This is a genomic window from Bacillota bacterium (assembly GCA_009711825.1).
Taxonomy (GTDB): Bacteria; Bacillota; Proteinivoracia; order UBA4975; family VEMY01; genus VEMY01.
In genome coordinates this window covers 57201-98836 of the sequence record VEMY01000038.1, presented here as the reverse complement: position 1 = coordinate 98836, position 41636 = coordinate 57201, and the positions used below count along the sequence as shown (strand labels likewise).

The 41636-nt window shown below is 52.4% G+C and carries 43 protein-coding genes (1 of these 43 only partly in view); 26 read left to right on the top strand and 17 right to left on the bottom strand.

Annotated elements, in window-relative coordinates; translation table 11 throughout:
* Nucleotides 1-446: 446 nt before the first annotated feature.
* Entirely contained in the window at nucleotides 447-686 is a 240-nt protein-coding gene (locus tag FH749_11935) for a hypothetical protein (GenBank protein MTI96174.1), read from the bottom strand.
* A 133-nt stretch (nucleotides 687-819) separates the two neighbouring features.
* Nucleotides 820-1383 carry a hypothetical protein gene (locus FH749_11930; protein ID MTI96173.1) on the bottom strand — a complete coding sequence of 188 codons (564 nt, stop codon included), beginning with the start codon at nucleotides 1381-1383 and terminating at the stop codon, nucleotides 820-822.
* Between the two features lie 151 nt (nucleotides 1384-1534).
* Between FH749_11930 and FH749_11925 the strand changes: the two genes are divergently transcribed.
* From FH749_11925 to FH749_11890, 8 genes are all read left to right on the top strand, one after another.
* On the top strand, nucleotides 1535-1963 hold the full coding sequence (locus FH749_11925; GenBank protein MTI96172.1) for a GNAT family N-acetyltransferase: 429 nt from the start codon (nucleotides 1535-1537) through the stop codon (nucleotides 1961-1963).
* The gene (nth, locus tag FH749_11920) at nucleotides 1963-2613 is read left to right on the top strand and encodes an endonuclease III (GenBank protein MTI96171.1); all 651 of its coding nucleotides are present in this window, start codon (nucleotides 1963-1965) and stop codon (nucleotides 2611-2613) included. The genes FH749_11925 and nth overlap by 1 nt, the downstream gene beginning before the upstream one ends.
* Nucleotides 2594-3730, top strand: a complete 1137-nt coding sequence (locus FH749_11915; GenBank protein MTI96170.1) for a class I SAM-dependent methyltransferase — start codon at nucleotides 2594-2596, stop codon at nucleotides 3728-3730. Before nth ends, FH749_11915 begins: the two co-directional genes overlap by 20 nt.
* Entirely contained in the window at nucleotides 3727-4470 is a 744-nt protein-coding gene (locus FH749_11910; GenBank protein ID MTI96169.1) for an NAD-dependent deacylase, read from the top strand. The genes FH749_11915 and FH749_11910 overlap by 4 nt, the downstream gene beginning before the upstream one ends.
* Before the next feature lie 83 nt (nucleotides 4471-4553).
* On the top strand, nucleotides 4554-5927 hold the full coding sequence (locus tag FH749_11905) for a hypothetical protein (protein MTI96168.1): 1374 nt from the start codon (nucleotides 4554-4556) through the stop codon (nucleotides 5925-5927).
* The gene (locus tag FH749_11900) at nucleotides 5917-6531 is read left to right on the top strand and encodes a response regulator transcription factor (GenBank protein ID MTI96167.1); all 615 of its coding nucleotides are present in this window, start codon (nucleotides 5917-5919) and stop codon (nucleotides 6529-6531) included. Before FH749_11905 ends, FH749_11900 begins: the two co-directional genes overlap by 11 nt.
* A gap of 151 nt (nucleotides 6532-6682) precedes the next feature.
* Nucleotides 6683-8050, top strand: coding sequence for an FAD-dependent oxidoreductase (locus FH749_11895; protein ID MTI96166.1), 1368 nt, complete (start codon nucleotides 6683-6685; stop codon nucleotides 8048-8050).
* Nucleotides 8051-8112: 62 nt separating this feature from the next.
* On the top strand, nucleotides 8113-8424 hold the full coding sequence (locus tag FH749_11890) for an FMN-binding protein (protein MTI96165.1): 312 nt from the start codon (nucleotides 8113-8115) through the stop codon (nucleotides 8422-8424).
* Between the two features lie 17 nt (nucleotides 8425-8441).
* On the opposite strand, the gene FH749_11885 is transcribed toward FH749_11890, so the two are convergent.
* The 4 genes from FH749_11885 to FH749_11870 all read right to left on the bottom strand — a co-directional run bounded on the left by FH749_11885 (nucleotide 8442) and on the right by FH749_11870 (nucleotide 12285).
* Complete coding sequence (locus FH749_11885; GenBank protein ID MTI96164.1) at nucleotides 8442-8978, bottom strand: GNAT family N-acetyltransferase; 537 nt, start codon at nucleotides 8976-8978, stop codon at nucleotides 8442-8444.
* 217 nt (nucleotides 8979-9195) lie between these two features.
* Nucleotides 9196-10974 carry an NlpC/P60 family protein gene (locus tag FH749_11880; protein MTI96163.1) on the bottom strand — a complete coding sequence of 593 codons (1779 nt, stop codon included), beginning with the start codon at nucleotides 10972-10974 and terminating at the stop codon, nucleotides 9196-9198.
* Nucleotides 10975-10992: 18 nt separating this feature from the next.
* Nucleotides 10993-11274 carry a hypothetical protein gene (locus FH749_11875; protein ID MTI96162.1) on the bottom strand — a complete coding sequence of 94 codons (282 nt, stop codon included), beginning with the start codon at nucleotides 11272-11274 and terminating at the stop codon, nucleotides 10993-10995.
* A 45-nt stretch (nucleotides 11275-11319) separates the two neighbouring features.
* Nucleotides 11320-12285 (bottom strand): DMT family transporter, encoded by a 966-nt coding sequence (locus tag FH749_11870; GenBank protein ID MTI96161.1) that lies wholly within the window; start codon nucleotides 12283-12285, stop codon nucleotides 11320-11322.
* 163 nt (nucleotides 12286-12448) lie between these two features.
* On the opposite strand from FH749_11870, the gene FH749_11865 reads away from it, so the two are divergent.
* A complete protein-coding gene (locus FH749_11865; GenBank protein MTI96160.1) occupies nucleotides 12449-12883 on the top strand; it encodes a DUF3795 domain-containing protein in 435 nt (144 codons plus the stop codon).
* Between the two features lie 56 nt (nucleotides 12884-12939).
* Here the strand turns inward: FH749_11865 and FH749_11860 are convergent, their stop codons facing one another.
* A complete protein-coding gene (locus tag FH749_11860; GenBank protein ID MTI96159.1) occupies nucleotides 12940-13143 on the bottom strand; it encodes a 4-oxalocrotonate tautomerase family protein in 204 nt (67 codons plus the stop codon).
* A gap of 170 nt (nucleotides 13144-13313) precedes the next feature.
* Here FH749_11860 and FH749_11855 point away from each other — a divergent pair, with 170 nt between their 5' ends.
* The 3 genes from FH749_11855 to FH749_11845 all read left to right on the top strand — a co-directional run bounded on the left by FH749_11855 (nucleotide 13314) and on the right by FH749_11845 (nucleotide 17165).
* On the top strand, nucleotides 13314-14195 hold the full coding sequence (locus FH749_11855; protein MTI96158.1) for an ABC transporter ATP-binding protein: 882 nt from the start codon (nucleotides 13314-13316) through the stop codon (nucleotides 14193-14195).
* Entirely contained in the window at nucleotides 14196-14993 is a 798-nt protein-coding gene (locus tag FH749_11850) for a multidrug ABC transporter permease (GenBank protein MTI96157.1), read from the top strand.
* 324 nt (nucleotides 14994-15317) lie between these two features.
* Nucleotides 15318-17165 carry an ABC-F family ATP-binding cassette domain-containing protein gene (locus FH749_11845; protein MTI96156.1) on the top strand — a complete coding sequence of 616 codons (1848 nt, stop codon included), beginning with the start codon at nucleotides 15318-15320 and terminating at the stop codon, nucleotides 17163-17165.
* Between the two features lie 81 nt (nucleotides 17166-17246).
* Here the strand turns inward: FH749_11845 and FH749_11840 are convergent, their stop codons facing one another.
* The 4 genes from FH749_11840 to FH749_11825 all read right to left on the bottom strand — a co-directional run bounded on the left by FH749_11840 (nucleotide 17247) and on the right by FH749_11825 (nucleotide 20771).
* A complete protein-coding gene (locus FH749_11840; GenBank protein MTI96155.1) occupies nucleotides 17247-19139 on the bottom strand; it encodes a glutamine synthetase in 1893 nt (630 codons plus the stop codon).
* A 95-nt stretch (nucleotides 19140-19234) separates the two neighbouring features.
* Entirely contained in the window at nucleotides 19235-19663 is a 429-nt protein-coding gene (locus tag FH749_11835) for an NUDIX domain-containing protein (GenBank protein MTI96154.1), read from the bottom strand.
* A 2-nt stretch (nucleotides 19664-19665) separates the two neighbouring features.
* Entirely contained in the window at nucleotides 19666-20187 is a 522-nt protein-coding gene (locus FH749_11830) for a peptidylprolyl isomerase (GenBank protein ID MTI96153.1), read from the bottom strand.
* Nucleotides 20188-20204: 17 nt separating this feature from the next.
* Nucleotides 20205-20771: a peptidylprolyl isomerase gene (locus FH749_11825; GenBank protein ID MTI96152.1), complete on the bottom strand. Its 567-nt coding sequence runs from the start codon at nucleotides 20769-20771 to the stop codon at nucleotides 20205-20207.
* A 219-nt stretch (nucleotides 20772-20990) separates the two neighbouring features.
* On the opposite strand from FH749_11825, the gene FH749_11820 reads away from it, so the two are divergent.
* The 5 genes from FH749_11820 to FH749_11800 are packed head-to-tail and all read left to right on the top strand — an operon-like array spanning nucleotide 20991 to nucleotide 25117.
* Nucleotides 20991-22355 carry an MFS transporter gene (locus FH749_11820; GenBank protein MTI96151.1) on the top strand — a complete coding sequence of 455 codons (1365 nt, stop codon included), beginning with the start codon at nucleotides 20991-20993 and terminating at the stop codon, nucleotides 22353-22355.
* 30 nt (nucleotides 22356-22385) lie between these two features.
* On the top strand, nucleotides 22386-22949 hold the full coding sequence (locus tag FH749_11815) for a GNAT family N-acetyltransferase (GenBank protein MTI96150.1): 564 nt from the start codon (nucleotides 22386-22388) through the stop codon (nucleotides 22947-22949).
* Entirely contained in the window at nucleotides 22942-23559 is a 618-nt protein-coding gene (locus FH749_11810; protein ID MTI96149.1) for an HD domain-containing protein, read from the top strand. The genes FH749_11815 and FH749_11810 overlap by 8 nt, the downstream gene beginning before the upstream one ends.
* Nucleotides 23560-24351 carry a PhzF family phenazine biosynthesis protein gene (locus FH749_11805; GenBank protein MTI96148.1) on the top strand — a complete coding sequence of 264 codons (792 nt, stop codon included), beginning with the start codon at nucleotides 23560-23562 and terminating at the stop codon, nucleotides 24349-24351.
* Between the two features lie 40 nt (nucleotides 24352-24391).
* Nucleotides 24392-25117, top strand: coding sequence for a peptidase M15 (locus FH749_11800; protein ID MTI96147.1), 726 nt, complete (start codon nucleotides 24392-24394; stop codon nucleotides 25115-25117).
* Nucleotides 25118-25136: 19 nt separating this feature from the next.
* Here the strand turns inward: FH749_11800 and ric are convergent, their stop codons facing one another.
* From ric to FH749_11785, 3 genes are all read right to left on the bottom strand, one after another.
* Entirely contained in the window at nucleotides 25137-25850 is a 714-nt protein-coding gene (gene ric / locus FH749_11795; GenBank protein ID MTI96146.1) for an iron-sulfur cluster repair di-iron protein, read from the bottom strand.
* A 93-nt stretch (nucleotides 25851-25943) separates the two neighbouring features.
* Complete coding sequence (locus FH749_11790; GenBank protein MTI96145.1) at nucleotides 25944-26201, bottom strand: zinc ribbon domain-containing protein; 258 nt, start codon at nucleotides 26199-26201, stop codon at nucleotides 25944-25946.
* Between the two features lie 42 nt (nucleotides 26202-26243).
* On the bottom strand, nucleotides 26244-27560 hold the full coding sequence (locus FH749_11785) for a sodium:alanine symporter family protein (GenBank protein ID MTI96144.1): 1317 nt from the start codon (nucleotides 27558-27560) through the stop codon (nucleotides 26244-26246).
* Nucleotides 27561-27998: 438 nt separating this feature from the next.
* Between FH749_11785 and FH749_11780 the strand changes: the two genes are divergently transcribed.
* From FH749_11780 to FH749_11770, 3 genes are all read left to right on the top strand, one after another.
* Complete coding sequence (locus tag FH749_11780) at nucleotides 27999-29156, top strand: aldo/keto reductase (GenBank protein ID MTI96143.1); 1158 nt, start codon at nucleotides 27999-28001, stop codon at nucleotides 29154-29156.
* Nucleotides 29157-29180: 24 nt separating this feature from the next.
* The gene (locus tag FH749_11775) at nucleotides 29181-29666 is read left to right on the top strand and encodes a metallophosphoesterase family protein (protein ID MTI96142.1); all 486 of its coding nucleotides are present in this window, start codon (nucleotides 29181-29183) and stop codon (nucleotides 29664-29666) included.
* Between the two features lie 185 nt (nucleotides 29667-29851).
* The gene (locus FH749_11770; protein MTI96141.1) at nucleotides 29852-30457 is read left to right on the top strand and encodes a hypothetical protein; all 606 of its coding nucleotides are present in this window, start codon (nucleotides 29852-29854) and stop codon (nucleotides 30455-30457) included.
* Between the two features lie 55 nt (nucleotides 30458-30512).
* On the opposite strand, the gene FH749_11765 is transcribed toward FH749_11770, so the two are convergent.
* Nucleotides 30513-31925 (bottom strand): DEAD/DEAH box helicase, encoded by a 1413-nt coding sequence (locus tag FH749_11765; protein ID MTI96140.1) that lies wholly within the window; start codon nucleotides 31923-31925, stop codon nucleotides 30513-30515.
* 324 nt (nucleotides 31926-32249) lie between these two features.
* On the opposite strand from FH749_11765, the gene FH749_11760 reads away from it, so the two are divergent.
* Nucleotides 32250-33089, top strand: coding sequence for a class I SAM-dependent methyltransferase (locus FH749_11760; protein ID MTI96139.1), 840 nt, complete (start codon nucleotides 32250-32252; stop codon nucleotides 33087-33089).
* A gap of 32 nt (nucleotides 33090-33121) precedes the next feature.
* Here the strand turns inward: FH749_11760 and FH749_11755 are convergent, their stop codons facing one another.
* Nucleotides 33122-33595 carry a DtxR family transcriptional regulator gene (locus FH749_11755; protein MTI96138.1) on the bottom strand — a complete coding sequence of 158 codons (474 nt, stop codon included), beginning with the start codon at nucleotides 33593-33595 and terminating at the stop codon, nucleotides 33122-33124.
* 127 nt (nucleotides 33596-33722) lie between these two features.
* Here FH749_11755 and FH749_11750 point away from each other — a divergent pair, with 127 nt between their 5' ends.
* From FH749_11750 to FH749_11735, 4 genes are all read left to right on the top strand, one after another.
* Entirely contained in the window at nucleotides 33723-33968 is a 246-nt protein-coding gene (locus tag FH749_11750; protein MTI96137.1) for a ferrous iron transport protein A, read from the top strand.
* A 5-nt stretch (nucleotides 33969-33973) separates the two neighbouring features.
* Nucleotides 33974-36070 carry a ferrous iron transport protein B gene (feoB, locus tag FH749_11745; GenBank protein MTI96136.1) on the top strand — a complete coding sequence of 699 codons (2097 nt, stop codon included), beginning with the start codon at nucleotides 33974-33976 and terminating at the stop codon, nucleotides 36068-36070.
* Between the two features lie 395 nt (nucleotides 36071-36465).
* Nucleotides 36466-37266, top strand: coding sequence for a DUF368 domain-containing protein (locus tag FH749_11740; GenBank protein ID MTI96135.1), 801 nt, complete (start codon nucleotides 36466-36468; stop codon nucleotides 37264-37266).
* Between the two features lie 81 nt (nucleotides 37267-37347).
* Nucleotides 37348-40068: a UPF0182 family protein gene (locus tag FH749_11735; GenBank protein ID MTI96134.1), complete on the top strand. Its 2721-nt coding sequence runs from the start codon at nucleotides 37348-37350 to the stop codon at nucleotides 40066-40068.
* Nucleotides 40069-40235: 167 nt separating this feature from the next.
* On the opposite strand, the gene FH749_11730 is transcribed toward FH749_11735, so the two are convergent.
* Complete coding sequence (locus FH749_11730; protein ID MTI96133.1) at nucleotides 40236-40634, bottom strand: NusG domain II-containing protein; 399 nt, start codon at nucleotides 40632-40634, stop codon at nucleotides 40236-40238.
* 114 nt (nucleotides 40635-40748) lie between these two features.
* Here FH749_11730 and FH749_11725 point away from each other — a divergent pair, with 114 nt between their 5' ends.
* Nucleotides 40749-41636, top strand: the start of a protein-coding gene (locus FH749_11725) for a copper-translocating P-type ATPase (protein ID MTI96132.1). The gene runs 1785 nt beyond the window's last position; the window shows 888 of its 2673 coding nt (coding positions 1-888); it begins with the start codon at nucleotides 40749-40751; its stop codon lies off the right edge, out of view.

Genomic DNA, 41636 nt, shown 5'->3' with positions numbered 1-41636 from the left:
ATATAATGACCATGGTTTTTGAGTTGGGACGCCCTGGTGCTGCTGTAATGGGTAGCACGCTAACGGGGCGTCCTTTCCTTTCATAAGATAAGGTCATTATACCTAGCAGTTGTTGGACAGGCAATACCGTCAACTTTTGGGCTATATGGTTCAGCAAAAACACCATATCTCAGCTACCGGTATTTATACAACCCTTGTCCTATGCATTGCCGCTTACATACGGAGTTGACGTGCTGAAACACGCTATTGATGGCGCCGGCCATCTGCATCTCGGTTTGAGCTTTGGCGTGTTGCTTGCCTTTAGCGTGCTGCTTTTTACACTCTGTGCCCAAAATATCAAAAAGCGGTGGATTGTCTGAGGGATAATGTGGTGGCAGGTTGGGAAGTTGCAGATTGTATGAAATCAAAAACCAGGGGTCCGTATTCGGATCCCTGGTTTTTTGGGTTTATGGACCGGTGTTGCGACCAAACTTCGCCCATAGGACCATAAACAGTAGCAGAAAAGCGAAGCCAGCACCCGCCAACCAAAGCCAGCGGACATCACCATTTTCAATTTCGGAGTCGCCAGACGCGGGGTCACTGCCGATACTTCCGCTGCAACCGGCAATAAACTGTGAGAAGAGGAATAGTACTGCTAAACAAACGACCACTATCTTGTTAACTTTACCCATGGTCAAAATGCTCACACCCCCTATCGTTTTTATTGCCCAAGTTGCCCAAGTTAATTTTACACTATTTTGGAGCAATTCTACCTAAAGATTACCTAAAAGTTTGTCAGGGAGCGGACTCTAATTGGGAGTCCTGTTCTGGGAGCATTTATTAATCATCTGAGTCGGGAGTTTCTGCTTCATTGATGCCAATTGCTTTCAATGCACCGATTACTTGCCTGGCCTCGCCCACTGTCCTTAGCTTCCAGCGGATTTGCTTTGGCTTAGGGGAAAGAAAGGCTTTGCGGGTTGTGTGTATTTTGATTACGCTGCCATCATGCTCAAATCCTTGTAATTGCTCCAAAGGATAGAGGCGGCCTGTGTAGATCCCCCGTTCCCTGACCTGCCCATCCCAGAAGTATAGCACAAACATCAAGGCCGAGGAGGCAGCTGAGAGTATTTGACGGTACATGGTTCGCAGGTAATACTCTTTAAAGAATTCGGCATTTTCCGGGCTATGTTGCCAGACCTGTATTGATCTATAGGCGTCTATGCACAAGCCGATTGTCAAGACAATCAGCAGGCCGATGAGTATTAAACCGGCTCTTTTGCGTGGCGTTATCATCAGGAAATGTCTTTTCCCCAGTTCCAAGCGCAAACGGGTCCAGATGTAGAGCAGATGTGCAAGCAATATTGTCACCAGCATTAAAAAAGGCCATACTTCCTGAAATAGCATTATTCTCCCCCAGACTTGCAAGATGTACTGATTATATCAGAAGCACAATTAACCTGACAGGGCCGAGCAGATACTCGTGGCCTCTGGCACATTTTGCCGCTGTCGGCATTTTTCGATATACTTAGGGGAGTTAGTGTGCGAGGTGATAAGAATGCAGATTCACAGACATGCGGGTGAACCGACAGAAGCGGTTCGGGAGTTTATGAACACCCACTGGCCCGAGGCGAATCAGGAGCTCTTTGGCTGGAGTGGCCAGGAGCACTGGCGCAAGCGCTTCACAACCGTGTGGTTGGAGACTGATGGGGTGGTGGTTGCCGTTGCTTTGTTTTGGAAGTTGGGCGGTGTCGGTCACCTGAGCCAGTTGCTTGTGGAGAAGCAGCGGCGCAATCAGGGGTTGGGCAAGCGACTGCTCGCGGCCTTCGAGGAGGGCTGCCGGGATTGCCATAAGTTGACCCTCAAGACTTACCAGAACAGCGATAGTCAGCGATTTTATGAGGCCGCCGGCTACCAGGTGGAGGCGGCGCTGAAGCATGATGTCCACGGCATTGACTGGGTGCTGATGTATAAGTGGGTTGAGTGATGCAAGCGCGGAGCGGAGAAATCCTCGATTTGCTGGCGGAACTCTATCCCGATGCTGCCTGCGCCCTGGAGCACAGAAACGCCTTTGAACTCTTAATTGCAACCATCCTCTCGGCCCAGTGCACCGATGTCCGGGTGAACCAGATTACCCGGCGCTTGTTTGCTGTGGCCAACACTCCGGAGGCAATCCTTGGCCTGGGGGGGGACAGGTTGCGGGAGTTGATTCATGGTTGTGGATTGCATAATAATAAGGCGGCAAATATCATCGCCACCTGTCGCGAGCTGGTGGAGAAATACGACGGCCAGGTGCCCGGGACCCGGGAAGCGCTGGAGGCCCTGCCCGGGGTGGGGCGCAAGACCGCCAATGTCGTGCTCAGCAACGCCTTTGGCGAGCCGGCAATTGCTGTAGACACCCATGTGTTCCGGGTCGCCAACCGTCTGGGGCTGGCGGCGGCCAAGACCCCGGAGAAAACCGAGCTCCAGTTGATGGAGGCGCTGCCCCGGGAACGCTGGAGCCATTCTCACCATTTGCTGATTTTCCACGGCCGCAATCTCTGTGCGGCCCGTAAGCCCCGGTGCGAGGAATGTGCGCTGGCGCCAATGTGTCAATTCTACACCGGGAGGGAATCTGGTGCCGAACCTGATAATTAATGACGGCCGGGGAACCCGCAAAGAGCAGTTAGGTAATCAGGAGGTTATCTCCAGCGGCGGCGTCCCTCCGGTTTACCGGGAACTGCTCCCTCACTTGGGGGGCGAGCGCCTGCTGGACTATGGCAGCTGGCAGGGGATTGCCGGCCTGGCGGCTGCCCGCAAGGGCAGCCGTGTCACCTGGGGCGATTACCTGCACAGCCGCCTCCAGGCGGCTGTGCTGAATGCAGAGAAGAACGGAATTGCCGCTGAAGCGCTGGCGATGTTTCCACCGGCGCCGGCGGATTATGCGACAGTTGTGCTGGAGGCGCTCCCCTCCCCGGAAGCGTTGGCGATGCTCCTGGCCCAGGCCCGAAGCGCCGCCAACAAGCGGGTGTTGGTGGCCGACCCCCATGGCGCCGGGCGCCTGTCCGACACTGATGGCCGGGTGCTGGCCGGCGGGGAGGGGTGGACGCTGTACGAATTTGAGCCGCTTGCGGCTAGACCAGATTTGCCCTGGCGTCAGTTTACGGCTGCTGTCCGGGGCGTGGAGGTGGCCGTGGCCAGTTTGCCGGGGATGTTTTCGCCCCTCGGCTTAGATACGGGCACCAAGTTGATGTTGGAGACCATGGACGTGCCCTCCGGGGCCCGGCCCCGGGTACTGGACCTGGGCTGCGGCACCGGTGTTGTTGGCCTGGTCTGCAGCCGCTTGGGGGCCGGAGAAGTGGTCTATATAGATGACGATTTGATTGCCCTCACCGCTTGCCGCCGTAACTTGGCTGCCGCCGGCGCTGACGGACTGATTATCCATAATCATCGGCCGGCAGCGGTGCAGGGTGAGTTTGACCTAATCCTCACCAATCCGCCCTACCACACTGAGTACGGGGTGGCAAGTTCGTTTCTGGAGTTTGCCGCCCGACGGCTGCGCCTTGGCGGCTGGCTCTATGTGGTGGTGAAAAAGCCCGACTGGTATCTGCGCAAACTGCGCACGCTCTTTGGTGGTTGCCGGATTATTGAGGGCGCGGGTTATACGGTGCTTGCCGCCAGTCGCAAGGAGCGCCGGGCGATACCAGCTAAGCCCAAGACAACCAAGAAACATCTGCGCCGCCAGGCGGCGGCTAAAGGGAGGGGAAAAGGATGAATGATGTCAAAGCGCTTGCCGAGTTAATTCTGTCTGCCCGGGATGTGGTGGCCCTCACCGGCGCCGGCGCATCCACCGAGAGCGGCATTCCTGATTTTCGCTCCCCCGATACCGGGCTCTGGGCCCAGATGGACCCAATGGAACTCTTTGCCCGGGATGTACTGGAGCGGGATCCGGCAAAATTTTGGCTGCGGGGCGCGCCGGTGTTCCGAGAACTGGCCTCTGCCAAACCCAATTCCTGCCACGACGCCTTGGCCTGGCTGGAAGAACAGGGTTTGATTCGCGGCATTATAACCCAGAATATCGATGATTTACACCAGCGGGCTGGTAGCCGGCAGGTGCTGGAAGTGCACGGCCATTTGCGTACTGGTTCATGTGCCTGTGGCCAGGTGGCGGAAATGAAGGCGTTATTGGACCGGGTGGAAGCCGGGGACAATCCGCCCCGCTGTAGGTGCGGCGGCATCTTTCGCCCTGATGTAACGCTTTTTGGCGATGCCTTGCCCCCGGCCTTTGAGACGGCCTGGCAGTGGGCCCATGAGTGCGAGCTCCTGCTGGTGGTGGGCTCGAGCCTGGAAGTGGCCCCGGTCTGTTGGCTGGTGCCCCGGGCGACGGCGGTGGCAATCGTCAATTTGGCTGAGACCAATTGCGACGACTTGGCGGAGGTAGTTGTACGCGGTCAGGCTGGGGATGTGCTGAGCGCTGTGGTGGCGACAATTAGCACTTTGTCCAGCAAGCAATAACGGCATGAATTATCTGCCGTTATTTTATTTATCAATATTAATAAGAGTATGTTATACTTTGCACATACGAGGGGGGGGATTGTTTGTACCAACTTCTGTTATACTTTTGTTACGGTCTTGCGTATTTTACTCTAGGCATTAGCTTAATATTACAGAATCGCCGTGTTGTGTTGAGTCAATTACCATTAGCCCGCCCTTTGATCTGGCTTGGAATGTTTGGCTTGTTACATGGACTCTCTGAGTGGTTTGTATTGGCATGGCTTCTCCAGTTGGTGCCTGAATGGAATCCCCACCTGTTGTTGGGAAAGCAAATGTTAACTGTTATCTCGTATATCTGTCTATTTTACTTTGGTTCCAGATTGCTGGAGAATTTAGGCGTACGGAAATTCTCTTCTTTATGGGTTATTCCCTTGAGTATTGCTGGGATTTGGATGATAGTTGTGGCAGCTAAGATATATTTTCATGGGTTAGGAAGCCAGGTGCTGTTTTCTGTACACTTTATTTACAATTATTTTTTGGGCTTCCCTGGAGCTGTTTTTGCTGGGTGGGGGTTGTTTCGTTTGACAAAATATTTGGGGCGGCTGGGGTTGACCCGCTTCTGGCAGTTGAAGGTTGCAGGGATGTTGTTTTGGGGTTATGGTTTTTTTTCCAGTTTGCTTATACGTGAGCAAAGCTGGTTTCCAGCTAACGTTATCAACAATCAAGTTTTCCAGAGTATAACCGGCTTTCCAGTAGAGGTCGTGCGGATGGTAATAGCTGTTGTTATAACCGTTATGTTTTTGCAGGTTATTCAGGTTTTTGAGTGGGAGAACGTGGCCCGGATAACAGCGTTGAGGAGTCGCCAGGCAGTGTTAGAAGAGCGTCAACGTCTTGGGCAGGATATTCATGATCATCTTGTGCAGGACATTTTTGCGCTATCGTTACACATGGATTTAATTGCAACCAACCCTGATAAAATCAATGTAAGGGAGCTTCAATCTCATATTTCTCGCTTGCTGGCACAGGCAAGAGGTTATTTACAGCAAGAAATAAAACAATCCGAGCAGTGTAGCTTGATCGACCGGGTGCATAATTACATTATGCAGCTTTCAGCGTTAACTAATGTCAGGCTGCGTATCGAAATATCATCTGGTCTGGACTTAAGTGGACTGCAATGTGACGCAACTGATCAGTGTTATTATATTATTCAGGAGGCTGTAACCAATGCTTTAAAGCATTCCGAAGCCAGTGAAATTGTTATACGGTTTGAGGATATGTTGGAGGGCATAGAAATACATGTTAGCGACAATGGGCATGGGTTTAGTTTAAATAAAAGGAAAAGAGGGATAGGAATCAGGATTATGCGTCAACGGGCGATGGAAGTCGGTGGCCATTTTTCGATAGAAACTGATGAGAACGGCACTCGGGTGGGGCTGAAGCTTCCGTGGGCTGTGGGGCAGGTTTCCAATGACTATTAGAGTTATGTTGGTAGAAGACCATGCCGTTGTCCGACAAGGGATGGCAGCAATCTTAAGTGCCGATTCTGATATGGAAATCGTGGGACAAGCCGATTCTGCGGTTGAAGCCAAAAATATTTATGATGAGTGCAGGCCGGATGTTGTTGTTATGGATATTCAGTTAAAAGATGGCAATGGTTTAGATTGTTGCAGGGTGTTAACAGAAGAACACTCTTGCCGGGTGTTACTGCTATCCGGCTTTATAAACAGACAGATGGCTCTAAAAGCAATTGAAGCAAAGGCAGCAGGTTATATTCTTAAATACGAGAATTCAGAGACAATTGTTAAAGCAATTAAAACTGTCTATCAAGGACGTAGTGTTTATGCTTCGGAGGTCAGTGAACATCTTGTTCAACTGGTTGGAAATGACTGGAAGCTTACACGAAAAGAGCATGAGGTGCTTGCTTTGGTTGGCCAGGGGATGACAAACAAGCAAATCGCCAAGCAGTTATTCCTTTCGGAAAAAACCGTAAGAAATTATCTGAGCAGGATTTTAAGAAAACTGGATTTAGAGAACCGAACAGAAGCGGCACTTTATTGGCACAAACAGAATAGTGGCTGTTAAATAAAACCAGGGACATTTGTCCCTGGTTTTATGTTACTTTTCTCCCCTCCAGGCGTTGGGCATTAAAGACTATAATAGGCATAGCGCATTCATATGTGCTTACGGATGTGGTAGGTTGTGAAACTATATACACAATTAAAGGAGGAGCTGTATGCGTAGTACTGCACTGATTATGAGTTTGTTGTTGTTGGTTAGCTTGGCGGCCTGCTCCGGTGGTGCTGAGGAAGAGCCTTATACTGCTGATGTCGTTATTATTGGCGCTGGGGGAGCTGGTTTGGTAGCAGCAATTGAAGCTGCTGAGCAAGGTGCAGATGTAATTATTGTTGAAAAAATGAGTTTTGCTGGTGGTTCCACTTTGCGTACAGGCAGGCTGGGCGGTCGCGGCTCCCAACTGCATGAAGAAGCAGGGGCAGGTCATACTGTAGAAGAATTTATTGATTTGGTATATAAAGGTGGTCAGGAACAGGGCTCTTTAGAGCATATCAGGGTAATTGCAGAAAATATCGGCGATGCTTTAGACTGGTATGTTGAGATGGGTTACGACATGTATATCAATCCTGATTCCCCTGATCGTCCTGAACATGCCAGTGGCAGTAATCATGGCGCTGAATTGATCTCGGTTTTAATGGACAAAGTTGAGGAGCTGAATGTAGAAATATTATTCAACACAAAGGCAACTGAATTAGTAATGGATGAAGGAAGAGTGGTTGGAGTAAAAGCCGTTTCAGATGTGGATACAATCCTTATAGATGCAAAATCGGTGATTTTAGCTACCGGTGAGTTTGGTGCTAACGCCGAGATGATCGAAAAATATGCACCGCAATGGGCTGGATTGCAGACTAGTTTGATGCCTCCGAGTTCATCGGGTGATGGGCATAAGATGGCCAAAGAAGTGGGAGCAAAATTGGTAGGTATGGAGTGGATGGTCGTACGTCATGGTTATCTCCCTGGTGGCGTGAGGGTAGACGGCCCAGACGGAGGTATTTACGTCAATTCCGAAAGTGAACGCTTTGTAAATGAAAGTGCTAGCCGCGAGGAACTTAGCAGCGCTATTTTGGCTCAGCCTGATGGTTTTGCCTGGTGGGTTTTACCTCTAGACGAGGCTGAAAATATAGGGCGTCTCAATGCTCAGATTGGGCAGTCAGAACATGTTTTTGTAGCAGATACAATTTCTGAGTTAGCGGCAAAGACTGATCTCAGCCCTGAATCGCTAGAGAAGATTCTTGATGAGTTGACTGTAGCCCCTTATGGACGTGATGCTGATGCGTTTGCCGACTTTAGCGTTGGACCTTACGTTGCTGCTAAGGTTATTCCTGGTAGCTATACAACAATGGGTGGGGTCGATACCGACCTGGACAGCCGGGTTCTAGATACAACAGGACAGCCAATCCCGGGTCTTTATGCTGCAGGCGGTGTAACTGGCATGATTGGTGACGGGCGTAGTGCGGGCGCTAACCATGCGCAATTGGCTGTGTTCGGAAGAATAGCCGGCCGGACTGCAGTCGCCGATATTAAGTAAGGAATAAATAAATCTTTCGGAGGTAAAGTATCTTGCGTAAAGTAGTTGGTTTGCTCTGCTTAATGATGATAGTCGCTGTAATTGCTGGGTGTGGGGGTGACTCGATTTACGAAGATGGAACTTATTTTGCTTCCGCCAAAGGGTACAATGGCGATGTAGAGGTGGAAGTCGAAATCGAGAATGATAAGATTGTAGCAGTTAATATCGGTGAACACTCTGAGACCCCAGGCATTGCTGATGCTGCTTTTACAAAAGTTACTGAAGCTATAATCGATACTCAATCAACCGATGTAGACATTGAAAGTGGCGCCACCTTGACTTCTGAGGCAGTTATCAACGCTGTAAACTCAGCCCTCTCCAAGGCAGAAAAGTAATTGAAAAGCCGTCAAGGTCAACCCTTGGCGGCTTTTGCTTCTATAGCGCGTAAATCCTTATGAAAGAGCAGGTCGTCGACATAGTCCTGCTCTTTTTCATCCCATTGATGACAGTGGTTGGTGCCTGCCCACATAAAGCCGGCATCCAGCAGGGAGCAGATAGAAGGATGATTATTGCTGTAGACCCAGGCCCGGATCATCCAGATGCCGTTGGCTTTCAAATCCTTAAGTGCGTAATTCATCAACTTGCGGGCGATTCCCTGACGGCGACTGGCGGCGGTAAGGGCGGCGGCAATGTAGCAGGAGTGTTCCTTACCTGGGCCGCCCTGGCGGGCCCGGAACACGCCCAGCAGTTTATCATTTTCAAAGGCACCGTAGAGAAAGGTCCGCTGGTCCGCTAGGAGTTCCTCGGTGTCCTCGATGGATTTCAGTCGGGTAAACGATACGCCAGCGCCCTCTGCGTCCAGTTCCCGGCAGAGGTGGAGAAATTGGGTCAGATGCCTGGATTCCAGGCGTTTAATCTCGATTGTCACATTTATTCCCCCAGTAATGATTGTTAGTTTGAGCGTTCAAACAGCATTCCGATGCCGATGATAACCAGAATCGCAGGCCACCACTGGCGCAGGTTAAAATCTATCATGCCAAGATTGTTGGCCAGCAGCAGACCGCCCAGGGCAATGAACAAAAGGCCGGTGGTTATCTCTCTGCGCATGTGCTCTCCTCCTCACATGGGACATATTTTATTTTGATTATTATATCACAGCACAGGTGCTATTGGTTATGATTTGTTTCCACCAGCCATTGCTGCCTGCATTCACTGCAGGCAATTGTTTCGGTATGGCGCTCCCGGAAATGGACACTGCCATCCGGGTCCACCTTTGCCACCACCTGCTCGCTCTCGCGATGGATTACTTCCAGCTCGCCTCCAGGGCAGGCCTCAGGCTCCTCATCAGTTGTTGGCCGATAGAGACCGTTGTAGCGGCCAAATCTTTGAAACCCCTGACTGAAGTAACGATACCAAAGCATCGTTGTATCGTTGTCGTGGGCGCCGGTAGCTTCAATTGTGTAAAACACATCAGGATTCCAGGGGTCGGCGACAATGTAAAGTACGATATGCCCGGGCATGGCGGCTGTGTCCATCCAGACCAACTGGTCATGGGGAATACGGGTGAAGTAGCGGGGATTGGAGGTCTGGGCATAGCCCCGGTCGGGCCGGGATTCATAGCCATAAACATTCCAGACCAAGCCGGAGCAATCGACGCCGATGGTGCCCCAGTGGTAGGGGCCCACTGGTTCGACATTGCCGGCCTGCCAGCCCAGGTCCAGGCGGCGGTCGAAATCCTCCAGGGTCATGCAGCCGCCCCAGCAGTAGGGAAGTCCCCGTACGGGCTCGCCAGGGGGATGCTCGGGCAGCCAGGTTGGTAAAGTGCGGATAACCGTAGTATTGTCTGGGCCGGTGTAATTCTCGGGCCCGGGAGTCCAGATGTAGTCCACATAGGCAAGGCCTGTTTCCCAGGCATCCTGCCGGGTAAGCTGATTATAGCGATTTGCCCGACCATGCTTGTCCCAGAGCGCCTCTTGCTCCCGAACAATGGCATTTGCGATCCCGGGAGCAATCGATTGTTGGTAGTACCAGGGGACCGGTTGGGGGGCAAACCCGTCATAAATCGACTTAAAGTTGCGCTCACCGATTTTATAGACTTGATAGGTGTCAGTATCCCGGTTGGCAGTGTAGACTGTGTTATCTTTCGGGTCAACGCATGCCCAGGTGTTGAGGGTCGGGTCAGCAAACTGAGTGACGTCGGCATATTTGGTCTCTCGGCCCGCACGGATAATGATCTGGCGTTGGTTGAGGGGGTCGATGTAATCGGTGAAAGTATAGTATTGCCGCCCCTGTCCATCAAGTCCCAGGTAAGAGAAAGCAACGGCGGTACCGGTGGTTTCCAGCACATGCTTGCGATTGGCGGCGACAAATTCCATATGGCCGGTCTCGGACTTGATCAGCGGTTGCGGGTAGGGGGTGAAACCGTTGGTGACCGGGTCCCACAGCCAACGCTTGCCGGTACTGTATTGGAGCAGGAAACTATCATTGACGGGAATGAGCGATTTGAGTTGGGGCGTGATTGCAATCTCAGCCCCCGAGGGTGGGTTGACTGCGACCGTTTCTTCTTCATTTACTGGGAGCTCCCGACTGAACATATGCTGATTCCAACGATAGCTGTGGAGACGGCGGGGTTCATCCAGGGGCAGCATATTTTCCAGCACCAGCAACTCGGGTCCATCTACAACTAAATGCCCGCTTTGGGTTGGAACCGGAACTTCTGATACTGGTTTGCCGTGGTTGAACTGAACAACCTTTCCTGCAACCGTATCCAATATGTACAGATTACCGGCCTCCACGGCAAAGCCCTGGGGATCGCTCAGGAGCTCGGAGTCAAGTGGCTCAGCCAGGATCAGCTGCTGCCACTCCAAAAAGCCGGTTCCCGCCTGGCTGGTTGTCGGGATGAGCAAAACCGCTGCCAGCAGGAGTGTAAAAATATAGCGAGACATGGGGAACCTCCTTAAGTATCAAGCGCCCGGTGTGTTGAGGGCAAACCAGATAATCCAGCTGAGAATGAATGTGCCGGCGCCGGTAAGCAGCAAGCCGCTACCCAAGCGCAGCCGGGGCAGACGCTGACCGGAGCGCAAAAAAGTGGTGCTAATGAGGATAACCAGACCCAGTAAGGCAACCACCATCCCTGCCAGCGCCCCTAACGTATAGGTCCAGAGACCAAATTCTTCGGCAAAGAGCAGCAGGTCTGCCAGCGCCGCCAGGGCAACCAGGCCAAGTGCGGAAAGGACATATTTCATAATTTACACCTCCAGCCCTAGTTTGCCCGGGAGCGGGAGAACTGATTAGCGGCGCCGATGCAAAAACAACCAGATTCCAAGCAGGACCAAGAGACCGCCGGCTATTTGGAGCGGGCCCGGTATCTCCGCCAGGAATGGGATAGCCAGCAGAGTTGCCAGGACTGGTTCCGCCAGTACGCTGATGGAGACGGCGCTGGCAGATACATAGCGCAGGGCCCAGTTGAGCAGTGTATGGCCAAATATTGTCGGAATCACAGCGAGGGCGACAAAGATCACCCAGTCGTTGCCGGCATACCCTGTCAGCGGATTATCTAATAGTAGATTGTAAACCAAGAGCACAATTGTGCTGGCGCCGTAAACCAGAAGCGCGTAAGGCGCGATGCTGAGCAGCGGGCGAACATGGCGCCCCACTAAGTAATAGCCGGCTACCATTACTGCGCCGGCCAGGGCGTAGAGGTCGCCAATCAAAGCATCGCCTGTCAGTTGCAGGTCACCCCAACCCAGGAGGGCAATACCGGTAACAGCCACCACAGTTCCTGGCAGCGCCCAACGGTGAAGCTTTTCGCCAAAAAATAACCAGCAAGCCGTGACAACCACCAGCGGGTGCAGGTTAACCAACAGCGTTGAGCTGCTGACACTGGTAAACCCCAGGGAAGTAAACCAAAAGATGAAGTGGAAGGCTAGAAAAAATCCGCCCAGCATACATAACCATAATTCTCTGCGGCCCAGGGCTTTGATTTCAGAAAAACCGGAAACAGCCAGGGGGAACAGCAGAATGCAAGAAAACAAAAGGCGGTAGAAGGCGATGATTGCAGGTGGAGCGCCGGTGGAACGAACCAGGATAGCGCTAAAGGAGACGCCTAAAACGCCGATGATCATTACAAAAAGTGGATTGACAGCTGGTTTGGTTTTTGCAGTCATTAGATTCCTCCCCGCAGATGCGTTATATTCCAAATGTATAATTTCAACTTCCGCAGGGCGATGCCCTGCCCGGCAGCGATAATTTATCATTAATGCAAAAACAGGGCCCCTAAGGACCCCTATTAACCATCATATCATTAAACCACAGAAAAAGAAAGACTGGTAAATTATTTAAATCTCGTTTACTATCAAGGTAGCGAGTGTTTTTGTTTCCGTATTTATGTGAAACAAGTCACAAAATTGGGGGTGCAAAATGGAGGGTCGTGCGCCGGTGGGAAGTTGCGGGTTGTACTGCGGCTCTTGCGCAATTTATTATGCCCGCGGCAACAAAGGTTTACAAAAGCGGTTGGCCCGGGAATTGCAGTGTGAGCCGGAGGAAGTTGGATGTAATGGCTGTGGAAGTTTCAGCCCCGATTGTCACGGAAGCTATTGCAAGATTTATCTTTGCGGTATAAATAGGGGCCATGAATACTGTAATCAGTGTCATGAACATCCATGCGGACGCTTACAGAGACTCTCCATGGGTTATGAGGGTGTGCCTTTGCGTCAGCTGGAGGAACTGCGGGCCCTTGGGGAAGAGGAGTTTTATAATTTGATGGCGCGCCGCTGGACATGCGTTTGCGGCGGCACGATTGTCGCGTATAAAAAGCGCTGCCTTAGTTGCGGCAAGGGCGCTGATCTTTCCTGAGCCATATTGTGTTGTAAATGCATGACCCCGGGCACGAAACCCCGGGGTCTTTTTTCCTAAGTATTTTTCCTCTGGGCAACCACTTCAGTGAGGGTTTTGCCGCCAACGCCCACATTATCCGGATTGTTCTCCCGAATCACAACAAAGATATTTTCCTTGGGCATCGATAATACTTCGCTGGTGCTTGCTGTAATCTTCTCAATCAGCTTTGCTTTGGTCGTGGCGTCGGTCTGACCGCAATCCACAAATACAAAAGGCAATTTTACAACCTCCTTCCATCCTATCTCTTGTTATTATACACCAATTCAGGACGGTTCTCGATTCGCGCCGATTCAGGACGGTTCTCAATTTGTGCTTTTAGTTGGCCGTACTAAAAAAAGTGATATACTGAAAATATGCAGAACAAGTGCAAACAAGGGGAGGGGATTTTATGTTTGCAATTGAAGCCCGGAATTTAACCAAGTACTACGGCGAGTCCCGGGGGATTGTCGATGTCGATTTACAGGTTAAGGAAGGCGAGATCTTTGGTTTTATCGGGCCCAATGGCGCCGGAAAGTCCACGACTATACGCATACTTTTGAATTTTATCTTTCCCACCAGTGGCAGCGCCTCGGTGTTTGGCCTTGATGTGGTCACTAATGCCAGGGAGATTCGGGCACAAGTTGGTTATTTACCTGGCGAAGTTGATTATTACGACGAGATGACGGCGGGTGAACTACTTGCTTATTCAGCGCGTTTTTACCGCCAAAATTGCGAGGGCCGGATAAAAGAACTGGTGGAAATCTTCGAGCTGGATACCAAGAAAAGAATCCACTCCCTGTCCTTGGGCAACAAGAAAAAAGTCGCCATCATCCAGGCTTTGCTCCATCAGCCGCGGCTGCTAATCCTCGATGAGCCTACAGGTGGCCTGGATCCGTTGATGCAGAAGCGTTTTTTTTCGCTGCTGCGGGAGGAACATGCCCGGGGCACCACAATTTTTTTCTCGTCCCACATCCTCAGCGAGGTGCAAAAACTTTGCCAGCGAGTCGCAATTATCCGGGATGGAAGCATCATAACAGTTGAAGACGTAGTCCAACTTCGAAATAATCAGCTTCGCAAGGTGCGCATCAACTTTTCTGACGACATACCGGAATTGAGTCTTCCGGGAATTGTTAACATGGAGCGGGACAACAATTCTTTACAGCTGTTCTTCAACGGTGATATCAATCAGTTGGTGCAGACACTCTCTGCTTACAATCTGCAGAATCTCTGGTTGGAGGAGCCGACGTTGGAAGAAGTGTTTATGCATTATTACGGAACGGAGGAAGACTAGATGTTTATTCTCCTGCGCGAGTTGAGGTCAAACCGGCGCTCATTGTTGATTTGGATGCTGGCCTTGGCGGCCCTCAATCTGTTCGTTATTTCCCTATACCCTACCTTCGCCGGGGACGCAGAGCAAATGGAAGAATTCATGACCATGTTTCCGGAAGAATTCATGCGCATCTTTGGTATGGATAGATTGAGTATGGCCGATGCCATCGGCTTTTATGCTGTGGAGGCATACTTTATGGTTATTCTATTTGGCAGCGTCTTTGCAGCAATGCTAGCCGCGACCATGCTGGCCAAAGAAGAAGACGAAAAGACAATTGAGTTTCTGTTGGCAAAACCGGTGACCCGGTCCCGGGTGGTTGGGGAGAAGTTGCTGGCAATCGGGGCCATCCTGCTGCTCTTTAATCTGGGCATCGGCCTGGTCAGCTATATAAGCTTTGAAATCTGGGTAGATGATTTTTCCCGGCTGGAGCTGTTTCGTCTGCTAATTGCGCCCCTGTTTGCGCAACTGGCCTTTGCCGGTATTGCCTTTTTGCTCTCCCTGTTTTTCGTGCGCAAGAAGTCCGCCTACTCAGCCGGTATAGGTTTGGTTATTGGACTTTACTTTCTGCATGTCGTTTCCCTCTTGGCTGAGCGCGCCGAGTTCCTTCGATACCTGACGCCATTTTGGTACATGAATGCCTCGGATATAGTCGCCGAGGGTTCTTTGCCCCCCTGGCGGCTGCTGACGCTGGTGGCGGTGGCAATTATAACCGCCGGCCTCACCTGGTATCTCTACCGCCGGCGGGACATCACAATCTAACACCAATTCACCAATTCAGGACGGTTCTCAATTTGCATAATCGGCACCAATTGAGAACCGTCCTGAGTTGGCACATGCTCTAGGCTGTGCTATAATTATTTCCAGAACATATAGGAGGTGACTGCGTTGGTTAACAGTATTTTGTCCCGTTTGCCGATCACTGCGATTATTCATGCTTTGACTGGTCAAGGGAGTAGTGTGTACAAAATTAAATGTTATGTTAACCGATGCGAGTAAAAGAATCCTCTGGGAATATACGCCCGGGCAGGTTTTGCTTGCCTGGGCTTTTTGTGTACCTAAGTGGTTTATAAGGAGTTGAGTAAGATGATTGAAATCAGTCTTCGAGGAATTGAAAAATATTATGGCGCCAATCAAGTTTTGGCTGACTTCAACCTGGAAGTGACCTCCGGCGAACGGGTAGGGATAATCGGCGAAAATGGCGGCGGCAAGACCACGGTGTTTAAAGTCATCGCCGGCGAGGGGTGCGAGGCGGGAGAGGTCGCGATACGCAAAGGGGCCAGCATCGGCCTCCTGCAACAGATCCCCCAATACCCTGCCGGGATGACGGCAATGAATGTGCTTAATTTGGCCTTCGCCGACCTGCTAGCCATGCAGGCGGAATTGCGCCGCCTGGAAAGTCAGATGGCCGGTGCCGGGGAGGCAGGGTTGGAACGGGTTATGACCACCTATGCCCGTTTGCAGGAGCAGTTTGAACTGGCTGGAGGTTATGCAATTGAAGAAAAACTGGGCAAGGTGGTGAGGGGGCTGGGCCTGGCGTCGCTTTTAGAGCAACAGTTCGCCAGTCTCAGCGGCGGTGAGAAAACCACCGTGGAACTGGGGCGGATACTCCTCGTCCAACCGGATATCCTGCTGCTGGACGAACCGACAAACCACCTGGATACAGAGGCGGTGGAATGGTTGGAGGAATACCTCCAAAACTACCAGGGGACGGTTCTGGCAATCTCTCATGACAGGGTCTTTTTGGACCGCTTCGCCCGCCGGATTATTGAAGTGGACGCGGGGCAGGCGGAGGTTTACCACGGCAATTATTCGTTCTATGTAGAGGAGCGATCTGCCCGGGTAGAGGCGCTTCTGGAGGAATGGAAGGGACAGCAAAAACGTATCAAGGCCATGGAAGCGGCAATTGCCCGCTATCGGGACTGGGGCAAGCGCAGCGATAACCCCAAGTTCTTTCGCCGCGCGCGGGCAATCGAGCGGGAGTTGGAGCGGATGGAGCTTTTGGAGCGCCCCCGGGAAAAGCTAAGCTTCAACCTGAGTTTTAATGAAGCGGGGAGTGGTCGCGATGTTTGGGTGGCGGAAGCAATATCCTGCTCCGTTGCCGGACGCAAACTGCTGGACAATGCCAGTTTGCATGTGCGCCAGGGTGAAAAGGTCGCTCTCGTCGGGCCCAATGGCTGTGGCAAAACAACTTTGCTGAAGCTGCTGCTGGGCGAAGTGCAACCTGATTCGGGATCAATTAAAATTGGCGCCCGGGTGCGCCCCGGCTGGCTGGAACAGGAGGTGAGTTTTCCTGACCCTGAGGCCTCAGTGCTTGACACCTTTCGCAACACGTGTCCGATTTTGGAAGGGACGGCTCGCCACATTTTGGCCCGCTTTTTGTTCCGGGGGCAGGCGGTATTCAATAAAGTTGGCAGCTTGTCCGGTGGTGAGAAAAGCCGCCTACGCCTTTGCCAGCTGGTGCATAGCGATGTAAACACGCTGGTATTGGACGAACCGACCAACCACCTGGACATTCCCGCCCGGGAGGTCCTGGAAGAAACCCTGCGGGACTTCGCTGGGACGGTGCTGCTGGTTTCCCACGACCGCTGGTTTATCAATCGGGTCAGCGAACGGGTTGTGGAACTGCGGGGTGGCATGCTGGTCAATTACTTGGGTAATTATGACTATTACCGGCAACACCGGCGGGGGCCGGAGGAAGCAAAAAAGACCAACAAGGCGGCGCCTGAAGTTCGGCGGCCTCCTCGGACGGAGAAGCCCAATGTTTATAAGCTGGAGCAGTTGGAGCAGGCAATCACCGCGCTGGAAGCCGAGTTGGCGGCGATAGACAAAGAAATGGCCGAAAGCGCCAGCGATTACCTGCGCCTGCAAGAGTTAACCGCGCTCCGGGAAAACAGGGCGGCAGAGCTGGAGAAACTCTGGGCGCAAATTTAAGTTGATTCTTGATACTCTGACACGACAAATCAGCCCCGATGGGGCTGATTTGATTATGTGGCGCAAATTGTCCCCGGTGGCTTAGTCCAGGATGTTACGGCGGTATTGGCGGTAAAGCTGGCGCAGATTGGCGATCTCTCGGGCCATTTCCTGCTGCAGGTCCGAGGCCTGTTGGTAATCACCGGACGCCAGGGCAGTGCGTATGCGGCAGGAAAGGCAGGGTCGACTCAGTGTGTCCCGGGCCAGGTAGTCGCGCTTGGCTTTAATCTGATTCCAAAGCTTGACGTCGGCGTCATTTTCGCTGTCGGCATGGAGTTTTTTGCATTCCCGGATGAAGTTCAAGTTGGTGGGCAGGATGCGGTGCTCCAGTTCCATCGTCCACTGCTCCAGGAGCGCTGCGCGATAGGAGCCGATAATCGCCGGAGTGAAGACGTCGTCGGCCAGGAGGACAGCGGTTTTCTCCGGGGCATTGTCCAGCTGGGCAAGGTTTTCCCAAACCGTTGCCGGCGGTGTACCGAAGAGCTGGTTCCGCTCCGCCTCGTTATAGTGTTCGAATACATTTTCTTCGCTGCGGTAGGCGCGATTACTTTCCAAATAAAAGGCATCTTCCCCTGCCGGCTTGGAAATGGTCATTTCCAGTTCTTTGGCGCTAAGGCCGCTCTTGGCCATTGCGACTATGCCGTCCACCATTGCCTGGTAAACACTGGCCAGGACCAGGTAGGTGTTGGACTGGGGGTTGGGCGCCCGCAATTCCAAGCGGGTGGCCCTGGGATTACCCGGTTCCCGCACCAGTCCCACCAGCACCGAGCGGTTGCGGCTAGGCTCTGAGGTGCTATGGCCCAGTGACGCCACGGTGCACACCGGCGCTTCAAATCCCGGCTGCATGCGGTTAAAGGCGTCGTTAGAAGCGGTCACAAACGGGCTAACCGCTTCATAGTTCTTTAAAAGTCCCATGAGTGCGCCATACCCCAGGGGGCTAAGGTAATCCGCTTTCATATCGGCGGGATTGAACAGATTATACATTTCCCCGTCGGCAAGTGTTACGCTGGCGCCGAAATGGGCATGCTTGCCGCTACCGGCGACGTCGTCAATTGGTTTGGCAGCGAAGGTTATATCCAATCCGTGGCTGCGGAAGACATCGGCGATCATCTCCCGGGCCAGCAGTTCATTATCGGCGGTCTGGAGCGGGGTGGAGTAGCGCCAATCAATCTCCAGCTGTTCCATGACATGATCAAATTTGCCGTTGCCGGCCAAGGTGCTGGAGACACCGCCCACTTCCTTGTGGCCCATTTCCGGTTCGAGACCATATTGTTCCAGGAGCAGCAGACTCTTTTCCAGGGCGGTGCGAACGGCTCCCTGGGTACGTTTCCAATATTGCTCCTTGAGACTTTGGGACGTGGCCAGCTTCTCCACATCGGCCCGGTCCCGGGGGGTCTGGACCCAGAATTCCAGTTCGGTGGCGGCAGTAAGATTGATGCCGGCAACATGCTCCGGCGGTGCGCCGCAGGCGGCCAAGAGTTCCGGTTGCTCTTTCAGCAAGGTTTCCAGAACGGTTTGAAAGTTTTCTGCCGCCCGCTTGAGGACTGACCGACTGTCTACGGCCTTGCCCTTGTGGATGAGGAAGGCCGGTATCCGCAAAGTGCCTACCGGTTTCTGGTTTTCCCACAGATGTTCGCGGTTGTAATCGACGAACCAGTTCACAGCTAAATCCGGCAGCAAATCCACTTTGGCATCGTTGAGGGTAGCAATGTCATGTAAAATGACGCTGGAACCGTCGGTCTGCACCCCTTCCTCCAGGAACTGGCGACAATTTCTGAGAAAGAGATTGACAGGAATTTTTTCATCAGTGGCATTTCCCCCCAAGTCTACTCCCATCAGAGACACAAAGCGGATCTCCGGGTGAGCCGAAAGTAATTTTTCCAAGTCCTCGGGGTTATGTTGGGAGGGCGGCATAAAGTGGATTAGTTCAGTCATCACAGCACTCCTTAAAAAAGTTTGCACCAATTCAGGACGGTTCTCTTTTGGCATTTTCAAGTTTTGTGCCAATCGAGAACCGTCCTGAATTTGCGTTACCAGCCAAATTCGCTGAAAAATATGCCGGCACGGAAATTTTCAATTGCCTGCCTGACATAGGGCACGAGGTTTTCTGGCAAAGCGTCAAAATAACACCAGGTTAACTGGCTACATTTCTCTGGCTCGACATTTACTGGCTGACCAGTCCATGTATCGGCAGCAAAAAAGAAATCAATCTGCTCCCGATCGCTGCGGCGATGCATGATGGAGACTAATTTTAGATCAGCTGGGTCGATGGTTACACCCACTTCTTCTTTGGCCTCCCGGATAGCCGCAGCCGTTGCTGGCTCCGCGCCATCTAAATGACCCGCCGGCACTGAAAATTGGCCATCGGCAAAGCCGGTATTCTGTCGCTTAAGCAGCAATAATTTGTCAGGCTGGGTGAGAAATATATGGGCAGAAACGACCATCTTGAACCGGGACATGTTTAGAGTTTTTCCGGTTCTGGGTACACCTGGCCGTGGGTGTTGACTGTGACTTTGCGAATTTTTTGTTCCTGGGTGGGGCGGTCCGCCATATCCCGGGGGGCGTTTACGACTTCGTCGGCAACTTCCATTCCGCTCACTACCTTGCCGAAGCCAGCATATTGATTATCCAGGTGGGGCGCGTTATCAACCATGATGAAGAATTGGGAGCCGGCTGAATTGGGGTCGGCGGTGCGGGCCATGGAAATGACTCCTCGCTCATGTTTGAGCTCATTGGTGTGGCCGTTGGCGCTAAACTCGCCCCGGATGCTGTAGCCGGGACCGCCTGTGCCGCTGCCTTGGGGGCAACCGCCCTGGATCATAAAGCCGGGGATAACTCGGTGAAAAATCACGCCGTCATAATAACCGCTCCCGGCCAGAGCCAGGAAGTTGTTGACGGTGTTGGGCGCCACCTCCGGGTAGAGTTCTAGTTGGATTGTGCCGCCGTTCTCCATTTCAATGGTTACTTCAGGATTTTTGCTCATAATCACTTTCCTTTCCTTCAATCGCTGACGGTGATTGTTTGAATGTGGCGCGGGGCTACCGGTGTCTCACCCATCCGTTGGGCGTTGACGATTGCGTCCACTTCCTCGATACCGCTGACCACCCGGCCAAAAGCGGCATAGTCCCCGTCCAAGTGGGGAGCGGCATCGACCATGATGAAAAATTGGGAGCCGGCGGAGTTAAAGTCCATGGAACGGGCCATGGAAATAACGCCCCGTTCGTGCTTGAGGTCGTTGGCATGGCCGTTAGCGGCAAATTCCCCTTCGATGCGGTGATCCGGGCCACCCATACCGGTGCCCAGGGGGCAGCCGCCCTGAATCATGAAACCGGGGACAATCCGATGGAAAGTCAGGTCATCATAAAATCCTTGTCTGGCCAGGTTCACAAAATTTTCGACAGTGATAGGCGCCACCTCGGGATATAGTTCCAGAGCAATTTCGGCGCCGTTATCCATGACAATCAGCGCTTCCACTAAATCAGAATCGGTTTGTCCATCGCTTTGGCAGCCTGCTGCCAGTACAGCTGTCAACAGCGCCAGCGCGATGATTAACAATTTCTTATTCATCTTCTCACCTGCCCCTTTAGAATACTTGTATATTATAACCCGTTTGCCAGCAGGCAACAATCGGTTTTTGCTCGACTACAAAACTGTGACAACGTTGCTAACGTAGATGAATTGGTTTATGATTGAAATGAATTTATTCAAGGAGGCTCGGTCCAATGATCATCTCTCAGAAGCAATCTGACATATGTCCCGGGATAACAAAGATGGTCATTCGGCAGCTTGCTTCGGAGCGCTAGCGCTCCGGACTATTCTGTTTGCTATTTGATGACCCCTTTTCCCGCCGGGAGAAGGGGTCTTTCTGTCGGCTGGCCGCTATTAAAGGATGGTGTAAGTATGAAAGAATATATACAGGTTTTAAAGAACCGCAATTTTGCCTTGCTCTGGGCCGGACAGGGAGTGTCCAATCTCGGCTCCCGGGTTAGTATGCTGGCCCTTACCTGGCTGGTGGTGGATATCACCGGACGGGCGGCAGCGGTCGGGATGTTGTTTATCTTCCTGACAATCCCCTCGGTGGCCCTGGGGCCCTGGGCAGGGGTGCTGGTGGACCGCTGGAACAAAAAAATGATTATTATCACCGCCGATATAATTGCCGGACTGCTTGCCCTGGCCATGGCCTTTACCCGCGATATTTCGCTTTTGTATGTGCTTGCTCTGGCAATGTCCGTGGTTTCGGTGTTCTTTACACCGGCAGTTCGCACCGTAATTCCACGGCTGGTTCCCCGAGAGCGGCTGCTTACTGCCAACGCACTCTCGTCTGCGACATTCTATACAGCCCAGCTGGCCGGGCCGGCCCTGGGCGGTGTACTCCTCGGTTTTTGGGGGCTGGAGGCGGCCTTTATCGTCAATGCTGTCTCCTTCTGGCTTTCGGCTTTTTCGGAACTCTGGATTCAAATCCCCGGTACCGAGACGGAGCGGCAGAGTCGAGAACGAAGTTTTACCGCCGACTTTCGCGACGGTTGGCAGTATATCCGCGGCAATTTGCCGGTAAAGTTTGTAATCGGCCTCTTTGCCCTGGCAATGTTGCCGCCCATGGGGGGCTTGAGCACATTAAATGTGGTGCTTATTAAAGAGGTGTTCTTGTTCAGCGAATGGCAGTACGGCCTGTTAATGACAATCAACGGCGGCGGACTGCTCTTGGGCACGCTGTTTATGGGCCGCCTGGGCGGGCGGCTGGGGGAATTGCGCTTGATGGTGATGTCCATATCTGGGCTCGGCCTGTCCTATTGGCTTCTGGCCAACAGTCCCTGGTTGCCGGTGGCCGGCGCCTGGTTCTTGGCGATGGGCTTTGCCGCAACGCTGGTGAACGTCAGCTATGGCACATTTCTCCAAAAGGTCGTCAGCGATGAGATGCGGGGACGGGTGTTCAGCATTGATATTGCCATTGGTAACTCGGTCGGACTTTTGGCTCTGGGTGTTACCGGGGTGATGGCTGACCATTGGGGTGCGGTACCCGTTATTTCTGCAGGCGGCCTTTGCCTGCTTTTGTTAGGGCTCGTTGCCCTGCGTCTAGGCGTCTTCCGGCGCAGCGAAGCGCTGGTCGCTACTCCCCCTGCGAAAGGATTGCCGCTTGCCAATGGCGAATAAAGATACAAGTATCTGGAAAGTGGTGAAAGTATGATTGCCGACGTTTTTAAGGATTTACCTGAACTGCATACTGAACGCCTGCTATTACGCAAGCTGAAGAGTACTGACGCGGATGCGGTCTTTCAGTACGCATCCGACCCCCAAGTTGCCCGTTACACCACGTGGGAGTTTCATCGCAGTATCGAGGCCTCCCGGGAGTTTGTCAATTTTGTTCTGCAATGTTATGAGCAGGGGAAAGTTGCGCCCTGGGCGCTGGTGGAGCGCACCGGAGGCCGGGTGATTGGGACCTGCGGGTTTGTGGGTTGGAAACCGAATCAGTTTCGAGCAGAAGTGGGATTTGCCCTCGCCCGTAGTCACTGGAACAAGGGCTTTACCACCGAGGCCGGTCGGGCAGTTATGGAATTTGCCTTTGATCAGGGTGTTAATCGCCTGGAGGGTAGGTGCTATCTGGATAATGTCGGTTCGGCCCGGGTGCTTGAAAAGCTGGGCATGAGATTTGAGGGAATTCTGCGTCAACATATTTATGCCAAGGGTCAGTTCTATGACGTACGCATGTACTCTATGTTAAAGGAAGAGTGGTTGCATAATGAGTAGTGAACGTTTGCGGCGCCAGCTTGAGTTCATCGCTGAAATCGATAAACTGAAAACAATTTACCGACAGACTGTTCTAATTGCCGATCCCGAACGCCGGGAAAATGACGCCGAGCACTCCTGGCACCTGGCCCTGATGGCGATGCTGCTGGCCGAGCATGCCAATGAGACGGTGGATTTACCCCGGGTAATGAAAATGGTTCTGATCCACGACATTGTCGAGATTGATGCCGGTGACACCTTTTGCTATGACGAGGCCGGCAATCTGGACAAAGAAGAACGGGAGCAGAAGGCGGCGACCCGCCTCTTTGGCCTGCTCCCGGAAGATCAGGGCCGGGAATTTTGGCAGCTTTGGGAAGAGTTTGAAGAGCGGCGCACACCTGAGGCCAGGTTTGCAGCTGCACTGGACAGATTGCAACCGATGCTGCACAATTTCCACACCGACGGCGGCACCTGGCGCCGACATAATATCACCCGTGAGCAGGTGCTAAAGCGCAATCAGCCGATGGCCCAGGGCGCGGTAGCTTTATGGGATTATGCGGAAGCGATGTTGGATGTGGCGATTGAGCAGGGGTTATTGCCTGCTGAAAAGCAAAGCAAGGGGGAAAGTTAAATGACAGTACCAATTTATCAGGTGGATGCCTTTACAAGTCAGGCCTTTGCCGGCAATCCAGCGGCTGTCTGCGTCTTGGACGAAGAGCGGAAAGACGAATGGCTCCAGGCGGTGGCTGCGGAGATGAACCTTTCTGAGACTGCATTTGTGCTGCCCGGACCTGAAGGTTACGCGCTGCGCTGGTTTACGCCGACGGTGGAGGTCGACCTCTGCGGCCACGCGACCCTGGCCACCGCCCATGCCCTCTATGCCAGCGGCCGGGCCAAGCCCGGAGAAACTCTGCGCTTCGCCACCAGAAGCGGTCCTCTGAGTGCCCGTCAGCATGGAGGACAGATTATACTAGACTTCCCCGCCGAGCCGGCAACCTCTTGTGCTGTAGACGATGGGTTGCTAGCTGCCATCGGCATCAAGCCGCTGTACAGCGGGCGCAATCGGGAGGATTTTTTGTTTGAAATTGCTTCCGAGGCAGAACTCGTTAAACTCAAGCCGGATTTTGCCCGCCTGGCTGCTTTAACTGAGCGGGGCGCGATTGTCACCGCTCGCAGCCAGTCGTCGAAGTATGATTTTGTGTCCCGGTTTTTTGCCCCTGGCATTGGCATCGATGAGGATCCTGTCACCGGTTCTGCCCACTGTTGTCTGGCACCGTACTGGCAGCAAAAAATGGGCAAAACTAAATTCCAGGCCCGCCAGCTTTCGAGCCGCGGCGGCGAACTGCAGGTAGAAGTCCAGGGTGAGCGGGTGTTGCTTTTCGGCCAGGCTGTATTGGTGTTCTGCGGTGAAATTTTAGTTTAACTGTGCATGAATAACCCCCTGTCTGGAAACATAAGACTGAATGATTATCTGGCTTGGGGTGAAATCTGTGCTCCGGAAATATGTAGGTATAGTTCTCTCGCTGCTATTTGTGGCCCCGGCTTTAATTGGCACGGGAGCCCTAGAGTTAGAACCGGGCTTGGAGACCGAGGTCAGCAGTGCCCTAGAGCAGCAAGTGCTGGAGAGCGGGCTCGTTTGCCTGGCCGACTTTGTGCCCGACCTGGTGATTGAATTGCGTTACGCCGGCGACGATAATCTCCTGGGCGTGCCGGTCTATTTCGGCAATTACGCTTTTTTGCGCTCCCAAACCGCAGACAAGCTGGCTCGGGCCAATGAGCGCTTTATGCAAGACGGATACCGCCTGAAAATATGGGATGCCTACCGGCCCCGGAGCATCCACAGCTACTTATGGGCGGAGGCGGGCGAACACCAACATTTTTTTGCCGAGCCCCGGTTTGGCTCATTGCACAGTCGCGGATGTGCCGTGGACGTGACTTTGGTGGACGGCCTGGGCAGAGAACTGGCGATGCCTTCCGATTTTGATGACTTCAGTGGCGCCGGCGCCCGCTACTCCCAGATGAGCCCGGAGGCCCGGGAAAATATGCACTACCTCACGGAGATTATGGAGGAGAACGGCTTTGTCGGCATTGATAAGGAATGGTGGCATTTTGCAGACAGCGAATGGTGGCGCTTTCCCTTGCTGGACATTTCCCTGGAGCAAGCGGTTCAAATATTATGTACAGAATAACCACGCCCAGCGGCGTGGTTTAATTATTCTTTTCGGCCCGGAGCCGGGGATGGAGAATGTTGTTTTCCAGATGAATGTGCTGGAACATATCTTCCTCCAGACGCACCAGACGGCGATAGGTATCGTCGTAGGTTGGGCAGCCGTCGGCGGGGACGGCATATTCGCCAGTGATTTGGCGCAGTTCTTTGAGCACATCCCCAGCACCCTCATGCTCAGCTTCCAGCTCGTCGAGAATCTTAAGCGCTTGGTCCAGTTTGGCCTTGTCATTGGTGGTTTCATAGTCTTTGATCAGGGGGAAGAGCATTTCTTCTTCTTTGATTAAGTGTTGCTCCAGCTCGGTCTTCAGATTGTGGAAGAGTTTGTGGACTTGGCGCAGGGTGTCGCCGTGCTGGGCGCCGTGGGCCCGGAGTATCATCATTGTCAATTCGCTCAGGGCAGGCAATTCGTTGCGCAGATAGCCGTGATGGGTACTGACAATGTGATCAATTAGCTCGCTCATGGGCGCTTCCCGCCAGTCAATCTGGCCAGACCGATACTGGGCTGCCCGTTCCCAGGCCGACTCAAGGTCACTGAGCACCTCCTGCTCATTCAAACCCTGTTCTCGCAAGGCCTGATGCAAGGGACGGTCGCCGCCGCAACAAAAATCAATTTTGTATTTACGAAATACTTCTGTGGCGCCGGGGAAATGGGCAACCACATCGCCAATCTTTTCCGTTCCGCTAAATTGGGTCATTTCAACCCTCCTTTCAGGGATAGTCTGCACAGAATTTTGACTGGCAATACCTGAAAGGAGAAGCGGACTACCTGTCCGCTAACAGGAGCCCGCTCATGTGAAGGGTTTTTTGCCGCCGGAACTGGCTTGAACGCCGCTCCCATAACCGCGAAAAGTTTCTTTGATTTCCTGGCTGCCGCAGCTGGGGCAAGCAATGTGCTTTTTGTTGCTATAGCTGGTGAGCACGTCAAAATTGTGGTCACATTTGCCACACACAAAGGCATAGACAGGCAAGAATGACCCCTCCTTTATACCCGTTACGGGTATATTATAGCGTAAACATATATTTTTACAAGCAAAACCCCGGAGCAATCTCCGGGGTTTTGCAAGGTCAGGTTGCCCTTGGGAGGAGAACTAACCGACTTTCTTAGTTGGTTTGATTTCCTTGTACTGTTCGGTTGAGAAGAACTCCTTGGCCAGCTTGATAACGACGCCGCTGAGGAGAATCAAACCGACGAGGTTGGGGATCGCCATCAAGGCATTGAGGGTGTCGGCAATTGCCCAGATTGCCTGGAGACCACCCAATGCTCCAATAAATAGGAACGGGAGCCAAACTATCCGGTAGGGCAATACAATCTTGGTGCCAAACAGATACTCTGCGCATTTTTCACCATAGTAACACCAGACAATTGTGGTGGTATAGGCAAAGAGGATGACGCCCACTGTTACCAGGCCGCCTCCTAACCCAGGCAGTCCAGCGTTGAAAGCCTCTGCTGTCAGGGAAGCACCCTCTTCACCGCTACTCCAAACGCCGGTGGTGAGGATGGCGAGGGCAGTCATCGTACAGAGAACGATGGTATCGACAAAAACTTCAAACAGACCCCAGACACCCTGACGGACAGGATGGTCTGTCTTTGCTGCTGAGTGAGCGATGGGCGTACTGCCAAGGCCGGCTTCGTTGGAGAAAACGCCCCTGGCAACCCCATAACGCACAGTCATCATTATGGCAGAACCGGCAAAACCGCCAACTGCAGCTGTCGGGCGGAAAGCATGATAGAAAATAAGGCCAAAAGCATCGGGAACTTTAGTGATATTGATAATGATAATGGTCATGGCGGCAATGATGTAGAATACGGCCATTGCCGGAACAACGAAGCCGCAGACGTCGGCAATCCGCTTGATACCGCCGATTGTTACAGCTCCGACGAGAATCGCCAGGACAATGGCAGTGGCCAACGGCGGCACGCTGAAGGTGGATTCCAGGACGTCGGCCATGGAGTTTGCCTGTACCATATTGCCGATACCCAGCGCGGCCAGGGCACCAAAGATACTGAAGACAACAGCCAACCAGGGGAGGTTGAGACCGTTCTTGATGTAGTACATTGGGCCACCGGCGACAACGCCGCCCTTTTGTTCACGGAAATGCACGCCGAGGGTGACTTCCGCAAAGTTGGTGACCATACCGAGGATGGCGCAGCCCCACATCCAGAAGATGGCGCCTGGTCCCCCTAGGGCGATGGCCGTCTCCACACCGGCAATATTGCCAACGCCGACGGTGGAGGCAATCGCTGTTGAAAGCGCTTTGAAAGGAGAGATGTCTCCTTCTTCGGTTTCACCGGGATAGCGAACCTTGTACCAGATTTCCCGGCAGGCGCGGCCAAAGTGGGTGAACTGAACGCCCTTGAGGCGGATGGTGTAATAAAGACCAGTACCGACAATGAGGATGAGCATGGGCAGACCCCAGACAAGATTATTCAATCAAGAGTTGGCTGCCAGAATAGCATCAATATATAGTTTGGAAAAAGTCCATTTAATCCGCTCCTTGTCATAAATTTATTTTATGGGCAACCTTGAAAACTATAATTCAACGTTTTGCCGCCCCAATCCTGTAATGGGAAAAAGTTCACTAATTGACATAACATTAGGACTTGTCTCAAAAAGTGGTCTTAGGACCTGAATTTTCATAGTAAACTTACAATAACGCCGGGCGGCTGACAGAATCTAGGACCTGTAGGCCGTGAAAAAAATTTCGTGAGTAAAATGTTTTGTGAAATTGGGAACAGAGCAAAAGTTTCTTTCCCCAGCAGAGTATTTCGATTAACGAATGAAGGAAATTCCAATCGCGTATCTAATTAATATTGTAAGCATCACTTTGGGAGGGAATATATAATGCAATACCGGAAATTTGGACGCCATAATTTTAAGGTCTCGGCTCTAGGTTTTGGCTGCATGCGGTTTCCATTGCAGGCGGGTGCCGACCCGATTCAGGAATCGGACAAAATCGACGAAGAAAAAGCAATCGCCATGTTGCGTCATGCCATCGATAATGGCATTGATTATGTGGACACCGCCTATCCGTACCATAAGGGTGAAAGTGAAAAAGTCGTTGCCAAAGCGTTGCGAGACGGTTACCGGGAACGTGTAAAGCTTGCCACCAAGCTTCCGGTCTGGCTCGCCGAAACACACGAGGATTTCGATAAACTTTTAGATGAACAGCTGAATAAACTGGAAACAGAGTATGTGGATTTTTACCTGTTGCATGCACTGAACCGTAGAACATGGAAGAAAATCATGGACCTGAATGTTCTGGATTTCGTGGATCGTGCCTTGGCGGATGGACGCATCAACTATGCGGGCTTTTCTTTTCACGATGCGCCCGATTTGTTCCGGGAAATTGTCGATGCCTATCCCTGGAGCTTTTGTCAAATCCAGTACAATTACCTGGATGAGAACACCCAAGCCGGTCGCGATGGGCTCAAGTATGCGGCAGATAAAAACCTGGCGATTGTAATCATGGAACCGCTTTTGGGCGGAAAGCTGGCCAGCAAGCCGCCACGGGAAATTCAGCGTTTATGGGACGCCTCTGGATTACAGCGGACACCGGCCCAATGGGCGCTGCATTGGCTGTGGAATCATCCGGAAGTAACCACTGTGCTTAGCGGGATGACGACAATGTCTGATTTAGAAGAGAACCTTCGCACCGCCGCCAATGCCCATCCCAACCAAATGGGACCGGAAGAGTTGCAAATTGTCGAGGCTGTGCGGGACAAATTCCATTCGCTTACCAAGGTCAATTGTACCCAGTGCGGATATTGCACACCCTGTGAGTCGGCAAATGTGATGATTCCTCATATCTTTACCCTGTACAATAATGCTTTGATGTTTGAAGATGCCGCAGAAGCCAGGGCAAGCTATAAACGGGTGATGGGTAACGAGCGAGATGCTGCCCGCTGCATCGAATGTGGAATCTGTGAACCGGCCTGTCCCCAGGGGATACCGATTATCGAGAAGTTGAAAGAAGCCCACAATTATTTGAGCAGGGAATAGTTGCCCTGCCGGGAGGTCGATGCATTGAAAGTTGGCGTAATTTCCGACACCCATATCCCGAGACGCCGGAAGGCGTTGCCGGATTTCGTGGCGGAAACATTTGCCGGTGTGGACCTAATACTGCATGCCGGCGATATTAATGAGCAATCAGTGCTGGACGCCCTGGCCCGGTTGGCGCCGGTGGAAGCGGTGGCCGGCAATACTGACCCGCCGGAGCTGGTTGAAGCGCTGGGGTATCAAAAGTTATTGGAGCTCAATGGATTCAAGATTGGTCTGACCCATGGACATAATGGAAAACGCCGGGAGACACCGGAACGGGCCCGGGCGAGTTTTCCGGATGCCGATGTTGTTGTCTTTGGGCATAGCCATAAACCACTTGTGCGTACGACCGACGGCTGTCTGCTCTTGAATCCCGGCTCGCCCACCGATAAGCGGCGCCAGCCCCGGTATTCTCTGGGTATGCTCTATCTCAGGAGCCGTGCTCGGGGGAAAATCCTCTACTTTGACTAAATACGCAATTGTTTAATAGACGGGGTGTTGGCTAGTGGTCAACGCCCCCCGTTTTTCTAATTCGGTATAAGTTATGCTGTTATGCAAGTTGAATTTTTTTACTTGATATTTACATGCCGACGGGGCAGGGAAATACATGGTATATAGAGAAATATTTATATACCATGGTAAAGGGAGGGTATAAATTGAATATTAACAAGAAAATTGACCAAATCCTTTCGTCCTTGTCCTTCGGCACAACTTTGTACCAGATCAGCGTCATTGCCCTTAAGGTCATGGCCGCCCTGCTGGTATTGGGCTATCTGTTTGTGCTAATTGGATTTTTGTTGGAAATTGGCAGTGTTAACAATCCGGGCGATGCCTTGGGCATGCTCCTGGGCCTCGCATTATTTACAGTTGCTTTCTATCTCGCCTTCCGGGTGGTAATTTACCGGTCTGTCGGGATCAGCGCCCTTTCTCGGCAGGAGTATCCGGTGGTGCCGCTGGCGGCAGCTCTGCTTCGATTGATTGGGGAGTTGCAGGCGCTGGCGATTGGCGCTTTGGGGGTTGTCGCCGGTGTCAGTATTTGGTTTGGGGGAGACATTTCGATGCCGTTTGAGGCTGGTATGAATTTTATTTCCCTGCTTTACTGGAATTTCTTTATGCCCCTGCAGTTTCCGCCTTTCTTAGCTGGTATTGCGCTGCTGCTTATCAGCATGCTTAACGCACTGGTTGTTCTGATCGTGTTTTATTTGCTCTCGGAACTCCTCACCCTGCTTCGGGACATTGCCTTAAATTCCAAACGCTACTAATAATGATTAAATCTAAGTTAAAGCGCCTGCCGGTTAAATCGGCAGGCGCTTTTTATTAACGATGTTTTTTGCGGTATCCGCCCTGTTTGGGGTAGGGTCGGCGTTCGCCACGGTGGTTATTGTTGCGCCGAGGCGGTCGCTTGGAGTACATGGGTTCGTCGGTAAGCTGGATGGGCGTGGTATCCCGTTCGCCGGTGAGCAATTTGAGAGCCGCAGCCAAAACGGTGACAGAGTCATTCTCAGCCAGCATTTGTTCGGCCATGGAGCGATAGCGGGATGTTTCGTTTTCTTCGATTGCCCCTAGCAGCCGCTCCACAGTCATCCGTTGTTGCCCGGCCAGGGCATCAGTGTCAGAGGGAACCTTTGCCCGTTCAATCTTTCGTTTGGTCAGACGCTCGATGGTGCGCAGGTGGTAGAGCTCCCGGTGGGTGACAAAGGTCATTGCTTCCCCGTTCTGACCGGCGCGGCCGGTGCGTCCAATGCGGTGCACATAGCTGTCCGGGTCCTGGGGGATATCGAAGTTATATACATGGCTGACGCCGGAAATGTCCAAGCCCCGAGCGGCGACATCAGTTGCCACCAAGACGTCGATACTCCCATCCCGGAACTGGCGCATTACTGCGTCCCTCCGGGCCTGGGTGAGGTCTCCGTGGATTCCCTCGGCTGAATAGCCGCGCTTTTTTAGCCCGTCTGTCAATTCGTCTACCCGTCGTTTGGTGCGACCAAAGACAATTGCCAACTCCGGTGGCTGGATGTCCAACAGGCGGCAGAGGACTTCAAACTTTTGGCGCTCATTGACCTCCATATATTTCTGGGCGATGCTGGGCACAGTCATTTCCTTGCTGCGTACAGCGATGTACTCTGGTTCGCGCATAAATTTCTCGGCTAGGCGGCGAATTGGTGGTGGCATGGTGGCGGAGAACAGCAGGGTTTGACGCTCCTCAGGCATCTCGGCTAGTATTGCCTCGATGTCCTGGATAAAGCCCATGTTTAACATTTCATCCGCTTCGTCCAGCACTGCCACCTGGACATTGTGCAGCCGAAGCGTGCGACGCCGGATATGATCCAGCAGGCGACCCGGGGTGCCGACCACAATATGGGGACGATTTTTTAAGCCCTTGATTTGCCGTCCGATGTCCTGTCCGCCATAGACAGGTAAAGTACGGATGCCCTTAAACTGGCCGATTTTGTAAAGCTCCTCCGAGACCTGGACCGCCAGTTCCCGAGTGGGTGCGATTACCAGCCCCTGTATATCGCGGGTGGCAGCATTGGGCTCAAAGCGCTCGACCATTGGAATTCCAAAAGACGCGGTTTTGCCGGTACCGGTCTGCGCCTGGCCGATGATGTCTCGGCCGTTCATGGCCGCAGGTATTGTTTGTTCCTGAATAGGGGTTGCTTCCTCGAAGCCCATGTCATTAAGGGCTTTCATAACACTGTCGCTAAGCCCCAATTGGTTAAAGGTTATCATATAAGTCTCCTTTTGCTATGTTGTTACCTATATAGTATATACTGAATTTGCCAATAAAACCATTGCATTTGTGTATCTTTTTTGATACGCTGGATTTGCGTACAACAGATTGAAAGGTGGAATGCCTTCCGCTGGACCCGGCAGGGCCCAGGTCGGAAATGCAAAGCTGAAATCATCCTAATCCAGCATGAGCAACGCTGCTAGGCAGCGGGTTTTGTGTTGCAGGAGATTTCAGGTTTGCTACTGTTTTGGTTTTTAGCCGCAGAGCAAGCTCTGCGGCTTTTATTTTTGTCTGTTGTACGCGCAATAACTCAAAAAGGAGCAATGAAAATGTTAAATATAACTGAACTTGCCGCTTTGGGAAAACGACCAGAGTATGGCGCCACCGGCGCGTCCCTGTGGACAGATCCCTGGATTGCCAAGCAGATGCTTGCCGCCCATTTGGACCCAGAGATTGATGCTGCCAGCAGGACCCCGCAAGTGATTGACGCCAGTGTGGAACAGATTATGAAGGTGATTGAGCCGGAGCCGGGGCAAGAATTGTTGGACTTGGGATGCGGACCGGGGCTATGGTGCAGCCGTTTCCACCAGCGGGGGCTGGAAGTTACAGGGGTTGATATGTCGGCAAACTCTCTTGCCTGGGCACGGGATGAGGCAGTCCGGGTCGGGATGGATATACGCTATATCTGCTCTGATTATCTCAAGCTTGAAATGGAGGAACAAGTTGACATTATCACTCTCATTTACTACGACCTAGGGGCGCTATTACCCAATGCCCGCGACCTGGTTCTTGATAAGATTGCAGAATTGTTAAAGCCCGGAGGGCATTTGGTCTTTGATGTCCTAAGCGTCCAGGAGAAACGACGGGAGGCCGAGAGCTGGGAGCTTGCACCCGGCGCTGGTTTTTGGCGGCCCCAGGCCCATCTGACGCTTTCGGCGGCGTATCACTATCCCAAGCAAAATGCCTGGCTGGACCAGCATGTTGTGCTCGAGGAATCAGGTGCCGCAACAGTCTACCGAACCTGGGATCACCTCTACACCTTGGAAAAGATTGAGGAACTTCTGGCTAACCGGGGATTGGAAGTTTGCTGGGCCGGCGAGGATTTGACCGGCACACCCCTGAAAGCAGATTCTCCGTCTCTAGCGATAATTGCCAAAAAATAAGTCAAAACCTGCGGCAGAGGCCGCAGGTTTGCTTATTCCTGTTCGATTATGAAAGCACGCAGGCGACGCTGGAGATCGGGATTGGCGCCAAAGAATTCATTCAGCAGTTCCAATTTGCGCACGGTGCTCGGGCTGATATTATGTTCTACCAACTCAGTTTCCCGGAGCAAATCTTCTTCCCCGACCCCTAGGTAGGCGAGGAATTGTTCGACCACCTGGTGACGATGAAACAGAAATTGTCCCTGTTCACGTCCCGCGGTCGTAAGGTAGACAAGCCCGTATTTTTCATACTCCACCAGGCCCAGTTCAGCCAGCTTTTGCACCATTTTGGTGGCCGAGGAAGCTTGGACATTTAGTTGCTCAGCCAGAACATTGATACGGGTAAAATCAGCGTCTATACAGTGGCGGTAGATCATTTCCAAATAATCTTCCATGCTGTCGGTAAGCAGGCCATGCTCCTGACGTTGGTAGCCGCGAACGGTATGGAACTGACGCTTGCGGGGCATCGGACGTCCTCCTTTGCTGGACATTTGACCTGTTCCTATGTTTATTCAACACCCCGGTAAATTATCTTGAATAAGTTGGCGGTAGGAAACATTTTTTCCTGCACTACAAAAAGAGGAGGGACCAATTGTGGCGGTAAATATCATTCCCCTGCACGAACTGCCGCTAGGAGGAACCGGGGTGGTGCGCAATTTACTGGCCCAGGGCTCTGTCCGGCGCCGGCTTTTGGACCTTGGTCTGATTAATAACACGCCTGTGCAAGCCCTGCTGCGGAGCCCGGTGGGCGATCCGGTTGCCTACAAAATCCGCGGAGCAGTGATTGCTTTGCGCAGCGAAGAGGCACAGACCATTTATGTGGAGCCAAGCGAGGCCTAAGACGAATGGGGTTAACTAATAAATCAACCGGCTCTAGTGTTCTCAACGATCTTTTTGACATCCAGGCTCGTGCCGATGATGAATTTGTCGTTGCCCTGGCCGGTAATCCCAATACCGGCAAAAGCACAGTTTTTAACAGCCTCACCGGCATGAACCAGCATACGGGCAACTGGCCGGGCAAGACTGTGACCAACGCCCAGGGGCGGTTTCACCATGATGGCGACAAGTATCTGTTAGTGGACCTGCCAGGAACCTATTCGCTGCTGGCCAATTCGGTGGAAGAGGAAGTCGCCCGGGATTTCATCTGTTTCGGCCGGCCGGATGTGACCGTTGTCGTTGCCGATTCAACCTGCCTGGAACGTAATCTGAATTTGGTCTTGCAAGTGATGGAGCTCACTGACCGGGTTGTCCTGGTTGTCAACCTCTTGGATGAGGCCCGGCGCAAGCAGATCAAGGTGGATATTGAAAAGCTATCCCAGCACCTGGGGATCCCCGTAGTCGGCACCAACGCCCGGGACGGGGAAGGGTTGGTGGAGCTGCGGCAGGCTGTGGCCCGGGTGGCGAAAAAAGAACGCGCCCCCCGGCCCTTACGGATCAAATACACCCAGGAGATCGAAGCTGCCGCTTTATGCCTTGAGGAGCAGTTTCAAGAAGTATCCTTTGTCAACAAGCGCTGGTTGGCGCTGCGTTTGTTGGATGGAGATGTAAGCATTACCCGGTCGCTTGCAAAATATACGGGAATCAGCTTGGATACGGAAGCGGCTCTCAAGCAGTGTCAGCTAAGCGAGGCTGCAGAATTACGGGATTTGATTGTGGAAAATATCGTCCAGACTGCGGAAGCCGTGGCGGCAGAGTGTGTGACCCAGGTCCTGAACGGACGCAGCGACCGGGACCGCAAAATTGACCGCATCCTCACCTCGCGAATTTTCGGTTTCCCCAGCATGTTATTGCTTTTGGGCCTGGTTTTCTGGATTACCATAGAAGGGGCAGAATATCCCTCGGAAATGCTGGCTGATGGTTTGTTTTGGGTTGAGGCGCAGTTAAGCAATTTATTTGTCAGCCTCTCGGCGCCGGATTGGCTCCACAGCATCTTAGTCTTGGGCGTCTATCGGACGTTGGCCTGGGTGGTTGCGGTCATGCTGCCACCGATGGCAATATTTTTCCCGCTATTTACCTTGTTGGAGGATTTGGGTTATCTGCCGCGGGTTGCGTTTAACATGGACCGGTTTTTCAAGCGGGCCGGTGCCCATGGTAAGCAGGCTCTGACCATGTGCATGGGCTTTGGCTGTAATGCTGCTGGCGTAATTGGCTGCCGAATCATTGATTCGCCCCGGGAACGCTTGATTGCAATCATTACCAATAACTTCGTGCCCTGCAACGGTCGGTTCCCGATCCTGATTGCCATGGCCCTGATTTTCATCGGGTCCACCAACTTGGCGACGCTGTCGGTGGTGGCGGTAATTGTTCTCGGGATTGTCATCACTCTCCTGGTCTCGAAACTTCTTTCGCTGACAATTTTAAAGGGTATCCCATCGTCCTTTGCTCTGGAGTTGCCTCCATACCGACGTCCAAAAATTGGGCAAGTGATTGTGCGCTCGATTTTTGACCGCACGATATTTGTCCTGGGCAGGGCGATACTGGTCGCGGCTCCGGCCGGCCTCATAATTTGGGTGGCGGCCAATATCGATGTCGGCGGAGTCAGTATCTTAAATCATGGGGCAAATTTCCTTTCACCATTGGCAGATTTAATGGGCCTGGATGGCTTTATTCTCATGGCCTTCATCCTGGGAATGCCGGCCAATGAGATTGTGATCCCAATTATAATTATGAGTTACTTGGCTACTGGTGCGATGTTGGAATTTGATTCGCTGACTGCCCTCAGGGATTTACTGGCGGCAAATGGTTGGACCTGGCTGACCGCTGTCAATGTAATGATATTGACTTTGCTTCACTTCCCCTGCGGTACTACTTTACTGACCATCCGCAAAGAGACTAATAGCTGGCGTTGGACTGTCTTTTCCTTCTTGATACCGACCATCGCCGGGATTGTGGTCTGCATCGCCTTCACCCAATTGGTGCGCCTGGTGGGATATATTTTGTAGCACCTGGTTCATCATTCCCACAGTCTTTGATTGCTTTGGAAAGAGCCAAATAAAAAAGCCAAACTCGTTAGGTTTGGCTTTTTTGCTTATTTGTTGCGACAACGCTTGCAGACGTTAATTTCCTGGTCGTTCTCGTCCTTCCGCTGCCACAGCAGTTTGGTGTTGGTGCGGGAACACAGGGGGCAGGTGCCTTTTCCACGGCCGACTGTGCCCCAGAGGCCTTTGCCACGATGCTGTTTAGACATATTTCCACTCCTTAAAATACGGTATTATGCCAGTAGACACATATCAATATTATAATGTAATTTGAATCTCATTTCAACAGCGCCAAAACTGCCCGTAACTAAAGCGCAATCAGGCGGGACTGTTATTTCAAGCCTAAATATGAGACAATAATGCGGTTAAGAGTTCTGAAGGGACGATCTATAATGCAATTACTTATACAGGGAATGATACTGGGATTTATCATTGTATTGCCTGGGATGAGCGGCGGTACGTTGCTCTTGATTTTTGGTTTGTATGAAAAATTACTTTCTGACTTGTCCCGATTAAAATTGCTACCCTACCTGCCCTTTGCCGCCGGCGCTGCCCTGGGGGTGTTTGCCAGCGGATTTGCCTTTACGGCTTTATTTGAGACTCATCGAGATTTGACGGTGGCATTTTTGATGGGCGGCGTGCTCGCTTCGGTGCGACCGGTACTTGGCCCCCGGCCCAAGGTCAGTGGTAAGTTGCTGCTGATTGCCTTGATTGGCTTTGGTGCCGGCCTGCTTTTGGCCAGTGAACCCCTGGGGGGAGTGAGAGTAGGACCTGAGCCCGGATTAGTGCGCTTGGCAATTGGCGGAGCGCTGGCCAGCGTGGCGATGTTGATTCCCGGTGTGCCTGGAAGCACCGTGCTGATTTTATTTGGCATCTATGATGATGTGCTCCGTTATCTGGCTGAGGTCAGTTTGATTCCTTTGCTTGTGTTTCTGTTTGGTAGCTTGGCTGGCATCTTCATGCTGGCTACTGCAGTAGATCGCTTCTATTCACGCTACCAAACAACCATTGCCTGGCTGTTTTCCGGCTTAATTGTCGGCAGCGCCCGGACACTGCTACCTACGGCGGTGACCTTGCCTGTTATTATGCTCTTTGCCCTTGGTTTTGCCCTGGTCTGGGGCTGGGATATCTGGCGGGAGCGACGGCAGCTGCCGGTATAGGTTGTTTTTGTAATCAAGCTATGGTCATGCGATTGTCATCTGTGGTAAGCTAAATCCAGAAGGTTTTGAGAGGAGAGTTCTATGAAGAAATCAATTTTGATTCCCGCGATTTTAGTAGCTGTTGTTCTGCTGCTGATGCTGGGGACCAGTTATTATACCGAGTATCTCTGGTATAGCAGCATGGGGATTACCGAGGTGTTTTTAAAACCGTTTGTCGCCAATTTGGCGATCAAGGCTGTGTTGTTTGTCTTTGCCTTCGGTTTCCTGCTGGCCAACTTCTTGCCTTTGACCAAGAGCTTGAGCTTGCGTCGCTTGCGGGTAATTGATGCCAGTAGCGACAGCGCCCCAGGTCTGAAGAAGAAGCATGCAGTCTATGTTGCCCTGGCCGTGTCCGCCTTCTGGGCCCTGGTGCTTCCGGCGCTCTGGGACCGGGTTCTGTTGTTCCTTAACTCAGTCCCCACTGGCGAAGTTGACCCAATTCTTGGTTGGGACACCGCCTTTTATCTGTTCCAGTACCCGTTGCTTCAATTATTGAGCGGCGCCTTTATCAGTTTGCTGTTTTTTGCCGTGATACCGGTGGCACTTGCTTATTTTGCTGGTGGCAATATCGCTATTGTCAACAACCGGCTTCAATTTGACGGAAAAGCCCGCACCCATCTCTCGGTGCTCTTGGCTTTGTTCTTGCTTTGGTTCGCCGCCAGCAGATTTCTGGCGATGGCCGACTTACTCACCTCTGATTCGACTGCCCTGTTTGGCGCCGGTTATACCGATGTGAATGTGCGCTTGCCACTGATCCGTGTTCAACAGGTGGTGGCGGTGGTTCTAGGCGCTCTGGTTTTGGTGAATGTTGGCCTCAGGCGTTCAGTAATTGTCTATGCGGTGCCTGTGGCCCTGGTGCTGATGCTGGCTGTAACCGGCATCGCTGGCGCTGTCTATCAGTCATTTATCGTCAATCCCAACGAACAGGCCCGGGAACTGCCTTATTTGGAACACCATCTCCTGGCCACTCGTCAGGCCTACGGGTTGGACGCAATCGACCGCCGCACATTCCCGTTGGACAGACAGGAAGAAATCACCCGCGAGGCCCTGGCTGGAAAAGATACCACTTTGGAGAATATCCGGATTCTTGACTACCGGCCTTTGAAACAACATTATCTGCAAAATCAATCTTTGCGTCTGTATTATACCTTCAACGACATTGATATCGATCGCTATCGCTTGGACGATGAATACCGTCAGGTAATGCTGGCGGTGCGGGAGCTGGACATAAATGCCCTGCCCCAGCGCACCCCAATCAACGAGCATTTTCGCTACACCCATGGTTATGGTGTGGTGATGTCGCCGGTGAACGCAGTTACTTCTACTGGCCACCCAACCTATTTCTACCGCAACATTCCTGTGGAAAGCACGATTGACCTGCCACTGGATCGTCCGGAAATTTATTTTGGTGAAATGACTAACCAGTTTGTAGTCGTCAACTCCCGGGGCCAGGAATATGGCTATCCCGATGGCGATGACAATACCCAGGTCGATTATCAGGGCACAGACGGTGTGGAACTGAATCCGATGCGCCGCCTGCTCTTTGCCCTCAAATACCAAAAACCGATATTGCTGCTTTCCGATGAAATTACTCCCGAGAGCAGGATTTTGTTCCATCGCAATGTGGTGGAGCGCGTGAACAAAGTAGCGCCCTTTATCCACACCGACAGCGACCCATACCCGGTTGTGGCCGATGGCCGTGTGTTCTGGATAATTGACGGCTATACCACAGCGGATAATTATCCCTATTCCCAACCCCGAGGCCGATACAACTACATCCGCAACTCGGTGAAGGTTGTTGTCGATGCCTATAACGGCACGGTGGATGTCTACAAGTTCGCCGAAGATGACCCGATAATTGACGCCTGGCAAGGCGTGTTTCCCGGCTTGATCCAGGAACGCTCAGAATTTCCTGCCTACCTGGAAGAGCATGTTCGCTACCCGGTGGATTATTTCAATATCCAAGCGGATATCCTGAGAAAGTATCATGTCAACAGCCCCAACATGCTCTATCAGGGCGGCGATGTGCTGGAGATTCCCGTGGAACAGTATGCCGGCCGGGAGACAGAAGTGGAGCCCTATTATGTGACGATGCAGTTGCCGGAGGGCGAAGAAGCTGAGTATGTTCTGATGCTTCCCTTCACTCCTCAAAATCGGAACAATATGACTGCCTGGCTTGCTGCCCGCAATGACGGTGAGCACTATGGCGAGCTGGTACTCTACAGCTTCCCCCGGGGCGAGCATGTGGAGGGCCCCAGCCAGGTGGAGGCGGCAATTGATCAGCACCCCGATATTTCCAGCCAGTTGACCCTCTGGAGCCAGGGCGGATCCACTGTCAACCGGGGTAATTTGCTGGTTATCCCCCTGAATGGTTCTGTCCTCTATGTTGAACCCCTGTATTTGCAGTCTGAGAACCGGAGCGTGCCGGAAATGCGTCAGGTAATCGTCTATTACCAGGGTGAGTTGGCCATGGAAAGCACTCTTGACCAGGCCCTCGATGCGATATTCGGCATCCTTGAAGACGATCCCGAGCCGTCCGAGCCAGGTGAACCTGGTGAACCCGGCGATCCGGGCGCACCTGTGGATCCGGGGCAGCCAGTGATTCCCGGCACAGTTCAAGAACTGCTGGAGCAAATCAACACTGCCTACGATGACATGGAAGCTGCTGCCCGGGACGGCCGCTGGGCTGATTATGGTGACAAAGTTGAAGAACTGGGCAGTCTACTGGCTCAGCTGGAAGACCTGCTATCTGCAGATGAATAAATCTACAGCCCCGCACATTCTGCGGGGTTGTTTAATTGGTTTGGTTGAGTTATTGAAATACCATTAGGCGAAATGTGCATATGAGAAGTGGTCAAATAAAAAACTCCCTTGCAACAGACTTAAAAAATCTGCAGCCAAAAAGGGAGTATCGTTCAATCACAGGTAAGTCAGCTGGTAATAAAGTCCAAATCATCATATTGCCCTAAGCTGACGACAATCCTGTTGGGCAGGCAGATAATTGATTGGGTCGCCGACTCGATCCAGCCGGTGACCCGGCAGCAAATCCCGGCCGGGCAGATGTCCCGCTCCATCGGCTGCATGCGGATGCGACCGTCCTTAACCTCAAGAATGCCGGCGCCGGGGCTGCCTTGCACTGGATACAGGCCGTCCTTGGACAAATCGATTGTCGCAACTTCTTCATTGTCCACAAGCACTGCGGCCATCGCCGCCGGTTCCAAGGACTTGGGCCAGACTAGCCAGGTAACGGCTACTGCCAAAACTGCCAGAATCATAATTATGTCGCCACGCCGCATATGAAATCGCCTCATTTCGGGTAATGTAGTCATGAGTATATTATATAACGGTAAGCAAATTTGAGCAATTGACTAGGTATTGACAAGGGACCTATAAATTGGTTAGCATATATACATACCCCCCAGCGGTATGAGAGGAGGAGGAACATGGGTGAAGGTAAAAGCTTAAAAAAGCTAGTTTTTCCAGTCCGCGGAATGACCTGTGCTGCCTGCAGCAACCGGGTGGAGAAAGCATTGTCAGGATTGGACGGTGTTGAATCGGCTGCAGTCAATCTTGCTGCCGGCAAAGCTAGTGCCCAGTATGATTCTGCCAAAATAAGTCCTGAAGAGTTGTATAGAACTGTAGAAAAATCTGGTTATGAAGTGGTGCGGGAAAGCAGCAAGCTGAGTCTGAAAATCCAGGGCATGACTTGTGCCGCCTGCGCCAACCGGGTGGAAAAGGCACTTCAAAAACAGGATGGCGTAATTTCAGCGGCTGTCAATCTGGCCACGGAAGAAGCGAGAATTGAATTCTTGCCCGCTGTAACAACTGAAGATGATTTGCGGCAAGTGATTGAAAAAACCGGTTATCAGGTGGCTGCAAAGGCGGAGAAGATAATCTTAGACATCCAGGGTATGACCTGCGCCGCCTGTGCCAACCGGGTGGAAAAGGCGCTGCAGAAGCGGGAAGGGATATTCTCAGCTTCGGTTAACCTGGCCACCGAACAAGCTACAATTGAATTTGACCCGGCGCAAGTATCAGTGCGGGACTTAATCGACACTGTTTCCGTTGCCGGGTACGAGGCCAGTATCCTGGAAGAGGCGGAAGCAGAGCAAGATGAGGATGCCGCCAAGTTGAAACTAGCAGCCACGCGAATGTGGGTGGCTTGGGGCTTTACGCTGCCAGCGGCTATCTGGATGCTGATTGCCATGACCGCCGGACATCATCAGCACGGCTGGCCCACCCCTACCAGTTTTAATCTGGGCATGGTGCTGCTGGCGCTGCCGGTGGTTATCTGGGCTGGCGGCCACGTGTTTGTCTCGGCCTGGCGGGCG

Excerpts from the sequence above, each read along its gene's own strand:
- FH749_11840 (MTI96155.1), bottom strand. The coding sequence starts at position 19,139 with ATGACTGAACTAATCCACTTTATGCCGCCCTCCCAACATAACCCCGAG.
- nth (MTI96171.1), top strand. The coding sequence starts at position 1,963 with ATGCAAGCGCGGAGCGGAGAAATCCTCGATTTGCTGGCGGAACTCTAT.
- FH749_11845 (MTI96156.1), top strand. The coding sequence starts at position 15,318 with ATGATTGAAATCAGTCTTCGAGGAATTGAAAAATATTATGGCGCCAAT.
- FH749_11900 (MTI96167.1), top strand. The coding sequence starts at position 5,917 with ATGACTATTAGAGTTATGTTGGTAGAAGACCATGCCGTTGTCCGACAA.
- ric (MTI96146.1), bottom strand. The coding sequence starts at position 25,850 with ATGACCCAATTTAGCGGAACGGAAAAGATTGGCGATGTGGTTGCCCAT.
- FH749_11830 (MTI96153.1), bottom strand. The coding sequence starts at position 20,187 with ATGAGCAAAAATCCTGAAGTAACCATTGAAATGGAGAACGGCGGCACA.
- FH749_11865 (MTI96160.1), top strand. The coding sequence starts at position 12,449 with ATGGAGGGTCGTGCGCCGGTGGGAAGTTGCGGGTTGTACTGCGGCTCT.
- FH749_11875 (MTI96162.1), bottom strand. The coding sequence starts at position 11,274 with ATGAAATATGTCCTTTCCGCACTTGGCCTGGTTGCCCTGGCGGCGCTG.
- FH749_11755 (MTI96138.1), bottom strand. The coding sequence starts at position 33,595 with ATGCCCCGCAAGCGTCAGTTCCATACCGTTCGCGGCTACCAACGTCAG.
- FH749_11780 (MTI96143.1), top strand. The coding sequence starts at position 27,999 with ATGCAATACCGGAAATTTGGACGCCATAATTTTAAGGTCTCGGCTCTA.
- FH749_11880 (MTI96163.1), bottom strand. The coding sequence starts at position 10,974 with ATGTCTCGCTATATTTTTACACTCCTGCTGGCAGCGGTTTTGCTCATC.
- FH749_11810 (MTI96149.1), top strand. The coding sequence starts at position 22,942 with ATGAGTAGTGAACGTTTGCGGCGCCAGCTTGAGTTCATCGCTGAAATC.
- FH749_11815 (MTI96150.1), top strand. The coding sequence starts at position 22,386 with ATGATTGCCGACGTTTTTAAGGATTTACCTGAACTGCATACTGAACGC.
- FH749_11895 (MTI96166.1), top strand. The coding sequence starts at position 6,683 with ATGCGTAGTACTGCACTGATTATGAGTTTGTTGTTGTTGGTTAGCTTG.
- FH749_11740 (MTI96135.1), top strand. The coding sequence starts at position 36,466 with ATGCGGTTAAGAGTTCTGAAGGGACGATCTATAATGCAATTACTTATA.
- FH749_11735 (MTI96134.1), top strand. The coding sequence starts at position 37,348 with ATGAAGAAATCAATTTTGATTCCCGCGATTTTAGTAGCTGTTGTTCTG.
- FH749_11765 (MTI96140.1), bottom strand. The coding sequence starts at position 31,925 with ATGATAACCTTTAACCAATTGGGGCTTAGCGACAGTGTTATGAAAGCC.
- FH749_11760 (MTI96139.1), top strand. The coding sequence starts at position 32,250 with ATGAAAATGTTAAATATAACTGAACTTGCCGCTTTGGGAAAACGACCA.
- FH749_11835 (MTI96154.1), bottom strand. The coding sequence starts at position 19,663 with ATGTCCCGGTTCAAGATGGTCGTTTCTGCCCATATATTTCTCACCCAG.
- FH749_11890 (MTI96165.1), top strand. The coding sequence starts at position 8,113 with ATGATGATAGTCGCTGTAATTGCTGGGTGTGGGGGTGACTCGATTTAC.
- FH749_11870 (MTI96161.1), bottom strand. The coding sequence starts at position 12,285 with ATGATAAATTATCGCTGCCGGGCAGGGCATCGCCCTGCGGAAGTTGAA.
- FH749_11730 (MTI96133.1), bottom strand. The coding sequence starts at position 40,634 with ATGACTACATTACCCGAAATGAGGCGATTTCATATGCGGCGTGGCGAC.
- FH749_11855 (MTI96158.1), top strand. The coding sequence starts at position 13,314 with ATGTTTGCAATTGAAGCCCGGAATTTAACCAAGTACTACGGCGAGTCC.
- FH749_11800 (MTI96147.1), top strand. The coding sequence starts at position 24,392 with ATGATTATCTGGCTTGGGGTGAAATCTGTGCTCCGGAAATATGTAGGT.
- feoB (MTI96136.1), top strand. The coding sequence starts at position 33,974 with ATGGGGTTAACTAATAAATCAACCGGCTCTAGTGTTCTCAACGATCTT.
- FH749_11910 (MTI96169.1), top strand. The coding sequence starts at position 3,727 with ATGAATGATGTCAAAGCGCTTGCCGAGTTAATTCTGTCTGCCCGGGAT.
- FH749_11925 (MTI96172.1), top strand. The coding sequence starts at position 1,535 with ATGCAGATTCACAGACATGCGGGTGAACCGACAGAAGCGGTTCGGGAG.
- FH749_11850 (MTI96157.1), top strand. The coding sequence starts at position 14,196 with ATGTTTATTCTCCTGCGCGAGTTGAGGTCAAACCGGCGCTCATTGTTG.
- FH749_11805 (MTI96148.1), top strand. The coding sequence starts at position 23,560 with ATGACAGTACCAATTTATCAGGTGGATGCCTTTACAAGTCAGGCCTTT.
- FH749_11825 (MTI96152.1), bottom strand. The coding sequence starts at position 20,771 with ATGAATAAGAAATTGTTAATCATCGCGCTGGCGCTGTTGACAGCTGTA.
- FH749_11785 (MTI96144.1), bottom strand. The coding sequence starts at position 27,560 with ATGCTCATCCTCATTGTCGGTACTGGTCTTTATTACACCATCCGCCTC.
- FH749_11930 (MTI96173.1), bottom strand. The coding sequence starts at position 1,383 with ATGCTATTTCAGGAAGTATGGCCTTTTTTAATGCTGGTGACAATATTG.